Annotated in this window: 49 protein-coding genes and 1 pseudogene (2 of these 50 cut by a window edge); 6 read left to right on the top strand and 44 right to left on the bottom strand. The window is 41.4% G+C overall.

Features of this window, described 5'->3' with window-relative positions:
* The 11 genes from ACYQ3Q_RS15635 to ACYQ3Q_RS15585 form a co-directional block, all read right to left on the bottom strand.
* Positions 1 to 1,577: the 5' portion of a hydantoinase/oxoprolinase family protein gene (locus ACYQ3Q_RS15635; protein ID WP_459929465.1), read on the bottom strand. It extends 385 nt beyond the left edge of the window; only the first 1,577 of its 1,962 coding nucleotides appear in the window; it begins with the start codon at positions 1,575 to 1,577; its stop codon lies beyond the left edge, outside the window.
* Between the two features lie 83 nt (positions 1,578 to 1,660).
* Entirely contained in the window at positions 1,661 to 3,118 is a 1,458-nt protein-coding gene (locus ACYQ3Q_RS15630) for a trimethylamine methyltransferase family protein (RefSeq protein WP_459929464.1), read from the bottom strand.
* A 23-nt stretch (positions 3,119 to 3,141) separates the two neighbouring features.
* Positions 3,142 to 3,777, bottom strand: coding sequence for a cobalamin B12-binding domain-containing protein (locus tag ACYQ3Q_RS15625; protein WP_459929463.1), 636 nt, complete (start codon positions 3,775 to 3,777; stop codon positions 3,142 to 3,144).
* A 15-nt stretch (positions 3,778 to 3,792) separates the two neighbouring features.
* Complete coding sequence (locus ACYQ3Q_RS15620) at positions 3,793 to 5,271, bottom strand: trimethylamine methyltransferase family protein (protein ID WP_459929462.1); 1,479 nt, start codon at positions 5,269 to 5,271, stop codon at positions 3,793 to 3,795.
* A gap of 26 nt (positions 5,272 to 5,297) precedes the next feature.
* Positions 5,298 to 5,933, bottom strand: a complete 636-nt coding sequence (locus ACYQ3Q_RS15615; RefSeq protein WP_459929461.1) for a cobalamin B12-binding domain-containing protein — start codon at positions 5,931 to 5,933, stop codon at positions 5,298 to 5,300.
* Positions 5,934 to 6,342: 409 nt separating this feature from the next.
* On the bottom strand, positions 6,343 to 7,914 hold the full coding sequence (locus tag ACYQ3Q_RS15610) for a glycine betaine uptake BCCT transporter (protein WP_459929460.1): 1,572 nt from the start codon (positions 7,912 to 7,914) through the stop codon (positions 6,343 to 6,345).
* A gap of 512 nt (positions 7,915 to 8,426) precedes the next feature.
* Positions 8,427 to 9,584: a sigma-54 interaction domain-containing protein gene (locus ACYQ3Q_RS15605; protein WP_459929459.1), complete on the bottom strand. Its 1,158-nt coding sequence runs from the start codon at positions 9,582 to 9,584 to the stop codon at positions 8,427 to 8,429.
* 9 nt (positions 9,585 to 9,593) lie between these two features.
* Positions 9,594 to 10,391, bottom strand: a complete 798-nt coding sequence (locus ACYQ3Q_RS15600) for a methyltetrahydrofolate cobalamin methyltransferase (protein ID WP_459929458.1) — start codon at positions 10,389 to 10,391, stop codon at positions 9,594 to 9,596.
* Positions 10,392 to 10,511: 120 nt separating this feature from the next.
* Entirely contained in the window at positions 10,512 to 11,159 is a 648-nt protein-coding gene (locus ACYQ3Q_RS15595) for a DUF1638 domain-containing protein (protein WP_459929457.1), read from the bottom strand.
* 551 nt (positions 11,160 to 11,710) lie between these two features.
* On the bottom strand, positions 11,711 to 13,513 hold the full coding sequence (locus ACYQ3Q_RS15590) for a sigma 54-interacting transcriptional regulator (protein ID WP_459929456.1): 1,803 nt from the start codon (positions 13,511 to 13,513) through the stop codon (positions 11,711 to 11,713).
* 326 nt (positions 13,514 to 13,839) lie between these two features.
* Positions 13,840 to 14,292, bottom strand: coding sequence for a YkvA family protein (locus ACYQ3Q_RS15585; RefSeq protein ID WP_459929455.1), 453 nt, complete (start codon positions 14,290 to 14,292; stop codon positions 13,840 to 13,842).
* Between the two features lie 305 nt (positions 14,293 to 14,597).
* On the opposite strand from ACYQ3Q_RS15585, the gene ACYQ3Q_RS15580 reads away from it, so the two are divergent.
* On the top strand, positions 14,598 to 14,771 hold the full coding sequence (locus ACYQ3Q_RS15580) for a DUF1540 domain-containing protein (RefSeq protein ID WP_459929454.1): 174 nt from the start codon (positions 14,598 to 14,600) through the stop codon (positions 14,769 to 14,771).
* Between the two features lie 72 nt (positions 14,772 to 14,843).
* Here ACYQ3Q_RS15580 and ACYQ3Q_RS15575 read toward each other — a convergent pair whose 3' ends face one another.
* The 5 genes and pseudogenes from ACYQ3Q_RS15575 to ACYQ3Q_RS15555 all read right to left on the bottom strand — a co-directional run bounded on the left by ACYQ3Q_RS15575 (position 14,844) and on the right by ACYQ3Q_RS15555 (position 21,352).
* Positions 14,844 to 15,410, bottom strand: a complete 567-nt coding sequence (locus ACYQ3Q_RS15575; protein WP_459929453.1) for a DUF502 domain-containing protein — start codon at positions 15,408 to 15,410, stop codon at positions 14,844 to 14,846.
* 178 nt (positions 15,411 to 15,588) lie between these two features.
* A pseudogene (locus ACYQ3Q_RS15570) lies at positions 15,589 to 15,764 on the bottom strand (PLP-dependent transferase).
* A 163-nt stretch (positions 15,765 to 15,927) separates the two neighbouring features.
* On the bottom strand, positions 15,928 to 16,839 hold the full coding sequence (locus ACYQ3Q_RS15565; protein ID WP_459929452.1) for a 4Fe-4S binding protein: 912 nt from the start codon (positions 16,837 to 16,839) through the stop codon (positions 15,928 to 15,930).
* A 415-nt stretch (positions 16,840 to 17,254) separates the two neighbouring features.
* The gene (glgA, locus tag ACYQ3Q_RS15560; protein ID WP_459929451.1) at positions 17,255 to 18,694 is read right to left on the bottom strand and encodes a glycogen synthase GlgA; all 1,440 of its coding nucleotides are present in this window, start codon (positions 18,692 to 18,694) and stop codon (positions 17,255 to 17,257) included.
* Positions 18,695 to 18,904: 210 nt separating this feature from the next.
* A complete protein-coding gene (locus ACYQ3Q_RS15555; RefSeq protein WP_459929450.1) occupies positions 18,905 to 21,352 on the bottom strand; it encodes a glycogen/starch/alpha-glucan phosphorylase in 2,448 nt (815 codons plus the stop codon).
* 388 nt (positions 21,353 to 21,740) lie between these two features.
* On the opposite strand from ACYQ3Q_RS15555, the gene tnpA reads away from it, so the two are divergent.
* The 4 genes from tnpA to ACYQ3Q_RS15535 all read left to right on the top strand — a co-directional run bounded on the left by tnpA (position 21,741) and on the right by ACYQ3Q_RS15535 (position 24,739).
* Positions 21,741 to 22,130: an IS66 family insertion sequence element accessory protein TnpA gene (gene tnpA / locus ACYQ3Q_RS15550; protein ID WP_459929449.1), complete on the top strand. Its 390-nt coding sequence runs from the start codon at positions 21,741 to 21,743 to the stop codon at positions 22,128 to 22,130.
* On the top strand, positions 22,123 to 22,479 hold the full coding sequence (gene tnpB, locus ACYQ3Q_RS15545; protein WP_459929448.1) for an IS66 family insertion sequence element accessory protein TnpB: 357 nt from the start codon (positions 22,123 to 22,125) through the stop codon (positions 22,477 to 22,479). Before tnpA ends, tnpB begins: the two co-directional genes overlap by 8 nt.
* 116 nt (positions 22,480 to 22,595) lie before the next feature.
* Positions 22,596 to 24,236 (top strand): IS66 family transposase, encoded by a 1,641-nt coding sequence (gene tnpC, locus ACYQ3Q_RS15540; protein ID WP_459929447.1) that lies wholly within the window; start codon positions 22,596 to 22,598, stop codon positions 24,234 to 24,236.
* Between the two features lie 311 nt (positions 24,237 to 24,547).
* The gene (locus tag ACYQ3Q_RS15535) at positions 24,548 to 24,739 is read left to right on the top strand and encodes a PspC domain-containing protein (RefSeq protein WP_459929446.1); all 192 of its coding nucleotides are present in this window, start codon (positions 24,548 to 24,550) and stop codon (positions 24,737 to 24,739) included.
* Positions 24,740 to 24,887: 148 nt separating this feature from the next.
* On the opposite strand, the gene ACYQ3Q_RS15530 is transcribed toward ACYQ3Q_RS15535, so the two are convergent.
* From ACYQ3Q_RS15530 to ACYQ3Q_RS15395, 28 genes are all read right to left on the bottom strand, one after another.
* Positions 24,888 to 26,879: a heterodisulfide reductase-related iron-sulfur binding cluster gene (locus ACYQ3Q_RS15530; RefSeq protein ID WP_459929445.1), complete on the bottom strand. Its 1,992-nt coding sequence runs from the start codon at positions 26,877 to 26,879 to the stop codon at positions 24,888 to 24,890.
* A gap of 78 nt (positions 26,880 to 26,957) precedes the next feature.
* Positions 26,958 to 27,809, bottom strand: coding sequence for an alpha/beta hydrolase (locus tag ACYQ3Q_RS15525; protein ID WP_459929444.1), 852 nt, complete (start codon positions 27,807 to 27,809; stop codon positions 26,958 to 26,960).
* Between the two features lie 283 nt (positions 27,810 to 28,092).
* Positions 28,093 to 28,461 (bottom strand): bacillithiol system redox-active protein YtxJ, encoded by a 369-nt coding sequence (gene ytxJ / locus ACYQ3Q_RS15520; protein ID WP_459929443.1) that lies wholly within the window; start codon positions 28,459 to 28,461, stop codon positions 28,093 to 28,095.
* Between the two features lie 211 nt (positions 28,462 to 28,672).
* Positions 28,673 to 29,296: a hypothetical protein gene (locus tag ACYQ3Q_RS15515; RefSeq protein ID WP_459929442.1), complete on the bottom strand. Its 624-nt coding sequence runs from the start codon at positions 29,294 to 29,296 to the stop codon at positions 28,673 to 28,675.
* A gap of 310 nt (positions 29,297 to 29,606) precedes the next feature.
* Positions 29,607 to 31,340, bottom strand: coding sequence for a transglycosylase domain-containing protein (locus ACYQ3Q_RS15510; protein ID WP_459929441.1), 1,734 nt, complete (start codon positions 31,338 to 31,340; stop codon positions 29,607 to 29,609).
* Between the two features lie 178 nt (positions 31,341 to 31,518).
* Entirely contained in the window at positions 31,519 to 31,743 is a 225-nt protein-coding gene (locus ACYQ3Q_RS15505; protein ID WP_459929440.1) for a hypothetical protein, read from the bottom strand.
* A complete protein-coding gene (locus ACYQ3Q_RS15500) occupies positions 31,740 to 32,108 on the bottom strand; it encodes a hypothetical protein (RefSeq protein ID WP_459929439.1) in 369 nt (122 codons plus the stop codon). The genes ACYQ3Q_RS15505 and ACYQ3Q_RS15500 overlap by 4 nt, the downstream gene beginning before the upstream one ends.
* A gap of 20 nt (positions 32,109 to 32,128) precedes the next feature.
* A complete protein-coding gene (gene istB, locus ACYQ3Q_RS15495; RefSeq protein WP_459929438.1) occupies positions 32,129 to 32,905 on the bottom strand; it encodes an IS21-like element helper ATPase IstB in 777 nt (258 codons plus the stop codon).
* A complete protein-coding gene (istA, locus tag ACYQ3Q_RS15490; RefSeq protein ID WP_459929437.1) occupies positions 32,902 to 34,371 on the bottom strand; it encodes an IS21 family transposase in 1,470 nt (489 codons plus the stop codon). The genes istB and istA overlap by 4 nt, the downstream gene beginning before the upstream one ends.
* Before the next feature lie 392 nt (positions 34,372 to 34,763).
* The gene (locus tag ACYQ3Q_RS15485) at positions 34,764 to 35,681 is read right to left on the bottom strand and encodes an EamA family transporter (RefSeq protein WP_459929436.1); all 918 of its coding nucleotides are present in this window, start codon (positions 35,679 to 35,681) and stop codon (positions 34,764 to 34,766) included.
* Positions 35,682 to 35,994: 313 nt separating this feature from the next.
* The gene (locus tag ACYQ3Q_RS15480; RefSeq protein WP_459929435.1) at positions 35,995 to 37,200 is read right to left on the bottom strand and encodes an aspartate aminotransferase family protein; all 1,206 of its coding nucleotides are present in this window, start codon (positions 37,198 to 37,200) and stop codon (positions 35,995 to 35,997) included.
* Positions 37,201 to 37,306: 106 nt separating this feature from the next.
* Complete coding sequence (locus ACYQ3Q_RS15475; RefSeq protein ID WP_459929434.1) at positions 37,307 to 39,463, bottom strand: aldehyde ferredoxin oxidoreductase family protein; 2,157 nt, start codon at positions 39,461 to 39,463, stop codon at positions 37,307 to 37,309.
* Positions 39,464 to 39,703: 240 nt separating this feature from the next.
* Positions 39,704 to 40,687, bottom strand: a complete 984-nt coding sequence (locus tag ACYQ3Q_RS15470) for an ornithine cyclodeaminase family protein (protein ID WP_459929433.1) — start codon at positions 40,685 to 40,687, stop codon at positions 39,704 to 39,706.
* 149 nt (positions 40,688 to 40,836) lie between these two features.
* Complete coding sequence (locus ACYQ3Q_RS15465) at positions 40,837 to 42,036, bottom strand: NAD(P)/FAD-dependent oxidoreductase (RefSeq protein ID WP_459929432.1); 1,200 nt, start codon at positions 42,034 to 42,036, stop codon at positions 40,837 to 40,839.
* 210 nt (positions 42,037 to 42,246) lie between these two features.
* Positions 42,247 to 42,963 (bottom strand): FadR/GntR family transcriptional regulator, encoded by a 717-nt coding sequence (locus ACYQ3Q_RS15460; RefSeq protein ID WP_459929431.1) that lies wholly within the window; start codon positions 42,961 to 42,963, stop codon positions 42,247 to 42,249.
* A gap of 129 nt (positions 42,964 to 43,092) precedes the next feature.
* On the bottom strand, positions 43,093 to 43,641 hold the full coding sequence (locus tag ACYQ3Q_RS15455) for a flavin reductase family protein (RefSeq protein ID WP_459929430.1): 549 nt from the start codon (positions 43,639 to 43,641) through the stop codon (positions 43,093 to 43,095).
* Between the two features lie 47 nt (positions 43,642 to 43,688).
* Entirely contained in the window at positions 43,689 to 45,011 is a 1,323-nt protein-coding gene (locus ACYQ3Q_RS15450) for a lactate racemase domain-containing protein (RefSeq protein ID WP_459929429.1), read from the bottom strand.
* Complete coding sequence (locus ACYQ3Q_RS15445) at positions 45,008 to 45,736, bottom strand: ABC transporter ATP-binding protein (RefSeq protein WP_459929428.1); 729 nt, start codon at positions 45,734 to 45,736, stop codon at positions 45,008 to 45,010. Before ACYQ3Q_RS15445 ends, ACYQ3Q_RS15450 begins: the two co-directional genes overlap by 4 nt.
* The gene (locus ACYQ3Q_RS15440) at positions 45,714 to 46,523 is read right to left on the bottom strand and encodes an ABC transporter ATP-binding protein (RefSeq protein WP_459929427.1); all 810 of its coding nucleotides are present in this window, start codon (positions 46,521 to 46,523) and stop codon (positions 45,714 to 45,716) included. Before ACYQ3Q_RS15440 ends, ACYQ3Q_RS15445 begins: the two co-directional genes overlap by 23 nt.
* Positions 46,511 to 47,530, bottom strand: coding sequence for a branched-chain amino acid ABC transporter permease (locus ACYQ3Q_RS15435; protein WP_459929426.1), 1,020 nt, complete (start codon positions 47,528 to 47,530; stop codon positions 46,511 to 46,513). Before ACYQ3Q_RS15435 ends, ACYQ3Q_RS15440 begins: the two co-directional genes overlap by 13 nt.
* Entirely contained in the window at positions 47,531 to 48,403 is an 873-nt protein-coding gene (locus ACYQ3Q_RS15430; RefSeq protein WP_459929425.1) for a branched-chain amino acid ABC transporter permease, read from the bottom strand.
* A gap of 79 nt (positions 48,404 to 48,482) precedes the next feature.
* Complete coding sequence (locus ACYQ3Q_RS15425) at positions 48,483 to 49,637, bottom strand: ABC transporter substrate-binding protein (protein WP_459929597.1); 1,155 nt, start codon at positions 49,635 to 49,637, stop codon at positions 48,483 to 48,485.
* Positions 49,638 to 50,230: 593 nt separating this feature from the next.
* Positions 50,231 to 51,235, bottom strand: a complete 1,005-nt coding sequence (locus ACYQ3Q_RS15420) for an ABC transporter substrate-binding protein (protein WP_459929424.1) — start codon at positions 51,233 to 51,235, stop codon at positions 50,231 to 50,233.
* Between the two features lie 62 nt (positions 51,236 to 51,297).
* A complete protein-coding gene (locus ACYQ3Q_RS15415; RefSeq protein WP_459929423.1) occupies positions 51,298 to 52,137 on the bottom strand; it encodes an ABC transporter permease in 840 nt (279 codons plus the stop codon).
* Positions 52,130 to 52,864 carry an ABC transporter ATP-binding protein gene (locus ACYQ3Q_RS15410; protein ID WP_459929596.1) on the bottom strand — a complete coding sequence of 245 codons (735 nt, stop codon included), beginning with the start codon at positions 52,862 to 52,864 and terminating at the stop codon, positions 52,130 to 52,132. Before ACYQ3Q_RS15410 ends, ACYQ3Q_RS15415 begins: the two co-directional genes overlap by 8 nt.
* Positions 52,865 to 53,206: 342 nt before the next feature.
* On the bottom strand, positions 53,207 to 54,382 hold the full coding sequence (locus ACYQ3Q_RS15405; RefSeq protein ID WP_459929422.1) for a MalY/PatB family protein: 1,176 nt from the start codon (positions 54,380 to 54,382) through the stop codon (positions 53,207 to 53,209).
* Positions 54,383 to 54,462: 80 nt separating this feature from the next.
* Entirely contained in the window at positions 54,463 to 54,918 is a 456-nt protein-coding gene (locus tag ACYQ3Q_RS15400; protein ID WP_459929421.1) for a (2Fe-2S)-binding protein, read from the bottom strand.
* Positions 54,919 to 54,950: 32 nt separating this feature from the next.
* Positions 54,951 to 57,209 carry a xanthine dehydrogenase family protein molybdopterin-binding subunit gene (locus ACYQ3Q_RS15395; RefSeq protein ID WP_459929420.1) on the bottom strand — a complete coding sequence of 753 codons (2,259 nt, stop codon included), beginning with the start codon at positions 57,207 to 57,209 and terminating at the stop codon, positions 54,951 to 54,953.
* A 205-nt stretch (positions 57,210 to 57,414) separates the two neighbouring features.
* On the opposite strand from ACYQ3Q_RS15395, the gene ACYQ3Q_RS15390 reads away from it, so the two are divergent.
* On the top strand, positions 57,415 to 57,671 hold the 5' portion of the coding sequence (locus ACYQ3Q_RS15390; protein WP_459929419.1) for an AIM24 family protein. The gene runs 424 nt beyond the window's last position; the window shows 257 of its 681 coding nt (coding positions 1-257); the start codon lies at positions 57,415 to 57,417; its stop codon lies off the right edge, out of view.

Raw genomic sequence — 57,671 nt, 5'->3', positions numbered from 1 at the left:
CCTGACACCGGAGCCCCTAAAGCAATGATCGGATAATCAAGCGTGATCTCAGTCTTGAATCCCCGCTTGTGACTACCATCAAGCAGAGAGCTTAATAGAAATGCGACACCTGTCTCAGTGTTAAGATTGATTCGCAACCCATCTCGGTAGGCAAAACTTTGTAAAATAGTCATACTAAGAGCGGTTTGGATTTCATTCAAGACTTTATCTGCAAATTCGTCCAGTCTTATTCTCAATCTATACGCTAGAATCCTCGCTCCTTCCTGAGCAGCTGTGACATTATAGTCTGTAAAGCTACCGAGGACATGCAGTAAATCCGTGGGGGTAAAAGAAATCCGACCAATTATCTGAGCCCGCTCTAATTCTTTTAAGGGCAATAAGTTTGGATCACGTCCCACTTTGTCTGCAAGGGCAAAAATATTGTGAGCACTGCTCTCTAGAGCATGGATTATTTGCCATTCTGTCTGATTCCAGCGGTCTCCCTGTACAGGTTTCTTGACCAACATAAAGCAATCCGCTGGTTGGGTATCAATTATTTCCCGATTCGGATCAACTCTCTTCAATTCTTCGATGAGAAGAGGATACTTGTTAGCTACGACTGACAAAGGCCAGACCCTTTTCGGCCCGATGATTAGTTTTCGATCCTTGGAAACCTGAATATAACTGTCTCCACCCAATCCAAAGGTACTGATTTCTGCAGCCTCAACACGGGTTTTCCACCCTCCTACTGTGGCTCCCTCACGGTTCATCCTAGGGCGACCGTTCTCTAGGATAGCAATATCTGTCGTGGTCCCACCCATATCTAAGGCTAGGGCAGATTCAGTTCCGGTTAAAAATATTGCTCCCACAATACTGGCCGCAGGCCCTGAAAGGATCGTCTCAATAGGCTTTTTCCGAGTCATCTCTTCACTCATCAGTGAGCCATCCCCTTTGACGATCATCAAAGGAGCTGAAATTCCCTTTTCTTTCAGTACGGCTTTTACCGCTGCCAGAAGTTCCGCAATGATCGGTAATAGTCTGGCATTAAGGCAGGCCGTCACTGTGCGCTCGTGAAAACCGAGAGCAGTCGTGAGTTGGTGGGCACATACAATCGGTACATCCCAAAGCTCTTGGATTATTCTTTGAGCATTCTGTTCATGTTCGGGATTCCGTATACTAAGATAGCCGGAAATTGTAATCGTATCGACCTGGCCATGCATTTCAGTCACTGCTCTTCGGATAGCCTCAAGATCGAGTTCCGCTAGTGGTATCCCTTTAATATCATGCCCGCCTCTTACCACAAAGGTCTGCTGGGCAGGGAGGTTGCCGGTTGACTCATGCCCTATGAGAATTAAGCCAACCCGACAACCACGACCCTCAACAATAGCATTCGTAGCTAAGGTCGTTGACAGTGATACGAGCTGAACTTGACCTGGGGTAAAGTCACCCATGTTCTCGATACAGTTTCGTATTCCAATCGATAAATCTTCACGTGTCGTAAATGCCTTGGCCTTTTCCCTTACTTCCCTGGTCTCTAAATCAAGAAGTACCCCATCTGTAAAGGTTCCGCCAGTATCAATCCCCAATACTAGGGGCATAGCCTGTCACCCCTCTCTAATCCATTCAGTTTTTCGAACCCCCACTTCTACAAGTGGGGGCATACCCTATACTCATTGCCGACTTAACGAACTTGTTGTTCAGAGCGTTCTACAATCGCCCGAATTTTTTGCTGAACATCCTTTGGTAATGGATCTGGTTCATAATTTTCAATGATGTCTTTAACCTTTTCATTGGCTCGTTGGAAGAGCGTTTTTTCTCCGTCTGCCTGCCAACTCTCATAACGCTGACGATTAATCAGACTTGGATAATACGTCTCAGTTTTAAAGTGTTTCATCGTGTGATCCTCGGATAAGAAATGTCCTCCTGGACCTACTTTGTCAATCAGATCTAAGGCTAGCGTCTCATCGGTCACTTGGATACCGCGCACTAAACGACGAGCCATCCCAATCACGTCATTGTTAATCGTTAGAAATTCTAAGGAGGACGTGGAACCATATTCAATATACCCGACATCATGATTTAGATTAGGTCCAGAGAGGGCCGTCATGGCAATAGACATAGCCGCTTCTATTCCCGCTTGTTCATCGACTAAATTGGAGTCGGAGCAGCCAGCAGTCCCGAACATTGGCAATTTAAGGTAATGAGCCATATCCGCTAACGAAGACATTAGCAGATTGAATTCCGGTGAACCATAGCTGAAAATGGTACTGGACATATCCATAATCGTAAACACTCCGCCCATAATAAATGGCGAACCTTCTCGGGTTGATTGATTAAGCACTAACCCACTTAATGATTCCGCTAACCCTTGGGTAAGTATGCCTGACATTGTGGCGGGGACTGTTCCACCGGCCATAACGCAAGGCGTATAAACCACGGGCAACCCTTTTCTGGCGGCCAAAATCAGTTTGGAGGCCGCCTCCCAAGCATGTTGCAGAGGAGAAATCGGCTCTGCGTAAAGCGTCATAAAGGGATTGCGCCGTAATTCCTCAACCCCTCCGGCCATAATTTCACACATCTCAATAATATCGGCAAAGCCATAAATATCATGGGCCGTGGTTACGATGGGTTTACTCGTATTAAGCACTTGAGCTTCGAACTGATGGCGATCCGAGATAAGAAGCGGCACATCCTGAACAATACCCATTGACATGACAAAATCGAGATTTGGCAAAGCGTCAATCACTTTACAAGCGTTGCTCACCGATTCTTTCGTAGAACGTTGGCGCTTTCCGGTGTACGGGTCGATGGTGAACGGAGTATCGGATCCAGTGCCAAAATATGCGTTGTGGCCTTCCAGCAGGACATCCCTAGATCCAGTTCGGTTATTACAAAGAGTGACCCGTTTAGGCACAGATCTTAACGCCCGGTCTACGACCGCTGAAGGGATACGAACTAGGATACCGTCGACCCAACAACCTGCTTTCTTTAATATATCACGAGCTTCTTCATCGTGTACAGTCACACCCGTACGTTCGAGAACCTCTTGAGCCGCTAGTAATATTTCATCACATTGGCTAGGGGAAAGAATGCTGAACATCGGGCTGGCATTTTGTACGTAATTGCTTCTTACAGGCATTGTCATCCTCCTTTCTAAACTTATTAGGCTAGCAGTTTCTTACAAAGATCCGCAGCAGACCCTGCATCCGGGGCAAACCCATCGGCCCCAATTTCATCGGCAAAGTCCTGAGATATCGGGGCTCCACCGATCATCACTTTTACCTTGTCGCGCAGCCCCTCTTCTTTTAAGAGTTCGATCGTATCTTTCATAGCCAGCATGGTCGTCGTAAGCAAGGCTGACATGCCGATCACACCCGGCTGATGGTCCTTAATCGCTTGTAAGAATTTCTCGGAACCCGCATCCACCCCTACATTGATGACTGTAAAGCCCGCACTCTCTAACATCATGCCGACTAAGTTTTTCCCGATATCATGAAGGTCACCTTTGACCGTTCCGATCACAACTTTACCCGCCGAAGGGATATCTTCACTGAGAATTAAGGGTTTGACTAGCTCCATACCAGCATTCATGGCCCGCGCCGACATTAAGACTTCCGGCACATACATTTGGCCTGATTTGAACCGTGCTCCAACAACACACATTCCCGGGATCAGCCCTTGGTTAATAATTTCAACAGGGTTGTCACCCGTCCCGATCGCCTGTTGGGTCAGTTGTTTTACTCGATCTAGTTGACCGGCAATGACGCTTTGAGAAATCTCTTCATAATAATTTGCCATCTCTTTTTTACCTCCCTATTTTGAACTTTTCTTCGCTTCCCGCGCTTCCGCTCTATCGACAATCGCTTGAATTTCTGCGATCACACTGTCTGCTAGTTTCTCGGGTTTGTGATTATTAATAATAGCTTGGGTTTTTTCCTTGACCCGCTGTCCCATGGACTTAGAGCCTTCTGCCTTCCAACCGTCATACCTGAGCCTGTTGATCAGGGTGGGTGCCCAGTTTTCACGGAAATGGGCCATCGTATGGTCTTCCGCTAAGTAGTGACCACCCGGGCCGACCTTGTCAATAACATCGACGGCTAAGTGTTCATCATCAACTAGAATACCACCTAGAATTTTCTTCACCATGCCAATGATTTCATCATCCAAGGTCATGAGTTCTAAGGAAGAGGTCGCACCATACTCCATATAACTACAGTCGTGAACAAGGTTTGCGCCGCTTAAGCCGGCGATCAGAATTGAAAAGGCCGCTTCAATGCCCATCTGAGTGTCGATCACTTTGGCATCCGTGCAACCACCCGTACTGAACATCGGTATCTTCATGTGGCGGGCGACAGAGGTTAAGCCTGCCGAAAGTAAGCTTAATTCCGCGGCTCCATAGGATAAAATAGTGCTTGACATGTCCATCGTGGAAATTAGTCCACCCATGATAAAGGATGAACCTTTACGGACTAATTGACCCGCTACCAGTCCTACCAAGAAATCGGCCACCGAGATTACGAGACTTCCTGCCATCGTGGCAGGAGCCACTCCACCTGAGAAAGTACAGGGTGTATATATGACAGGAATATTGGCCCTGGCTGCAAATATTGCTTTATCAATGGCCTCTGACGAATGCCGTAACGGGGGACTAGACTCTGAATAAAGGATAATAAAGGGATTGCGTTGCAGGGCTTCCATTCCTCCCGCCACTGCGGCAGCCATATCCACGATGTCCTGATACTGATCTATCCCGAAACCCCAGTGGATAATGGGCTTGGTTGTGTTTTCTACCATAACTTGAAACGCATGAACATCCGCTAATGTCGGTGTGACATCCATGATGGTTCCGCAATCCATGGCATAGGATATATTAGGCAAGGCATCAACCGTGATCGTTGCCCGCAACGTATCGGTTTTCCGAGGACGCCGACGTTCCCCAGTAAAGGGATCGAGGGTGTAAGTATTCGTGGGTCCTGGGCCATAATATACATTTTGCCCCTCCAAGAACATGGTTCGTTCACCGTTTCGATTAGAAATTACAATTCGTGAGGGTGCACTACGGATCGCCCACTCGACGAGGTGAGATGGGATACGTACCGTATTGCCTTCAACCCAACAGCCTCCCTTTTTGAAAATTTCTAAAGCCTCTTCACTGTGTACCTCCGCCCCCGTTCGCTCCAGCACCTCGAGGGCACCATTCAAGATGGTCTCACATTGATCATCGCTCAACACCCTAAACTGTGGTGTCGTATTTACTTGATAGTTGGCCCTTACGTATTGGCTTTTTGACAAGTCACACACTCTCCTTCCTCAATCTACTAAGCTAGAAGTTTCTTACAGAGATCCGCAGCAGACCCTGCATCCGGGGCAAACCCATCGGCCCCAATTTCATCGGCGAAGTCCTGAGATATCGGGGCCCCACCGATCATTACTTTTACTTTGTCGCGCAAGCCCTCTTCTTTTAAGAGTTCGATCGTATCTTTCATGGCCAGCATGGTCGTCGTGAGCAGAGCTGACATGCCGATCACACCTGGTTGATGCTCTTTGACCGCTTGTAAGAATTTCTCGGGACCCGCATCCACCCCAACATTGATGACCGAATAGCCAGCACTCTCTAACATCATGCCGACTAAGTTTTTCCCGATATCATGAAGGTCACCTTTGACCGTTCCGATGACCACCTTGCCCGCTGAAGGGATATCTTCACTTAGAATGAGGGGTTTAACTAGATCCATACCAGCATTCATAGCCCGCGCCGACATTAAGACCTCCGGCACATACATTTGACCGGACTTAAATCGTGCCCCTACGACACTCATTCCGGGGATCAGCCCTTGGTTGATAATTTCAACAGGGTTGCTTCCGGCCTCGATGGCCTGTTGAGTCAATTGTTTGACTCGGTCTAGTTGACCGGTAATGACGTTTTGAGAAATCTCTTCATAATAATTGGGCATTTCTGCTTCTACCTCCCTTATTAAATTTAATAGATTTGCCAATATATGATTATTGCAAATATTGTGCCAATTACATTACTCGCAAGAATCTGCATTTTGAGCCGTTTTTTGCGTTCTTTGCATAATGCAGATTACAAAAATATCTCATTTTGGGATCTTGATGTAGTCCAATTCCCTACATCATGTGATGTATCCGATGTCCGAGCGATTCTCGATTATCCTATTATAGGATTTAGTAATCTCTTTTTAAGATTTTTGGTAATCATAATCACACAGGATCACAAGGTATGGACAATTAAACAGAACATTTAGCCTTTATAAGAGATAACAAAGACCCAACATTTTTGATGTGGGGTCTTTGTTTCGCTAAGATTCAAATCCAAATAATGAGGTAATTATAAACTGACTCCTAGACTGTCTTACTGCTTTGTGATGTGGTTGCCTTATAGTTATTAACTTGCGGTTCAACACTTTCCTTATCAAATTCTTTATTAAAGGCCTTTGTAAGTGATACTACCATGGCAAACATGACAATCATAAACGGAAAGGCTGCAGCAATGGAGGCAGTCTGTAGCGCACTCAATCCGCCAGCTATCATCAAAGCGATCGCTACAGCACCGACAATCACACCCCAAGTAATCTTCAGCCCGGCTTTAGGGTTTAATTCCCCACCTGAAGTTAACATAGCCATAACAAACGTAGCTGAGTCAGCCGAGGTAATAAAGAAGATCGCTATGATTAAGGTGGTCAAGATGGTTAGAATGCTCGCCATTGGATAGTACTGAAACATCGCAAAAATAGCTGTACTCATGTCTTTTGCCACTGCAGCTGCAATCCCACCATGTTGAACAACCTCAACAAATAGTGCACTGTTGCCCATGACTGACAACCACAGAAAACTCATTAAAGTAGGAGCAATGACTACACCCAAGACAAACTCTCTGACCGACCTGCCTCTCGAAATACGCGCGATGAATGCCCCAACAAACGGACCCCAGGCAACCCACCATGCCCAGTAGAAAATGGTCCATCCTCCTACCCAACCATCATTTGTTTTGAAGGTATCGGCCCAAAAACTCATTTGAACAATATTCTGAAGGTAAGACCCGAAAGTTTCGGTAAAGCCATTAAGAATATACCGAGTTGGCCCAACGATTAGTATAAAACCCACAATTATAGCAATTAGGAGCATATTAGCGTTACTTAGGAACTTAATCCCTCGATTAATTCCAGTTACTGCCGATGTTATAAATAAAGCCGTAATCACTACGATGATAACGACAGTTGTCGTCATCCCGGTGGGAAGGCCATAGGCATAATTTAACCCAGAAGCAATCTGAGTAGCACCTAATCCCAGAGAGGTAGCAACCCCAAAGATCGTAGCAAAAACTGCTAGAATATCGACTAGTTTACCAATCCAACCGTTTATTCCTTTCTCTCCAAGTAGCGGATAAAGAGAGGAACTGACTAAGGCTGGTAAACCTTTACGGAACTGAAAATAAGCCATTGACAAGCCGACTACGGCAAAAATACTCCAAGGATGTAAGCCCCAATGGAAAAATACATAACGCATGGCAATTTGAGCTGATTCAACGCTCGATTTCTCGCCATAAGGAGGAGCAGAATAGTGATACATGGGTTCAGCTACTCCCCAAAAAACAAGGCCAATTCCCATACCAGCAGCAAAGAGCATGGCAAACCAGCTCCAAGTGCTGTATTCAGGCTTCTCTCCATCTTTGCCTAGGGTTAGTTTGCCATATTTGCTTAACGCTAAAAATATAGCAAAACATAGGAAAAAAGTCACTCCGATTAAATAACTCCAACCGAAATTGTCCGTTATAAATTTCTGCACCGCGCTGAAAGTTGCACCGGCTGCTTTAGGTTGAAGCAGTGTAAAGAAAACAAACAAAACCATAATGATCGCAGAAATTGAAAAAATAGTCCGATCAATTTTTCCTAGGAAACTCTTTTTTTCACCCATACTTCGTTCCTCCTTAATCTCTTTCTCTTTAGATTGATCGTCTGGAGTTCACTTGATCATTGACACTCCCCCTCCATCTTCCATAATCGCAGTTCACTGATTATAATCTGGTTTCGAACTGGGATAAGAGTAATGTAAATTATTTTTTCTGAATATTAAATTTATTTGCAATAAGCATGCCACTTTAAATTACTAAATGTCTACCAATTAATCTTACAGGCTATATTTCTCTCTTGATTATGCAATATCGTCAATCTAAACGAGCTTAAAGTCCTGTATTAATCATTGTTTCAACGGCACAGTTCTTAGTCAGTATTAGTTTAAGTTTAATATAGTTCTTCAAAAATTTTCTGAAATTGAATAGAAAAGCTCTTCGGACAGACTGCTTAATCCTATCCAAAAAGCCATCCAAGTCACTATGTTGTCTCAATATAAGAACGAAAACCGTAATATTATGGCTGAATTCCCATAGATAATGCCTTTTGGCAAATCTCAACTTAGGATGACTATCTCTATTTAGGAATTTTAGTATCAAGCCCCAGATCTCTTAGCTTTCTGTAGAAAGTAGATCTACTTATCCCCAAGCTATCGGCTGCCTTTTCTTTTGCTTGACCGCTACTACCGAACCTTTTCAACGTAGCTACGATGGCATTTTTCTCTAATTCAGCTAAGGTAGGTTGTACATCTCCTGTTGATAGACTGGCATTTTGTTCATAATAGTCATTTACCCGAGCAGACAAAAAAGTATAGTCAATAACATTCTTCGTGGCAATATTTACTGCATACTCAACTGCATTTTCCAGTTCCCTTACATTCCCTAACCAAGGGTAAACAAGCATTTTTTTCTGTACTTCTTGTGTAAAACCAGTTATTTGTTTACCAAGAATCAGATTATACTTATCTAAAAAATGATAGAGCAGAAGCATCAAATCTTCTTTCCGTTCACGCAACGGCGGAATATAAAAAGGAATAACACTTAACCTATAGAAGAGATCACTTCTAAATAACTTTTCTTTGATCATTTCTTCGAGATTGCGATTTGTCGCAGCGATAATCCGGACATCGACCCACACAGGTTTTACTCCACCGATCCGATCGATTTTGACTTCTTGCAACACTCGTAACAACTTTACCTGAAGATGCATCGGCATGTCACCGATTTCATCGAGAAATATTGTTCCACCATCCGCTTGTTCGAATTTTCCTGGCTTACCGCCGCGACTAGCTCCAGTAAAGGCTCCTTCTTCATACCCGAATAGTTCACTCTCTAGGAGCGCATCCGGAATAGCTCCGCAATTTATGGCGATAAATGGGCCGTTTTTTCGATGGCTTTCTTCGTGAATAGCTCGGGCGAATAACTCTTTACCGGTTCCACTCTCGCCTGTAATTATGATTGTCGAGTCTGTTGCAGCGACAAGTTGCATTTTTTGCTTAAGTAGGGTCATCGCTTTACTGGTTCCTAATATTCCGTCAAGAGTATATTTGCGATCTTCTCGAATCAATCGTCCCGCTAACTTTCGCAGCTCGCGGATACTTCGGAAGGAAATAACTAAACCGATAATTTCCTGATCTGTTTTGATGGGTGTTATGGTGCTGATAAAGAGGCATAGTTCTTCCTTGTTTTTATACTTGATTTCTTGTTCGGCATATTGTTGTCCAAAGCTGAGCACAGGCTATCTCTATTCGTACAACCCTTTACGGTGGGCAGTTAAATACTGCATACAGAATGAATCTTGTCCCAATAAAGCCTGAGAGGCGTACACAAAACCCATCATTGCTTTATCAAGAGGATCGAGAATATAGGCATCCATGCCAGCTTCCATTGTCTGAATCATAAAGGCCTGGTTCAAAATCTTGCGGTTAGGTAACCCATATGAAACGTTACTTAGACCACAAGCCGCATGAACAAGGGGATATTCTTTGCGAATAAAACGGACTGTATCTAGAACATCGTTACCACACCCATCTCCCGTACTGATTGGGGTGACAAGTGGATCTAGGTAAATATCATCTTCCGGAACTCCGGCTGCTGTAAGATCCCCCACTAATTTACGCACAATCGCAATACGTTGCTCGGCAGATTCTGGAACACCCGTATCATCCATACACAATGCTACAACTTTTGCCTTATAGTTTAGAATCAAAGGTAAGACCATGGCGTAGCGTTCTTTCTCTGCCGTTATGGAGTTAACCATGGGTTGGCCATTTATTATAGCTGCTAGTCCGGCTTCCATTGCCTCTGTCCTGGGTGTATCAATACAAAGCGGTGCCGATACTACTTCCTGAATAGTGCGAACAAGCCATTCCATCGTCTCAACCTCGTCATGCACCATAGTACCGCAGTTAACATCTACATAATGAGCCCCAGACTCTACTTGTCTTTTCGCCAACTCCTGAATAAAGGCCACATCCCTTTGCTCAACGGCAGGTTTAACAGCTTTTCTGCTAGTATTGATAAGTTCTCCAATGATTAACATTTGCCTTCCTCCTTCTACTAATTAAGATTATCTTTTGATATCTCTCTTCATCTCTCGTAATCTCTCGCTTTTAGTATTTCAGCATTTAGATTAATCGTTCTGATGGATTAGCTCCCTACACTATAGAAAATTACGCTGCATAACCATCCTTCCAGGAGGGTTGACCACAAATTCTTCATCCCAATCCCCTTGAATGAGCTTTTCTATTAAACGCCAAGAACCTTGTTGTTTTTGATAATCCACCTTAATATACTTGGCGACTTCGCTGGAATACTTGCCAAGCTCTTCGCTATTCCCCACGCCAGTATCAATAAATACTACCCGTTGATAATTGCTATATTGAATATCAATCATCCATTGGGCATTCTCTTCACCATAGGATTCAGAGTAGCGTTTGAATTCTGCTAAAGGTTCCGCACCTTGGTCAATCCAGCCCTTGCTCAAGTAGATAGAACCGGGGCATTTCTCGAACTCTCGGTCATAGATTTGGCGAGCACCCATTAAGATACTTATACAATCATGCACTCTGGGGATCACCAAGGTATGTCGTTCAGAATAAAGATTTACTACACCATAAGAACAAAGACCATACCCAAATAGCAAGGTGTCATGTTCAATATCCGCATCAATTCGTTGTTGAAGTTCCAATTGAAGTTTCTGTGGTTCGCGATGCAAGGCATAAGGCAGCAATTCTAAATCAATCTCAGGTGGAAGTATCTTTTGAAATTCATCAGCTAATGTGTAACAGGCAAATACTTTGCTTTTCATTCTTACACCTTCCAACTAAAATGAGTGATGGTTATTCTAATCCATTCTGACTTATCGAACGTTTTAAAGCGTTTTATGATTGCCAAACTTCTTCATCATAATATGGCATTCTTTTTCTACCCCCTTCATTAATCCAATAGTTCGACTGTTTGATTATTGCAAATATTATGCCAATTATAATATCTAGCAAAAACCTGCATTATAAGGCGTTACTAACGATGTTACCTTATAAGAAGATTACACAAAAATCTCATTTTGGGATATTTATTATGTTCAATTCGCTAAATGCCGTTATTTGCTGGATATCAAGTGATTCTCGATTATCCTATCATAGGATTCAATAATCCCGTTTTGGGACTTTTAAAAATCAGCAAGCAAATTAATCTTCCATAAACTAAATATTTTAAATTTGAAATTTGTAAGCGCTTGAAACTTTACAAATAATTATTATTGAATATACTTCAAGCGCACGTTTAATAAGCAAACCCAGCACACTATAATGCTGGGTCTTTGTTTAGGACATTTAATCTCCTCGAGTTATCAACTTGTATCTATCTGTATTTAGTGATTATATTATCTTCTAGTTCCAGATCTTTTACCTTTCTATAGAAAGTAGATCTACTTATGCCCAGGCTATCGGCTGCCTTTTCTTTAGCTTGACCGCTAGTACCGAACCTTTTCAACGCAGCTATGATAGCATTTCTTTCTAACTCAGCTATAGTTGGTTGAACATCACCTCTAGGTAGACTGACATTCTGTTCATAATAGTCATTGACTCGAGAGGACAAGCAAGTGCAGTCGATAACATTTTTCGTGACAATATTTACTGCATACTCAACTGCATTTTCAAGTTCTCTTACATTCCCCAGCCAAGGGTATGTTAGCATTTTCCTCTGGGCTTCTTGTGTAAAACCAGTTATTTGTTTACCAAGAATCAGATTATACTTATCTAAAAAATGATAGAGCAAAAGCATCAAGTCTTCTTTCCGTTCACGCAACGGTGGAATATAAAATGGAATAACACTTAACCTATAGAAGAGATCACTTCTAAATAACTTTTCTTTGATCATTTCTTCGAGATTGCGATTTGTCGCAGCGATAATCCGGACATCGACCCACACAGGTTTTACTCCACCGATCCGATCAATTTTGACTTCTTGCAACACTCGTAACAACTTCACCTGAAGATGCATCGGCATGTCACCGATTTCATCGAGAAATATTGTTCCACCATCCGCTTGTTCGAATTTTCCTGGCTTACCGCCGCGACTAGCTCCAGTAAAGGCTCCTTCTTCATACCCGAATAGTTCACTCTCTAGGAGCGCTTCCGGAATAGCTCCGCAATTTATGGCGATAAATGGGCCGTTTTTTCGATGGCTTTCTTCGTGAATAGCTCGGGCAAATAACTCTTTACCGGTTCCACTCTCGCCTGTAATTAAGATTGTCGAGTCTGTTGCAGCGACAAGTTGCATTTTTTGCTTAAGTAGGGTCATCGCTTTACTGGTTCCTAATATTCCGTCAAGAGTATATTTGCGATCTTCTCGAATCAATCGTCCCGCTAACTTTCGCAGCTCGCGGATACTTCGGAAGGAAATAACCAAACCGATAATTTCCTGATCCATTTTTATGGGTGTAATCGTACTGATAAATAGGCATAGTTCTTCCTTGTTTTTATACTTGATTTCTTGCTCGGCATAATGTTGTCCAAAGTTCAGCACTTTAGGAACAGAAAATTCAGGGAAAATATCATTTATGTGTTGCCCACAAGCTTGCTGAGTAGAAATACTCAATAACTTTTCGGCAGACTTGTTAATATGAGTTATAAAACCTGCATGATCAATCGCTACGAGTCCCTCGACAATAGAGTTTATGACTGCGCTAAATTGGTTTGCCATTAATGAGAGGCGACCATGCATTTGATTCTCACCAATCTTACTACTTGTTAAGGCTGAAATCTTCATTAAAAAATCTTGCAACTTGTCTCGGTTAGAGAGTAGCTGATTCTTTTCCACTTCATCGAAAGCAAAAATTGAAATTGTGCCAATTACATATCCGTTTAATACGATTGGAGAAAGTATTGCGGCTTTGAGTTTGCAGATGATTTTTTGATTACAGTCTTTGCAAATCCTATGTTTAAGAGGTTCATCATCTAAGACAAAATTGCCACCACTATGAATGATTTGATCCGTGATAGATCCTTCGCCATAAACTATACCAATTTCACCCCGATATTTACCGGTTCCTGCAATAACTTCTAAATTCTTATCAATGATTGCAACCTCAAATTCTATCACTGCTGCGATCACTTCTGCTATTTGTTGGACATAGGATTGGTTAATTTTAATTTCAGACATTAGTAACGATTTGGTAAATCCCGATATCCTCTTCATTAGCTCACCCGCGTTTCTAGCTAGATTTATTTAGAGTTTGTACCTTAATATAATTTTACAACTAATTATTCTCCTAGTATAGATGTAATTTTATGAATATTTGATAAATAACACACAATTTATGTCTAGCTGGATTGATTTGATTCACATAAAAATAAGTAAGGTGGAAGTACTATTTCTTACTTCCACCTTACTTATTAAAAAGCAAATTCAATTTTTGGACAAGAGCACTATCTATACGCACTGAATGTTTTATTATCGTAGACTAATTCCATGATAATCAGACACTCTTAGGAAGTTGATGTATTGTGTTGAACTAATTGGCTATCTGGCTGATCTGATTCTTTTTCGGATTCGATTTGCTTTTTCCATAGTTTATATCTGTCTAGATCAACACTAACTTGAGTAATGACAAAGCCAGCTACCGCAGCGTCATCCACTAACCCCGCAAAGGGAATATAGTCGAAGATTCCATCCATAGGAGAAACGAAATAGACGATCCCTAAGACAATTATTAAGAGTGAGCGCGTGGGCATCTCCTTATAGTTGCCGTTAATCCAATCTTTTAATACCCCAAATAGTAGCTGTAGCTTCTCCCAAGTTTCACCCAATGCTCTTCGGTTCGTAGTAGCTTTTTGCAATGCTTCATTGAGAAGGCCTAACAATTTTTTCTTATCTTTAAGGTATTCGTTCGCCTTCGCTTTAAAGGGCGCCAATCTCTTTTTTTCGAGCTTCGTATCCATTATTGACAACTCTCCTTTTTACCAGTCTGTTAATCGACTTAAACCATATCCAGGTTAATCTATGGCTCATTTGCTAGTGTCTAAATATCTTTGAAAATTAGCTTTTGTAAATCTGTTTTAAATTATATCATACAGCTATTTGCTTTAAATAAACATTTTTAGGCTTAGGCTAACGACATACAGTTTATATCATCCAAAGTATTTTAGTTATAACAAAGAAATAAAGTTAGAAATTGGTATTCATATAATTAGACAAAGTGGACAATAATATTATGGAATTGAAAACAAAGGAGGATTGTCTAAATATGACAGGACGCGCTCAAAAAATGCCTCAACCTAACGGTGGAATCAAATGTGTAGTAAATACTTGCCATTATTATGGCACCGGAGATCATTGCCATGCAGACAAAATCGAAGTTCAATCCCCAAATGCAAAGAACACTGAAATGACAGATTGCGCAACATTTCTAGCTGAGTAATTAATCAAATCAAGTAAAAGTTACTATTTATCAAGGCTTGCCCTATTTGGGCAAGCCTTAAACATTCACTCTTTATGTTGTCTTTTTACTTAGAAGTCCAGCGGAAGCTATAAACTTCAAGGCTTCTTCGGAAGTAACTTCGAGCTGCTGAACTTTCTCTTCCGGCACAAGAATCAGATTTCCGGCCCATTGCATTGACTGCATTAAGTAGACTGCCACATACCCTTTAGGAATAAAGGCACTTTCTTCATCATTGGTGAGGAATCCCAAAAGTTTAAACTCATGGGACATATTGACAACTACTAGACGAGAAAAACCTTTCTTATTGGCCGAAAAGGAATTCACCGTGTCTTTAATAATTCCATAGATGCTACCCAGTAGTGGAACTTTAATAAAAAGCTTATCCAAGTAATTTAGTAATTTATTCGTAAGCCAGTTTGATGCTAACAAGCCTACCAGGAAAATCACAACAAGTGTCACGATAACCCCGAATCCTGGAAAATATAAACCTGCACGCTCTAGCGCCCCTTTGAACAAGCCATCTGTGATTAAAAACATTTTATACAGAATGTAGAATGTAATTACTATGGGTGTTAAGACAAAGAGACCTTTTAAAAAAATTCCGAACAATTTTTTCATACTTTATTTCTCCAGTTTCCCTAAAAATATAGACAAACAATAAACTTATATTATTTTATAAGTTTATCTAATAAATCTATTCAAGTACATTATTCTACTAAATACTTCCAATGTCAAATTGGAATTTAAACTTTAAGTATATCCGATAAAATTAGGCACTATACGTTATTTTAATCTATTATCCAATAATAACCCTGGCGCCCATACCCTGTGATAAATCGTCTATTAAATCCTGAACATCTTCAATTCCTACTGATAATCTAAGTAAACGATCGTTGACCCTAAACGCTCTCTGGTTTGGATAGGTAGATCTAAATGGGTCTGGGTCCAGGGATAAGTTATTAAGCTCTCCACTCCACCGAGGCTTTCTGCAAAAGAAATAATTTTATGCCCCAAGATGCGCTCCCGATCTTGCCTAGTGACACTTCCTTCATGCCAGAAGATATTATTTGCCAGTCCCACACTATATCCCTACTTTCCAATCTAATTACTGGATTTTTGTCAGAAAAAAAATGTTCTAACGTGCAACAATATCGGAAATATTGTCATAATCATCCTTAGTGGTCAGAGAAGTATCCGCTAATTCCTTCTTCAGTACTTCCCAGCCAACTCGCTCTATGGTTCGCCGTAAACGTTCTTTTGGCTTGCCGTAGTTTACGAAGAAGGCTAATGTTGCATCGATTACTCTAAATAGCTCTGTTTTTTCAAAAATCAGCGGCATAAACTTAATTCCTGTAGCAATTTGCTGACCCAAAGTACCCCCAAAATACACAAGAAAGCCACTTTTTCCTTGCCAAGCATCTAAGGGGCATGATTTTACACACTTCCCACAATTAATACATTGATCTTCAACAAATTTGAGATCCCTATTCCCTTTATCCACTTTAATCGCTTTTCCGGGGCAAACAGCTTCACATATGCCGCAGAAACTACAGTCCATCTTCTCCCAGCACGGTTGAATGCCACCTTTTACCCCAAGGTCATTTTCTTCCGCTTTCAAACAGTTATTCCTGCACCCTGTAACTCCCATTTTAAACTTATGGGGAAGGTCTTTGGCAAAATATCGTTTATCAAGTTCATTGGCAAGTGCTGTTGTATCAATCAAGCCGCTTGGACAGATAGCGCTTCCCAGACAAGCGGTAACTGCTCTTACCCTAGGTCCACTAGACCCTAGCTCTAATCCCGCTTTAAGTAATTCATTTTTTATGGTATCAATATGCTCAAGCTTAATAAAAGGGATTTCAATCCCTTGTCTTGATGTAATATGAATATATCCATCGCCATATACCTGAGCAATCTCATAGACCTTTTTTAACTTGTCTGCTCTTAATTGACCTCCGACAACCTTTATTCTCATTGAAAAGGTGTCCTCCTGGATCTGCCTCATAAAACCCATTTTTTTTAACGACTTATTATCAAGCTTAGCCATCTCTTCAACACTCGCTTTCTATTTTGATACGATTAACCCTAAGGAAAGCTTTCTTCGGTCAATTTTAACTCTAACTAAGTTTAGCTGAACCAATCCCAATCCAGGGGCTTGGCTATGGGTGAAGGAAACTCACTTGGCTCCATATGTTATAAATAATTTAATACATATGTATTCCGATATGTTTATAATTGATTAGGATTTATTATAGTGCATGATTGTAATTCAAGTCAATAGTTTTTATAGATAGGTAGAAAAATGTCGAACAAACCCGGTTTTTCTCCCTTTAAGAAAAACTGGGTTTGTTCGACACTCATTATTGCTCATATGATTTAGGCAATAGTTTAAGCAAGCAGAAGACTATAGTTTGACGAAGATTAACTTTAGCGTATTCGGCTTCGGTTTACATAGTCTACTCTTAAGATATATGCAATAATGACTTATAAATCTCTATGTAAGCATTCGCGGATCTCTTCCAACTAAAATCGCTCTTTAAAGCCTTAAGTTGTATATTGTTCCAGGCTTGCTTATCTTCTTGATAAATACGCAAGGCCCGTTGTACTGTATACAATAATTCGTGAGCATTATAATTCACAAAACCAAATCCGTTACCCGACCCGGTAATGTCATTATACGGTATAATTGTATCCTTTAAACCTCCAGTTTCCCGTACAATTGGAACGGTCCCATAGCGCATAGCAATCATTTGAGCAATACCGCAGGGTTCATAACGTGAGGGCATGAGGAGCATATCGATCCCAGCATAGATTTGATGCGCTAGTTGATCAGAAAAATCTAACCTTGTGACCAGTTTTTCGGGATATTTAGAGCGGTAATAACGTAACATTTCTTCATAGCGGTTCTCTCCTGTACCGAGGATAACCAGCTGGATATCCAGTTCCAGGATCTCCTCTATAACATGGGCCAAGAGATCCAAGCCTTTTTGGTCTACAAGTCGGCTTACCATACCTAATACAGCTCTGTCTCCTCTAACAGGAAGTCCCAGAAGACGTTGTAAGTGCTTCTTATTTTTCTCTTTAGCAAGTGGGAAATTGTGATATGTCTCAACAAGATAGGGATCGCTCAAGGGATCATAGACCTCATAGTCAATGCCATTTAGAATACCCGTGAGCGATTCTCTTCTTTTTCTTAACAAGCCATCTAGGCTTTCGCCATAAAAAGGATTTTGTATTTCCTCCGCATACGTCGGACTCACCGTCGTAATTTGATTGGCATAAAGTAGAGCACCCTTCAAAAAATTGATTGCACCATGAAATTCTAATCCATTTTGAGTAAAAAAATCCATCCCAAGGCCTAGAATATCACCAAGAACTTCCTTCGGGAAAATCCCCTGATAGTTTAGATTGTGAATCGTAAATACCGTTTTAATGGGATAGTACAGGGGCTCACGACTATAAAACGTTTTAAGCATGAGGGGGATTAATGCCGTATGCCAATCATGACAATGGATGATATCTGATTTGAATCCCGGTATGTGAATTAAACTTTCCAGTGCTGCTCGAGAAAAAAATGCAAATCGCTCTGCATCATCATATTCTTCATAGACAAGTTGACGTTTAAAATAATATTGATTGTCAATAAAATAATAAGGTACCCCCTGGTAGATCATCTCATCCAAACCGCAATACTGTTTACGCCAAGCGACAGGAACATCGAAATGGGTAAGATGTGTAAACTTCCTTTGAAAATCGTCTGATATACTACTGTACTTCGGCATAATAACGCGCACATCAATTCCTTGTTTATGCAAGAAGGCAGGTAACGAACCGGCGACTTCCCCTAAACCACCAGTTTTAACAAATGGATCTGCTTCAGCAGTCACAAAAACGATTTTCATAATCTACCACCTCTCCATTTTAGATTTAGATGACTGTACTTTTGAGGTCAACCAAAGGTTGATCGAAGTGTATTTGGGTAGAGGTTTGTCCACAATCTTAGTGTGAGTGCGGCAATAAACTCGTAATTTTGTTTACATCGCACTCGCCGTCACGTTATACCAACTTCCTTCGGTTTCCTCAACTATATGAATTACACTTCCATAAATTGTTCAATGAGAAGAAATACTGTTCACGGTTCGGTATCTAATCTTCCATATCCAATCGGCATATTCTCTAATCGTTCTATCACTGGAAAAGACTCCTGAATTAGCAATATTGGCCAAACAAATTTGGTTCCAATCCTTTTGATTCAGATAAAGCGCTTGGAGCTTTTGATGCATTTCAAGATATGAACTAAAATCTTTTAAGACAAAAAACTCGTCATTATAGATCATCAGGGAATCATATAATGTCCTAAATTCATCCCCCATATTATAGAAAAATCCACTGTTTAATTGATCCACACACGTTCTAATATCATAGTTGTTGTGGTATTCATCCCATGGCTTATATCCTCCATCACTGGTGTAAGCCAATACTTGTTCAGCGCTAAGCCCAAAGATGAAGATATTATCCTCACCTACAGCTTCTTTAATTTCGACATTGGCTCCATCTAAAGTTCCTAAGGTGAGGGCCCCATTCATCATGAATTTCATATTGCCTGTTCCGGAAGCTTCTTTACTGGCAGTAGAGATCTGTTCACTAATGTCAGCTGCTGGATAAATCAATTCTCCTTGAGAGACATTAAAGTTCTCCAAGAATACGACCTTAAGTTTTTGGTTGACCCGAGAATCTTGTTCAATTTTTGTGCTCAGAGTATTAATCAGCTTAATCACAGTTTTAGCATAGTGATAGCCCGGGGCTGCTTTTCCACCGAAAATGAACGTTTGTGATCCTGACAAAGCCTCCGGCTCATTTAACCCTTTATTAAATAAGTGCATGATCTTTAACACGTTCAGTAATTGTCGTTTGTAAGCATGAATTCTCTTCACTTGAACATCAAAAATTGACTGCGGGTCAAGGACCAGCCCATATTTTAACTTAACCCGCTCGGCTAATCGGCATTTGTTTTCGTATTTAACCTTAGCGAGTTGTTCCAAAAAACTATCATCATCCTTTAAGATGTGAAGTTTCTTGAGTTCTCCGGCATCTTCCTGCCAGTTGGGGCCGATTGCCTCTGTGATCAAGTGAGATAATTTAGGATTTGCGGCTAGTAAAAATCGCCTGTGATTAACTCCATTGGTCTTATTATTAAATTTGTAGCCAAAAACTCGATAGTAATCTTTAAAAACCTCATTCTTAAGAATTTTGGTATGTAACTTCGCAACCCCGTTGACGGATGAACTACCGATAATAGCCAAATTAGCCATCCAAACATAACCATCTTTTAAAATATGGGTGTTGCGTATCACTTCCTCATCATCCATATAACGGGCAGTTAAATCTTCTTTAAATCTTCGATCGATTTCCTCAATAATCAAATAAATTCTCGGCAAAAGATTTTTAACCATCTCAATTGGCCATTTTTCCATAGCTTCAGGCATAACCGTATGATTGGTAAACGACATAGTGTTGACAGTGATATTCCAAGCTTCATCCCAGCCCATTCTTTCTTCATCGATCAAGATGCGCATCAGCTCAGGAATACATAAAACTGGATGAGTATCATTGATATGAACTGAGACACGTCGAGAGAAGTCATGTAAAGAACTTAAATGGTTCCTTTTTTTATAACTCCGGACAATCGTCCCTAACCCTGCAGCAACAAAGAAGTATTCTTGTTTAAGCCTTAACTCTCTTCCTGCTCTACTACTATCATCGGGGTATAGAATATAGGAAATTGCCTCTACTTCCGACTTAAAGCTGGTGGCTTGATTGAACTCTCCGCGATTGAAACAGGCCAAATCTAGTTCGCTACAGATCGTCTCAGCACTCCATAACCTTAAGTTATTGATATACCTTGAATTGTCATAGCTCATAATCGGAACATCATAAGGCACAGCTAAGACTTGTTCATAGTTCTCATGGTTAAAGAATGCTCGCCCATCTCTGAACTCAGTTCTTACAGTTCCCTTGAATTTAACAATCACGGCCTTATCCGGCTTTCTTGTTTCCCAAGGATAACCATTCTTAAGCCAGTTATCTGCCACCTCAACTTGATTGCCGCCAACAATCTTTTGTTCAAATAACCCATACTTATAGCGAATCCCATTACCATGACCATCAATTCCTAAGAAAGCCATCGAATCGAGTAAACAGGCTGCTAATCTTCCTAACCCTCCATTACCTAAGCCAGGATCTACTTCTTGCTCCAATAGCTCATCTAGATTAATACCCAAATCTAATAAACCAGCTCTTACTAGATCCTCGATCTTAAAGTTTACCAAATAATTATTCAGAAGCTTACCAATCAGAAACTCCATGGAAAAGTAATAGACTTGCTTCCCTTGAGAGATTGAATTTTTGTTTATGGCCCGATAATAGCTCATTTTTTCTTTTAGCAACAAGACCAAGGCAACAAATTTATCCCAAGCGGTTGCTTCATCTGTTGTAATTCCTTCCCCCTCAATCAACTTCATCAAAAAGGCTTGCTTAAAGCTTTCTTTATCCTTAAACATACAATTTGTACCTCCAATACTTTATTCAACATTATTATTTATATAACTGCTGTCAAGGGAACAACCCTAACTATAAAAAAACGTAAGTACATTCATGGTTTTAGTAATCATTCTCCTTGGCAATTGTATTTCCTTTCTTTTTATAGGTATTATTTACTGACAAGTTTCGTCATACTTCAGATAAGTTCTGCTTGGATTAAGAATTTCACCTTTCCACTTGGGTGTGTATTGACAGCATATGCAGAAGGTAAATAGTAAACGGTAAATAATGAGTACCTGTCTTAAAATTACTTGTCATGTTAACCTTGAATATATGAATCTCTAAAAACTTGAGAACTTCTAACAGTTTTTCAAGTACTAGAAAAACTATAATCAAGGAGCTGTGCGTATGGACAGTAAAGTGAAATCATTAACTGCTCAGTATCGTTATGATAAGTGGGTTGCTATCATTTCAGAACACAATGCCAGTGGATTAGGCATCAGAGATTGGTGCCGGCAGAATAACGTAAAAGAAACATCTTATTATTATTGGCTTAAGAAAATCCGTCACTCTATCGTCGAATCCATTGATCAAGATGATAGAAATGGTGAGGTCTCTTTTGTTCCAATGCTATCACAACCGAAAACAAACGAATTAAGTCATGTTAAAAATGTTAAAGCTAACTCAACAGGTCAACCAGAAGTTATTATCAAACTCGGTGAAATTACCATCGAGTTTGGAAATCAAACATCGCAAGAGCTAATCTTAAATGTGCTCAGGGGCCTTAGAAATGTTTAATAGTGCCTCTGGATTTGATCAAATCTATATCGTCTGTGGTTACACCGATTTGAGAAGTGGAATAGATGGGCTAAGCGCCCTTATTCAGCAGAAGTTTCAGCTTAATCCCTTCCAAAATGTACTTTTTCTGTTTTGCGGAAGAAGAACCGATCGAATCAAGGGACTGGTATGGGAAAATGACGGTTTTCTAATGCTCTATAAACGTCTTGAGAACGGACAATTCCAGTGGCCACGTACTGAAGAAGCTGCTCGAAACATTACCTTACAACAATTTCGTTGGTTGACAGAAGGTCTCACACTTGACCCCAAGAAAAAGGTTCATCAATCTTCTCCAAAACGCGCAATTTAGCCAAAATACCTGTGGATAAAACGATTTAAAAATGTTAAATTTTAAACTTTTCCACAATTTTAAAAGCAAGCTCATTCCTTCTGTACACTGCATCTTCCGTGTGATAAAGTGAAATCATGGAGAAAAAATTGACCGAAAAACAACTAACTGACTATAGTAAGGAAACCATCGTAACCATGTACATGGCACTTCAGGAAATCACAGAATCCTTAAAGAAAACCAGTGACATGCAGCAGGAGCAGATGAATGTCCTTAACAAAAAGATCGATTTGTTACTGGAACAAGTCGCCCTGGCCAATCAACGACGTTTTGGCAGATCGAGTGAGAAGATCGTTTTAGATGGTCAAATGGAGCTTTACTTCAACGAAGCTGAAGCCATTGTTGACGCTAACGAATCGATCACTGAGCCTGAGCTAGACGAGGTTTATTCAAAACCGACTAAGCGCAAAAAGCAAAAGGGAAAACGCGAAGCAGATCTTAAAGACTTACCTATCAAGGTCCTCCATCATGAAATGAGTGAACTTGAACTAAAAGAGATCTTTGGTGACAAATGGCGTAGGCTACCAGACGAAGTTTATAAAAGACTTGCTTTTCATCCAGCGACTTTTGAAGTGGAAGAACACCACGTCGCTGTTTATTGTGGCGCAGATAATCAGACCATTGTGCGTGCGAAACGCGATAAAGATCTTCTTAGAAACAGCATCGTGACGCCGTCGCTACAGGCGGCGATCTTTAACAGCAAGTATATCAATGCACTACCGCTTTATCGATTGGAGCAAGAATTCAAGCGACATGATGTGAACATTTCTAGGCAGAACATGGCAAACTGGACGATCCAGTGCAGTGAGCGATACCTTTCTTTACTTTATGACAGAATGCATCAGGAATTACTTGAGAGTCCTGTTCTACAAGCGGATGAAACGCCCGTGAAAGTGAGTAAAGATGGCAGAGCTGCAGGAAGTAAAAGTTATATGTGGGTCTATCGCACAGGCAAAATGTACGATAAACAACCAATCATCTTGTATGAATACCAGCGAACCAGAAAGGCAGACCATCCCCGAACGTTCTTAAAGGATTACTCTGGGGTGCTCGTGACAGACGGATATCAGGTTTATCACACGCTGGAAAGTGAACGTGAAAATCTGACGGTTGCAGGTTGCTGGAGTCATGCTCGAAGGCGCTTTGCAGAAGTTGTGAAAGCCCAAGGCGAAGAAAAAGCCAAAGGCACCCTAGCCTATGAGGCTTTAAAGCAGATAGCTGCCATCTATAAACTTGACAATGACCTTTCAGAGTGCTCAAATGAGGAGCGCGTACGGCAAAGGCATCTCATCGTGAAGCCTCAGGTGGAGGCCTTCTTTGCATGGACAAAATCACAGGTTAATGAAGTCCCTGAAAAATCTGAAACGGGCAAAGGTCTTTTATACTGCCTTAATCAAGAGCGCTATTTAAAAGTATTTCTTGATCATGGGGATGTACCACTTGATAACAATGCTACGGAATCGGTGATAAGAGGCTTTTGCATTGGAAAACATAACTGGCACTTAATTGACACGATCAATGGTGCTAAAGCGAGTGCCATCGCTTACAGCATTGCTGAGACTGCTAAGGCCAATAATCTTAAGCCGTATCAGTACTTCAAACATCTACTGAGTGAGATCCCAAAGCATGAAGATGATACAAACTTATCTTTTCTTGAAGATTTGTTGCCTTGGTCAGGTAAGCTACCGGAGGAATGTAAAAAACAGACTAATCTATAATTCACAACGGACCGTCATTTGACGGTTTTTGTTTACTCTATGACGCACTATTTACCGTTTACGGTAAATAAATGGCACCCAACAAAAATTGTATTCAAAGCACAGTTTAACAACGTCAAAAAAGAGTCTTTACCATCGGCCGGTAAAAACTCTTTTTCTATTTTTTTACAATATTCTCCAAGTAATTAAGCCCTAAATATTTATTTCCTCAAAATGTAACAATTATAGCTTTTAGTACGTATTAAGAGTGTGATACACAAACAGCCCAGAACATAAATTTTAGAAAGATAATTTGAAAGGGAGGGAAAGTTATGTCGAAACGCTTGTATCGATCTAACCTTGATAAACAACTCGGTGGTGTCTGCGGAGGATTGGCCGAATACCTAAAATTAGATCCCAGCCTCGTACGGATTGCTGCAATACTTCTTCTCTTCTTAGGAGGAACAGGGTTTTTGGCTTATCTGGTTGCTTGGCTGGTCATCCCATTGGAATCCAAATACTAAAGATTAATTAGAATCATCACGATTTCTCTAAAAGTGTAACCAAGGCGACGACATAGGACTTGTCTAGTGTCGAATAGACCATGGATTGGCTTACATTGGGCCTAGCGCCAGCGCTTAAAGGATTGGCGTTAGGCCAAGTTTTCTCTGTTTAATCAAGAGCGTCGCATACTAGTTCTGCAATATCCTTATTTTCAATATCTGCCTCTAAAGTAGAAATTGCTTCTGTTAACGTTGTTAAACATAACGAGCATGCGCTGGCCAGGATATCAGATTCAGTTCTCAGAGCTTTCTTTACCAACAAGTCATTAATGCGTGCATCCTTGGCGTCGCTTTCATTTTTCACCCATACTCGACCACCGCCCCCTCCACAACAGAAGGCCCAAGTCCGATTATTCTTCATTTCTACCAGTTCTAACCCTGGAATTGAGGCTAAGACCTCTCTGGGTGCCTGATATAGAGCATTATATCTCCCTAAATAACAGGGATCATGAAAGGTGACTTTGCGTTTTTGGACTCCCTTTAGGTTTATTTTTTGAGACTTAATAAGATCTAAAATGAATTCGGAATGATGTATTACTTGATAATTCCCGCCGAAATGAGGATACTCATTTTTAAGAGTGTTGAAACAATGAGGACAATGAGTCACGATGGTCTTAAATTCGTAGCGGTTTAAATTTAGGATGTTTTCATGGGCTAATTGTTGAAAGAGCTTCTCATTACCCAGACGCCTTACGGAATCTCCACAACATTTTTCTTCCGTTCCCAAAACGGCGTAATCGATTCCCGCTTTATCTAAAATTCTGAACATAGACTGTGAGACTTTCTGATTTCGGGATTCATAGGATCCAAAACACCCCACCCAATAGAGAATATCTGTCTGCTTCTTTTCACTAAGTTGAGGAATTTGTGACTCACCAGCTAAATAATACTTATTAGCTTGACTTAATCCCCAAGGATTTCCCGTATTAGAGATAGTCTCAAAGATTGACTGAACCTCAAGGGGATAGCCCTTATCCTTCGAGCTTAAACTTCTGCGCATGTCAACGATTCTTTTAACATGTTCGATAGACATTGGACATTTTTCTTCGCAAAGTCCACATGTCGAACAAGCTAATAATGTTTCTTTAGAAATAACCTTATCGATTATAAGGGATGCTTTGGACAGGTCTCTTCTGAAGAGAGAGTTCCTTTCTGTAGCGTGCCTTTTCAAACTTTGGATCACTTTTTTGGGAGATAAAGGTGTTCCACTCATATAGGCTGGGCAACCCTTTTGACACCTTCCACAGGAAATACAAGCATCTAATTCGAGAAGCTGTTTCTTCGTGAACTCTTCAAGACGTCCAGCTCCAATCTTCTCTACACCGTTAGGAAGGATAGCAATCGGAGTCAAGGTGCCTGACGGAGAGAATGATCTAAGGAAAATGTTTAGCGGAGATGCCACCATGTGAAATAATTTTGAATAAGGAATATAGGCGATAAAGCTAAAGGTTAAAAGCATATGAAAATACCAAAGAAAACCATGCAGGTCTAAGGCCATTGGAAGGGATAATCCGGATTTTTGAGTTACTACGGAGAACACTAGACCTACAGGCGACCACCATGCCCAAGGATCAGCAGTTGAATATATCCGCAAGCCCTCTAATAGGAAACCAGTAAAAAGGATCGTAAAAACAAGCATAAGCAAAATCGCGTCATCATAAGTGTACTCTTCATGATCCGGTTTATAGATATATCGTTTATAGGTGGCCATGACTATGCCTATCATGGTCAATAATCCTAATAAGTCAAGCAATAAGCTGAGAATTAAATACTTCTTTCCATAGAAGAGCGGAATTCCAAAGTGATCCTGGATGGCAATGACCATAGTTCCGAAGGTTAACATTAGAAACCCATAAAAAACGCTCAAATGCATGAACCGTCGAAAGTTTCCCCTAAAAACTCCTCTGTCATGGTTGATAATGGCTGAAAAAAACAGCTTAAATCTTAGACCTAGGTTATCGTAAACGATAGGGCGTCCCCTATGCCAGCTGCGAATCTTTTGGGTAAAGCCCACTACGAAAATGCTCAATGCTATCAGCGCAATGATATACATGATGCCCTTACCGTCAATATTCCAATAGATCTCCCTTGTTGCTTCCATGTTTCACCTCTACACCTTGTACATCGAAATACCTTACCCCATTTAAGAGTAAGGTACAATTAAGAATTATATCATAGATTATTTACTATTTTTAGCTTCAATGGTCAGAGAATCTAACCAGTTTATTAAATAGCCCATTATTTCTGCCTTTTCGGGTTCATTATGAAGCTCATGATACAAGCCGGGCCAAATTTTCAAAGTACAGTCTTTCTTGATCTGTGCCGCCAATTTTAACGAAGCGTCAGCGGATGTAATGCGATCGTTCCCGCCGTGCATGAGTAACAAGGGTAAATCAAACTGGGCAGCATTTTCCACCGCCCAGAATCCTGCCTGGTCTACCGTCGTAAACATTCGGACAGAAATGCGGTCGTGGACAAGAGGATCTAAGTTATAAGTATCGAGAATACTGAGGTCATGAGATAAAGCATAAACATCGATACCACTAGGCAGTGAAAAAGTAGGCCAAACTTTATTCATTAATGAGGCTAAAAATCTAACACGCGCAGATGGTTCAATCGTCAAGCGAAGCCAAGGACTCGTTACAATAACTCCCTTGAATTTGGGCTGGCGGCGTAAACAATAATTAAGCACTAGGTTGCCACCTAGGCTATGTCCATACAGGAAAAAAGGTATCTTTGAAAAATGTTTTAAACATTCTTGTTTGAAACAATCAATATCATCCAACAGGGTTTCATAGGAGGTCGTATGGCCACGCTGACCCAACGATTTTCCATGGCCACGTTGATCATAGCTCATTAGTGCATAGCCTGCTTGGGTTAAGGCCAAGGCCAAATGAGCATACCGACCACTATGTTCTCCCATTCCATGTACAAGGCAGACAACTCCCTTAACTTCGTGCTCAGGTCGCCACTCCCGAGCAAAAAGAGCAGCCCCGTCATTAAGTCTAAACTCAAATTTTCTATACTTCATGAGTAGCTGGCATCCCCTTCCTAATATCCTCTAAGCACTAAAACAATTTAATCATTGTGTTCCAACTCCAGAGTAGGTACGAGAAAATAGCTATATATTCTCTGATTGCTATTCAATCACCTTTATTTATTCTATTATTTGTAATAAACAGCCTGATAAAGTCTCTTCATTAGGCTACTTTGCCTAAATACAACATAAACTAACGCCCTCAGCATTAACTAAGGGCGTGTTTTGTGTGTAAGGAAATAATGTATATAATTCTTATGGGCTATACTTATCAGCTTTATAGGCTTATATTGAAAGGCTGAGATTCCCCTTCCAGTGCCTTAATAATATTACTTTCTGTCACTGACTGATGAGAAGCATTCCACAAAACCTGTCGATCACTCACGAGGAGCACTTGAGGAGATTGATGCTTGATCCCAAACTCTTCAGCCACTTGATTGGAAACCGGCCGAGATTCAATCACCTTGATCATGGTTACAAGGACCTCATTCGTACTTTCACTGATAAAATTCTGGACCTCGCTCCAGGCACGAGCACTAACTGGACAAGTCGTGCTGTGTTTGAAAATAACAATCTTGCGCAGGCACGACTCAGCGAGAACTTCACTCCAAGCTTGAGAATTATTTACTTCTTTGAATTCAGCCATGGTTTTCACTCCTTTAGTATGCAATTCACTGTTCAGTCAGAAGTTTTTCGCTCAGTTTCCTTTCAAATCCTGCCAACGGCAAAGAACCTTTTCCAAGAGATCTACCTCTATAAACAAACTGACCCCTAGTAGAGCCATCATAATAATTCCGGCAAACATTTCATAATTAATAACTGTTTACGATATTTGCAAACAAATATTAAATGTGCCATTATGAGATATTTTGAATGATTTCTTGAGATATAATCCATGATTTCCTCGCCTGTATTCTTTCCATCTTATTGAATTTCGGTATGGGTTTTAAGGTTACTTTGTTCCCTTTGGTATCCATTAGAATCGCATACCCTGTCCTCATTCTGCCCTTAATGAAATACTCAGAGCCTAAATACCTAACCTTGTCAAATTTCCTAAACCCTTGAATTCTACCTGTCGGAATTCTTTGGTCTGATCTGACTCCTTTAGATTGTTGATAGTCACCGTCAGACACACACTTCTTGAATAATACTACATTAGTTTTGAATTCAACCTCATTGCCTTGACTTGCAATAGCAACGGCATCCATGCAATGCTCTTTAGGTAAGTTTAATAACTGTCTATGCTCCTTGGTTACGAATCCAAATGTCTCTTCCGCACAGGGTAGTGATTTCAGGATTTGAGTTCTTATACTATTCATTTGAGTAGCATGTTTTAGATGACCTTTAGTTTTTCCACCCTTCAAGGCAATATCTCCAACAAATAGAGAATCCGACATCATCTCGACAAAGATAATTAGGCTTTTTGCACTCACAGCACCGAACCTTACCTCAGTTCTACTTAACTGTGAATGATAGAGCAACGGTCTGATGCGTCAACCGAAGGTATCGTGACCTAACTATCGTAGTATCCGTTTCTGAATACTGAGTCTGGTGAACTTAGCTCCATTTCAGAAGCCACTATCCCTTTAGGGTAGTGGGTAGTTCACTCTCGACACTCCTCATCTTGAACTACCTTTATTCTAAAATACAATTTACTATCTTCGACATAGGACCTGTTATTCCTTTTTCCAATTATCAAAGATTGAATTTGGTTACACCTGCAAAATCCACAAGCCTTATCTTACATTCTTACATAATGTTTGTTTATCTGTTCTTGTCATTAGCTTCATCTTAATCCTTGTCTTTACCTTTGCCTTTATCTTTATCCTTACTCCCGTTCTCCTTAATAAACTGCTCATCGTCGCGTTCCTTGAAATTAAAATTATCTTGGAACCACTTATAAAATCGGTTAGATAGTTTATTCTGCTCGATGTAGTCCTGAGGAATCTCAAAAGGGATAACTGAAGTAGATTTTAAGGCTCTAGATAAGATTTCACGGAAAACCACGGCGGGCTCGGAGCCGCCCGAAGTCGTTAGGTAGTGATTGCGATCCGTGTTATCATAACCCATCCATACAGCAGCCGTGAGTTCTGGAGTATAACCAACAAACCAAACATCTTTAACGCCTTTGCTGATTCCAGAAAATTCAGGGGTATGGGGAAGTTCGACAGAACCCGTCTTACCCGCTGTAGGACGGATGAGATTCGCCTTCTTCCCGGTGCCATTAGTGACAACATCTTGTAACATTAAAGTCATCATATAGGCTACCCTTGACGTAGTCACTTGAACTGCCTCTGGTCGGGCTTGGAATAAAACACTACCTTCTTTCGTGGTAATCTTACTAATGGCATAAGCTTTATTCATAACCCCAAGATTAGCAAATACTCCATAGGCTTGCGCCATTTGAAGCGGTGAGACCCCTTTAGAAAGACCCCCTAGGGCTAAACTGAGGGTATGATCCTCTTTTTCTAAAGGGATCCCACTCCGTTCGGTGAAATCAACACCGCTATCCACCCCGATTTCGTTCAGTAACCAAACTGCGGGGACATTCCAAGAGTGACGGACTGCCTCTTGCATAGTTATATACCCTCGGTATTGATTATCATAGTTCTTGGGAGAGTACCCATTGATATTTAAGGGATGGTCATCGACCTTGGAATCCGGAGTATAGCCTTTTTCCAACGCAGGAGCATAAACAGACAAAGGTTTTAACGCTGAGCCCGGTTGGCGTTCAAGTTGGGTTGAAGTTGCATGGTTTAAGCCGCGGTAAACCCTTTCTCCCCGGTATCCCACCAACCCTTTGATGCCTCCCGTTGAGTGATCTAAAACTACCACACCACTTTGAACAATTTGATCGCTTTTGCCTGAGGGAAAGAATCGGTTATCATCATAGACCTCCTCAGCTGCTTTTTGAACCGCAGGATCCATCTGAGTATATATTTGCAGACCACCGTTCAGGATTTGTTCTTCCGTAAAACCGATCCTATTAATTGCTTCCTCGATAACATAATCGACATAAGCAACGAGAATTTCATCCTTATCAAGAACGGCCTCAATCTTTAAGGCATAAGCTGCTTCCTTTAGTTTTCGGGCAAGAGTTTTATCCGAAGCTAAGAAAAGATTTTTGGCTAATTGTTGGGTAATCGTGCTTCCTCCTTCGGAAAAGTCACCCGATATTAAATCTCGATAGAGAGCACGTGAGATAGAGCGCAGATCGACCCCTTGATGCTCGTAATAACGACGGTCTTCAACCGCAATAATAGCCTTTTTCATGATTAGAGGGATTTGCTGTCCAGTAACAGGTTCAATCCTTGAGGATGAAAGCTCGGAAATTCGGTTGCCTTTTTGGTCGTATAGATAAGAAGGATGCGCAAGAGGGGTCTGTAATTTGCTAATATCTAGGGAGGAGATGTAAAGGGTAATTCCTCCAAGCGTAGAAATGATCAATACTACTAGAAAAATGCTTAATCTACCCCAAAACTTAGGCTTTCTCCAAGGTTTGTAATTTTTAAATGCGATTGTCAAGAAAAAAGTGAGCCAGTCGCCAGAAAAAAAGTGAGCCATTAATGCTAGGAAAAATGTGAGCCATTATTGCATAAACGCTGGAAAAACTGAGCCACTTCAATGGCTGTATCTGAACTACATAAAAGCACTTAAGTTTACCACTTACAGTTGATGCCGGATAGTAACTTTACGCCCCTTCTTATGCGTAATTATCAACAACAATCTTGTTCCTGCCGCCGGGGCTGTGGATAGTGTGGTCAAGCTCTTTTAAGACAAACCCTAAATTGCTTGACCAAGCAATGTGGTCAACCTGAAGCGGCCAAGCGAAAGGTTGTCCACATTGTGGCACTATCCATAGCCCGATATTAGCAGTTCCGTATTGAATTCTCGACCATGTATCCCATAATCCATTTACCTCGATCAACAGAACACGAAAGTTTTATTAATTTTGGGTGGTGATGACAAAGCGTTAACTAATGGATAAAAGGCAATCACCGTTTCGTTCATATTAATTGACTCAGTTTGGGCGTAACAACCTGGACACGGAAATGGAGCACTCGTTAAGAGTTTTGGATCTTCAAAAACACTCATTACCTCTCCACACTCACAACAGTGTAATTCATAGCTATGTTTAAGTATTTCCTCCGCATCCATATTATAGAGCACGTCTAATACTGCTTCTTCAGGGCATTGTAAGAGATGGGCCACCTCAGACGGATAGATAGCAGAGACGTTTCTATCGACCAAGATTTGAATGAGTTTCCGAATGTGACGATTTTGTTTAGTCATGTTATTACTCCATTCTACCTTTATTTATGGTTCTCGGCCCTTTTTCCGTTTAATATCGTCTGTTCAAGCCGATAGGAATCCACGGTATTCATATTGAGGATATGCGAACGGAAGGTAATCCTATCGATCAAGGCGGCAACCATCATTTCATTTTCAAATAGGTCGGTCCAACTTGAAAATTCCAGATTGGTTGTTATTATAATGCTGGCGCGTTCCGATCGCTCCGATATCACTTGGAACAGCATCTCTGACTGGTGCCGGTTGAAGGTCAGGTAGGACAATTCATCGATCAGCAATAAATCGACTTTGCTAAGACTCTTCTCTAGCTTTGACAATCGGTTGAATTGAACAGCTTCAGCGAGCTCGTTAGCAAGATGAACAGCCGTGAAGAATTTCACATTAAACCCAGCGTAACAGGCTTTCATACCTAACCCCATCAAAAGATGGGTCTTCCCAGATCCCGAATTGCCGATCATCACGATATTTTGCCTGTTCTTGATAAAATCACAGGACGCAAGCTCCTGTATGTAGCCTTTTGAAACGTGCTCCAGCCTTTCAAAGTTAAAGTCATCGAGCGTTTTCATCACTGGAAATCCTGCTTGTTTAATCCTTCGGCGCTGTCCTGATTCCTGTCTTTGAGTGAGTTCTAATTTCATAAGCTCACACAAGAATTTATCATAGCCATCGTTGGTGGAGAGTTGTCTGATGATATTTTCATAGCCTGTAAATGAAGGAATTCTTAATTGTTTTGCGTAGATTTTTATGGTCTCTTTTAAGGGATTTAAGCTGCTACTCATACTGCAGCACCCCTATTCATAAGGTCGTTATATTTTTCGAACTGCGGTTTTGATACTTTGACGTCTTGCCTTAAGGGTAGCTTAGTCGGTTGATTTACCGGTATCAGGTGCGCCTGGATTTGTTCTGTGGTTAGTTCTGTGCTTTGAATGCATTTGATGGCTGTCATCAAACGTTCCTCACCAAATTGGATATACATTCGCAAAAGTTTTACCATCTCACGAGGGCCGGACAATCGCCTTCCTATCTCCATCAGTTCTTCCGAAAGGGTGCTCTTGACCGGTTTTGCGTTGTAGGCGCTGCGGGGGCGTTGTTCGATCAAATCTATGTAATGCTCAAGCTGATATTTTGTGATGCCTCTTTGGTAACACCGAGAATACCTCGCTATCTCGGAACTGCGATACAGAATGGCTATCTCATTGCCGTATCCTTTAATCGTTACTTCTTTGCTGACATACTTAACCGGAACCGAGTAGTTGTTGTAATCAAATCGGACGGTTGAAAACTCATCCACTCTGGCTATGATGCTCTTGCTGGGATCATACTTATACTTCGGTAGTCTTGCCATCCTAGCGCTTGAGCTTTGAGCCATCATGCCGACGGTTTGTTCTCTGCCTTTGATTGTATGGTTTCGGTAGTTTAAGCACCGACGAAGTATTTCAGTACTCAACTCTTCTATGGTTTCTACTCTTGGTATAGGAACCAGGATATTTCGTCTTATCCAACCTACAAGCCCTTCGACAAGACCCTTTTCATGTCCACTAGCGATGTTGCAAAATTCCGGTTTGAAGGCATAATGGGCGGACAAGGCGGCGTATCGAGCCTGTATTTTTGCGTGGACACCAAAACCTTCTTTGACGGCGACCTTTGCATTGTCGAAGATCACTTTGCGAGGGGCTCCACCAAAGTACTCTAACCCGCTGATTTGTCCTTCAAGGAAGCTTTCCTCATTTTGTCGATAAAATACTTTGCAGAACATATCGGCACTATAACACTCCCGCATACACCACAAATTAACTTTAATCTTCTTACCGGCCAGGTACACGGTGGCTTCTCCCCAGTCCACCTGGATTGCTTCACCTGGGTCATAGGATAGGGGAATGAAGACTTTCGACTGCTTGGCTTTGAGCTCCGCCACGATCTCTCGTATTGTAGATTCACCGCCAGAGAAGTCTTTCTCTGCAACTAGTCGGTCGAAGATCCGTTTTGCCGTGTGCTTCTGCTTCTTGATATTTTCCGCCTCGTCTTCTACAAGACACTCCTTAATGAAGTCTAACACGTCATCCGTTATGACATATTTGTTGCGACCGCTCGTTCCCTCCCTTTCCCAAGGCACATGTGATCCGTTAAAATACCGCTTCACTGTGTTCCTTGATATGCCAAGTATCTTCGCTATTGAACGCTGGGACAGGTCTTCATGTTCGTGCAGGTGCCGGATTTTCTCGTAAATCTCCACTTCTATTGCCACTCCTTTACCTCCGTATTACCAGATTTTCGACTCTCTGATTATACAGGGTTTTTTATTGTAAGTGGCTCACTTTTTTCCTAGCGTTTCCTTCAATTCTGGCTCACTTTTATTATAGCGTTCATATTTTAAAAAAGCGGATGATTTTAAATAAATGTACACCCACTCTTGATTTTTGAAGATGTAGTGTACTCAATCTTTCCAACTAGGATTCCTTCTTTCTATAGATAGCCTTGATAAATAGTACGAGTCTCAATATTATTGTTCCATAGTGGAACAACCATACCAGCAAAAAAAGTCTTGCTCGATCTCACAGACAAGAGCCTTTCACTCACTTCAAACTAGAACTGAGTGAAAGGCTCTTAGAAGTAAACACTAAATAATAAAACGGTTCTTTAATTTACTGAGGAATTGACCTGCTGGATTATTTTTGGAGCGGGGGGCAAAACGGCCAAAATTCCTCCCAAAACCACGAAAATTCCTCCTACTACTTGTAAGAGTGTAAGGCTTTCTCTAAATAGTATTACGGCTAAAACAACCGTTATCACTGGCTCTGTCGTACTGATTATTGAGGCAGACGTTGCCCCTATACGTTTTATACCCTCAAAAAAGGTTAACATTCCAATAACGGTTGATAATAGTGCGATTCCAGCCATTACCATCCAAGTCCCCCAGGATAGGTTCCACGTCATGCTACCCATAGAGAATCCGATGATCCCATAAGTAAGTGTGGCAGCAGTAGAAATTATTGTAGTACTTACTAAAGCTGTCGTCGTTTTCAATACTTTATGGCCAATGAGTATATAAATAGCATAAACAAAAGCAGACCCTAGGGCAAGAATAACCCCCAAGGAATTAATTCCTTGGAAAGCTAAACCTAAGACCATGACTAGGCCGAAGGTTGATAGTAACAATCCTAAAAGCTTGTAAGTAGAAAACTTTTCTTGACGGGTTAGTACTGCAATCACGGTAACAATCACTGGATAAACGTATAATAGTAAAGCTGCCAGCGAGGCTGGAATAAAGCGTACCGAGGACATGTAAAGACCCGCCATCAAAGAATAGCAAATCCCCCCCATCCCCCATAAAATGAGCCATGTCTTTAGTGGCAATCGTGGAAACCCTTCTCTCCAGAGAGTGACCATCCAGAAAAAGAGTACAGCAATGAAAAAGCGCACAAATAAAACTGTCGCCAGACTTGCACCACCTAAAAATGCAAATTTACCTAAAATTGTATAAAAGCTAAAACCAAAGGTAGAAATTAAAACTAATAATACGCCTATTCCAATTGATTGCTTGGGCCAGTTTTTCATTCGTTTACTCCAATTTCTAGTAATTATTAATAGCATGGCTATCTTCAACCAAATTTGTGCAATTCTTTTTAATTTTAGGTTATTTCTATTGAATCAGTCTCATTTTTAGAGAATCTATCTACTATTCAACGATTTTTGTCTAATTCCTGCTATTAATATTGATATTTTTGTTGTTAGTAACAGTTTCTCTAAGGAACAATACCACCTTATGTTACCACTTTATAGTTTATTAATAAATAGAAAAAGCCGGAATAATCCGGCCTAAATCGCAGCAACACTTCCTAATGATCAAAATTCTCTCCAGGCGATCAGCTTATCCCAACTTGGAGAAAACGTCGTCCAAGATGGCCAAAGCCTCGTCGATTTCCACGTTCATTACAGTTAATGGTGGCAAAAAACGAAATGTTTTGCCTCCAACGCAATTAATCAAAAGGCCATTTTTGCGACACTCATCCACGATTTGAGGAGCCTTTTCACCTACGGTCAACCCTAACATCATACCCTGACCGCGTACTTTCTCCGCTACCCCATACTTTGCTGCTATTTGGTCTAACCCATGACGTAAATACTCTGAGCGTTCTACTACACCCTCTAAAAATCCATCTGCTAACATAACCTCAAGTACCGTACAGCCTACTGCCATCGCAAGAGGATTTCCTCCGATGGTCGTACCATGATCTCCAGGTTCGAACGCCACAGCGACCTTTGCCGTGGCCATTATCGCCCCAATGGATACTCCACCGCCAAGTGCTTTTGCTAAGGTCATGATATCTGGAGTCACCCCGCTCCATTGATGGGAAAACAACTTTCCCGTCCTTCCTACTCCGCACTGCACTTCATCAAAAATAAGCAGGGCATGGTTGCGATCACACAATTCACGAGCTTTTTGGAGGAATTCTTCGGTTGCTGGATTAACCCCTCCTTCCCCTTGGATTGGCTCGATCAGCAACGCCGCTGTATTCTCATTCACTGCACTTTGCAAAGCCTTGATATCATTCAATGGAACATAGGAAAAACCCGCCGGTAAAGGCTCATAACCTTTATGGTATTTAGGTTGCCCAGTGGCCGTCAAGGTAGCTAATGTCCGCCCATGAAAAGAATTAGTTAAGGAAACTACTTCATACTTATGTGTACCGTAGTTCTTTTTTGCACATTTACGAGCCAACTTCATTGCACCTTCATTAGCCTCACCCCCACTATTGCAGAAAAATACCTTATCTGCAAAAGAATTAGCGATCAGAAGCTCAGCAAGAGCCACCTGGTTAGGAATCCAGTACAAATTTGAAGTATGTAAAAGTTCCCCAGCCTGCCTACGGATTGTCTCTACCACCTTTGGATGGCTGTGACCTAAAGAGTTAACAGCTATACCCGTTACAAAGTCTAAATAACGCTTGCGATCTGCATCCCAAACCCATACTCCTTCACCTTTAGTTAAGGCTATCGGAAATTGGTTATAAGTGTTCATAAGCGCCACTTTTCCACGTGAGATGATTTCATTTGTACTAAAATTTTCAAGCATGGCTTACTTCTCCTTTCTCCAACTACTTATTTATTCTACAGATATGGCGAAATCCGGACAGATCATAGAACATATGAGATGGATCACTTGAATATCGCTCTAACATTTAGGCGTATTTCTTCACCACGTCTACTACCTCAGAAAAATCTATACCGAGGCGCTGCAATGTATCCACAGTTGGTATTCCGTTGGAGTTCCAACCCCTTCGTATATAGACTGCATCACACAATTTCTGATATTGTTCTTCCCTGTAGTTTCTTAATATCTGAACTTTTTCTTCAGTCGTTTTTTCCACTGTGTCTATATTCAAGATTTCTTTCAACTGTCCGTCATACCTGTCCTGTCTAGATTCATATTCTTCTAGGGTCACTGGACCGACGGCTCGATAAGGTACTTTGTCATATTCACGGGTTCCAAAACCCATTCGCAAATTAAATACCCTGTGAAAGTTATAGACAACTTCCGACTGTCTAATTAGTTCATTATTGTCAATATTAGACCCGGTCACGCCGTTATATAGTTCTACATAGTTCTGCACATGTTCAGGGACTTTAGCTGGTTCTGCAGTGGTGTGATTATCAGCTGGAACGATATCATTCCATGGCAGTTTGCACAATCCGACTAAGCTAAACCAAGTCCGAAACATAGGATAATAGAAGAGCGCTTCGGCCTTATCTTCAAAGGTAGGAATTTGATTATTAACCATGTCCATAAAGATGACCCAGGCCTCATCATGTTGAGGTCCTTTATTAGTCAGACCGTACCCTCCTTGCTGAGCTAGGGATTCTTTAGTCACATATTCTGAGAACTCAAGGCCTTTGACTTCCATGCCGATGTCTTGCAAAAAGTCTGGATTGGCTCCATATTTTTCAATAAACACTTTCTTCATTCTACGGATACCCAGCCCGGCAATCATACCAAAGCCTTCACCCTTAGCCATCTGGTGAAGTAGTTCCAGAGCAGCCTCAGCATTACCAAAGTTTAGTTTTAGTCCACCCGTAATATCCAGATTAATAACTCCGTTTTCGTAACACTCCATTACAAAGGCTGTGAGGGTCCCGAAGGAAATTGTATCGACTCCGTAAGTATCACAATAAAAATTAGTTTCGATCACGAATTCTGGATCGAAAATACCTAAGACACTGCCGGCAGCGGAAAGCGTCTCGTATTCCGGACCGTCAATTAACACCTCTTTGTCTTTATAGGGCCCGGTTTTAAGCTTATAGGAATTGATCACTTTGGCACAAGAAAGAGTACAGCCATACCAACATTCGTCGTGACCATTAAGATTGAAATACTTGGAGAGGAGGACAGCGTGAGAAATGTTTTTTGCATTCGGATCAGAACCAAACTTATAATTACGCACGGGTAAAAGATCATATTCATCCATGATCTTGACAATATGAGTTGTTCCCAGTGTTCTCATTTTGCATTGTGAATCATCTAAACTTAAGATTTCCTTGTGCATTTTTTGACCCACTTTTTTTAATGCAGAAAGGTCGTGCGGGTTGTTTAAATCTCCCCTAATTTTAAGGCTCTTTATCACCAAGGCTTTAATATTCTTATCTCTAAATACCGTTCCTAAGCCGCCTCTTCCGGCTTGTTTTATTCTCACCGCTTTTCGGCGTGTATCATAAAAAGAGAAATTGAGAAGCCCAATCAAGGTATGTTGAGCTGCCTCTCCAGCAGTTACTACCGAAACGTTTACTTTGTCTTCTTCACTTTCGGCATACATTTCTGTTAATTGTTCAATCAGGATGTGGCTGTTAAGCGCCTCTAAAGGAGCTTCTTCAAGGGTCACTGTTCCTTTAGTTCCATCAATAAACAGAATAACGTCGCGTTCGGCTTTGCCTTGGATTTCAAGCGCGTCCCAGCCGGAGAATTTCAAGAAAGGGCCGAAATAACCGCCAACATTACTATCCATTGCGGATTCAGTCAAGGGAGATAAACCGACTACATAGGATTTACCAGCACCAGGGTATTGAGTTATGCCACCAATCGGGCCGGGAGCAATAATTAGCTCATTTTCAGGATCATTCCATTTAGTATTATCATTAATACCATCCCACAATAGTTTTAAACCAAAGCCTCTTCCACCAATAAACCTCTGCTTCATCAATTCAGTTACAGGTTTTTCGGCAAAGGTGTTTGTCGATAGATTGACATATAAGGAACGGTTAGCATATCCCTTTTCTATTTGACCAAGTTGATAGTTAAATGTGCCTAAGAGTTTATGCGATTGTTTCATTTCTGCAAGATTCATTTTACGTTCCCTCCAACTATGGCATATAATTGTGCCCTTATTTATTTTTATCCGTAATAATTTGATCAACTTTACTGTATAGAACTACTAACTAACCACCCTGACCTAATAAGGCTTAAGTACCTCTATTCTTTTCTTGGATTTGCCCATAGTTATTTAAGAACTACTGCTGAAAGGCTTTAAATCTCATTCCTTTCGCTGAGCTTAAGGGATTAAGGGGAAATCAATCATAGATTTATTCTAAACGGGAAGAAGTTGGCCCAGCCCTTGTTTTAAAGCAAGGTTGTATACTAAAGCAGCTACAGCAACATCTTCGAGTGACAATCCCAAGTTGATCGCCATGATTCTTTCCGAATCATTAAGCCGGCCAGATAGTTTACCTGAGACTAGGTCTGCCAGATCCCCATAAACCGGTGGCACTGCGCTAAAATAACCCATTTGACGATGACTTTCAAATTGTGGAACATCATCGACATAAATTCTGTCTACAGCGTCAAAACTGCTTTTCCTCCAGTAGGAATCATAATCGATCGGCGCACCAAAACAGCCTTCCTTTAACCATGACCCTTTAATGACAGGATCAGGGTTAGTGACAATGGGCCCTGCAGAAATGATGATGTCACTTCCCTCAACGGCTTTCTGAGGATTGAAGGCCTGTTCGACTATAACCTTAAAACGCAGTTCCATTTCCTGGCCAAACAGAGTGATAGCATCCTTGTTGATGTCATAGGCTTTAACGATTTTAATTTCGGGACAGATCGCTAGGACTGCTTCTAACTGTGTACGGGCCTGAACTCCGCAGCCTAGAATTGCTACTGTCTGGCTATTCTTGCGCGCCAGATACTTAGCAGATAGCCCTGTGACAGCGCCTGTACGAATGGCAGTCAAAACGCCTGCTTCCATGATCGCCATAGGAACCCCGGTTTCTTGGTCGTTTAAGACAATCAATCCTGAGATATAAGGCAAACCTTTTGCTCTATTTTCCGGATAGGCGCTGATCCATTTGAGTCCTGCGACATTATACTTAGGAAAGCTACAGACCATTGCATTGATAAAGTTGTCATCCCGTTTAGGATGCAATTCAATCTTTGCCAAAGCATAAACGTTTCCTTTAGCTTTTTCCAGAAATGACTCTTCCAGAAGGCTAATAACTTCAGACATGCCAATACTTAAGGAACCTATATTGTCTTTAGACAAGTACAAAACCTCACTGCCAATCTTCATAAGCCCACTCCCCCTTTGCCAATTTATGGATTATTGATGAATGTTAGCTATAGATTTCAGTTGGTATTAAACTGAGATTTTCTGGCCTAGTTATATTCAGTCCATGGTATGACCAATTTTGAGAATATCCCTTGCTTTGCTTAAAGACTCTAGTAGACTTCTTTTTCTAAGAGCAATTGCTTTTTATCAAATCGTTCCAAAGAAAATGGGGTCAAATCAATGGTTTCATACCTACCTAAGCGGATCAGCTCTGATAAGCATTTACCTGCTGCAGGTGCCTGTTGGAATCCATGACCACTAAACCCCGTGAGCAAATAATAACCTTTCATCAGTGGATGCTCACCGATAATCGCATTATGGTCAATATAGTTATATTCATAGAGACCAGCCCACCCCTGTTCCAATTTTAACCTTTCAAAATTTGGGGAACGTTCAGCCAATAACGGCCATACTTCATCCGTAAAATAGGATTTATCCAAATGGAAATCATATTGGTACTGGTAATCTTCCTGCCGGTCTACCATATGAGCCCCTTCCCGGGAACCAGTAATTATTTTCGGTCCTTCGCCCAAGAAGTAAGTGCCGTTAATCGTATCGAAGATAAATGGGATGCTCTTTTGAAATGGAACAGTCAAATCGACACAATAAACTTGTTTACGAAGCGGTCGAACCGGTATATCTAATCCCGCCGTGCTACTTAATTCACCAGACCAGGCTCCGGCAGCATTTACCACAATTGATGCGTGATATTCTTCTCCGCTTTCCAATCTCACGCCGCTTATTTGATGATCCCCATCAGTTAAAATAATTTGAACTTTTTGATATATATACTCTACACCTAACCGTTTGGCATGTTTTACGTACCATTGCAGGACTGAATAAGGGTCTATGTTACCAGCAGCCACATCGAAAACAGCACCTGCTAAATCATCAACTATTAGTTCTGGAACGAAGGACTTAATTTCTTCTGGACTTAATAACTGTATATTTATGCCAAAACTCTTTTGTAATTTCATGTTCTCTTTCAACATGGATAGTACTTGATCATTAGCCAAATACAGATAACCATGTTGTTTAAAATCAATGACGGCTGGATCTCCGTCCAGGGCCATTTCTTTTTCAAAATTCCCATAGATTTGTATACTGAGTTGGGACAATCGAATATTCCCTTCAATGCTGAAGGTATGCCGAACTCCTCCATAACTACGTGGAGTGGAAGAATACTCATACATCCGATCTTTTTCAAATATAGCAATGCTGCCTGTATATCCGTCTTTGCGCAAGTTGTACGCTAAACTTGAGGCCATGATCCCGCCACCAACAATCATTAAATCGTATTTCTTAGCCATATTACCCTCCATAAACTCAAATTTAGTGATTAAACCATCTTATTAATAAAAACACAAACTTGTAAGCAGCAACTTACCACATCACTCCAATTTAAGGTGCAATTAAGTTCTATTGGTATTTTTTATGGTAGCCCTTGGTATGACCAAAAAATTTAAAAAAATATCTCATCCTTAGCAAGATGTAAATTTAATCAGGATGCCAAGAAAAAACTACTCCTCTACTCCTCGTAACTTCTTTAACTCTTGAATTGATGTATGTATGTGCTCGCTGACCGCTTCTGCAGCTGCTTCGGCATCGCCAATCTTTATGGCTTCGTAAACACGTCCATGTTGTTGCGACCAAAGCTGGCGATTTTCTTGCTGTTCAACAAGTTTTTGTCGGCTAGGTCCATAGTATTCTTTCATTAACCCCATTAATACTGTCATTAAGTTTTGCAGCACTGGATTGTGAGTAGCGCGGACTACACTAAAATGGAACTCGCTGTCCGACTCATCGGTATTTCGCCCTTCATTTACATCATCTTCCATATTGCGTACCAATTCATACATATTGTAGAGATCAGCACGATCAGCACGTTTAGCGGCTATGCGCGCGGCGCCTGTTTCCATCACTAACCTAGCTTCCAACAAGTCAAAAATGCCGTCTATCTCTTTAAGTACTATGGTGGCAAAAGGATCAATTAAGTCATTAATGTTTACCTCTTTAACGTAAGCACCGCTCCCTGGTGTAATCTCTAACAACCCTTGGGACACCAAAGATGTTAGCGCCTCACGTACAGCTGATCGGCTAACGCCCAATGTTTCGGCTAATTGTCTTTCTGGTAATAGCTGGTCTCCCTTCGCTAAAGTACCATCTTGAATCAAGCTTCTAATCTTTTGTGCAACTTCTTCGTATAGACGAGTACGTTTTTTGCGAGTAAGATCCATAAATTAAAAATCTCCCTTAATTTGTTATAGTCTAAGATCAAGTTATTCCAATCAAGAAATCATATTAAAACTTATTACAGACATTATCCTCAACATTTAGTATCAGCTAATATAAAATCATAGAATTACCTATTTCTTTACTTTTAAAGAATAACCAAAAGTCCCAATTTGGTTTGATAAAGGTCTGTATTCGTTACTACAGAAAGAGATAGGCTTAATTTTGTCTAAATCTGGTTTACCGTGATCATCCAATACTTCATTATTATAGTGAACCGTTAATACATCAGCAATAAAAACATCATGGGTACCTAAACAAACAATTTGCCTTACTCTGCATTCCAAATTAACTGGGCATTCAGCGATCAGGGGAACCTTCACATGACAAGCTTCTATAGGCGTCAGACCCGTCACCTGGAATTTGTCCACATCTTTACCTGAAACCTGACCACAGTAGTCAACAATTTGGGCTTGGTCTGCCGTGGGAATATTGATTACGTATTCCAATGACTGAGTAATTAACTGGTGCGAATACCTTCCTTTTGGACGTACACTTATATATACCACAAGCTGAGGTCCCGATGCAAGGATTCCCGTCCATGCTATGGTGATAATGTTCGGCTTATTATCTTCTTTGTTTTGAGAAGTCACGAGCACTGTAGGCAAAGGGAACAAGTCCATAAAAGGTTGTTTTATAGTTTTCTTATTAATGGCTTATTCCTTCTTTCTTATTCAAATTTAGGAATAACCTTCCCGGCATAGGGTAAGACAGTAACGCGAGCTTGTGGTCCGTGGTCTTTCAAGGCCGCATCCATCGCCTGCTGCAAGGTCGAGGCATGCCCCATATGAACATCGCGCAGTTCTTCTTGGGTCATACCGTCCGTTACGACCACCATCTTACATTTTAATTTGTGTAGGAGCCATGAAAATGCATAGAGAACTACCCCTTCCTCTGGCGGCATGGTATCATCTCTAGTCAAAGCACGTATTTCCTCAGGATCCGGCATCCGCTTCATCCAATCTGCGTACTTTTGCTTCAATATACCTTCGTAAATGCCCTCCCGACATTCGCAGGGCACAATCACTGTTCCCCCGGGTTTAATGATGTCATCCAAAGCTTGAATAGCACGTGATGCACCTTGATAAAGACTAATTTCAAACCCAGCAGAACCGACGCCAGCTACTACAATATCCGCTTTCTCATGAATAGTAACTTCCAGGCTACGCCCAGATACAGCGACACCATCTCTATGTACCTCTATATGTTCTCCAGCTAAAATTCCTACAATTTGATTCTCTTCATCAAGAACGGTATTAACTACCATTTGTAAACCAGCAACCGCTGCTGCCTCTTCTATATCCGCTCGCACGATATTTTGCGGCGGCAGTACTCCGATCATCGAACCTCTACCAGATTTTTCTAATTGATCCGTAAAAAGTTTGTGATTTGTGTAGATAGTTTCTTTACTGACGATGCCCGGAAGTACGGTCTTTCCACCGCCAGTCCAGCCTGCCATCAAGCAAGGAACAATATTTCCAGTCACGATTTTTATATCTGCATCAGCAAATTTATGATGGATCTGCACGGGGGTACCAAAACTTGTCGTACCAAGCTCAATATGAACCTTTTCAAAAGGTCTATTATTGAGAACTTCAATCCGGTCTGCTATCTCTGCCCCAAGGTTTTTTTCGATGTCCTCCTTACTATCCGGTGTATGTACACCAGTCCCGATAATAATTGTGACATCAGCGTCTTCAATTCCCAAAGCATGAAGTTCACTCAAAAGAATAGGGAGGATTTCGTTATTCGGTGTAAGTCTAGTACGATCGGTTACCCCAATGGCTATTTTTTTGCCAACGGCGGCAATTCCCGCTATACCTGTTTTAATCAAACCGTCCTTAATAACTTTCTGCATCACGACCATCGGCTGATCAAGTGGTGGTAAGGGCATTGGGTTATAAATACCGATCAAGTTCTGCACAGGCACTATGGCTATTAATTCCTTCGTACCACTAGGAACCGTGAAACTCACATTTGTATCACTACTCATAATGCTACTCCTTTTCTTTTGTGTGTTCCTAGATAGGCTTGCTTCACTTCCGAGTTCGCTCTCAGCTCACTCGCAGTTCCCTCTATTACAATCTTACCAGTCTCCAAGACGTAAGCTCTGTCGGCATTTGCCAAAGCCATGTTGGCATTTTGCTCCACCAACAAAATAGTTGTACCGGTTTTCTTAATCTCCCTGATCGTGCGGAATATCTCTTTTACCACTATTGGAGCCAAACCCATGGAAGGCTCATCCAGCAATAATAATTTGGGTGATGCCATTATGCTCCGGCCAATCGCTAGCATCTGTTGCTCACCACCACTAAGGGTGCCACCATATTGTGCTTTGCGTTCGTATAACCGTGGAAACTTTTCAAAGACACTCTGCAAATCACTGGCTATCTTGGGCTTATCTTGCCTGACATAGGCTCCTAACATCAGGTTTTCTAGAACAGTTAAGTTTGGAAAAATACCACGCCCTTCTGGAACATGGATGATACCAAGCTTTACAATCTGATCTGCTTTTAATTTGCTAATGTCATGGCCGTCAAACTTGATCGTACCCTCTGCTAAGCGAAGCAAACCGGATATAGCCTTTAACGTTGTCGTTTTACCAGCTCCATTGGAACCGATTAAGGCAACAACCTCACCGGCCTTAACATTGAGTGATATACCCTTTAAAGCAGGAATCACTCCATAACGCACACTAACATTCTCTAGTGACAGCATCGCCATCCTCCTCATCGTCACTACTTCCGATATACGCTTCTATCACTTTCGGATCATTTTGGATGGCATCTGGCAGCCCATCCGCAATCTTTCGTCCATAATCTAAGACGACGATGCGTTCGGAAATATCCATGACTAGATCAAGATCATGCTCAATTAGAATAATCGTCTTATTCATTTCCCGGCTGATACGGCGTATAAGATCCATCAACTCCACTCTCTCCTGACTATTCATACCGGCAGCAGGTTCATCAAGCAATAATACTTCACATTCAGTCACTAAAGCTCGCGCTATTTCAAGCAAACGTTGTTTCCCATAAGGTAGATTAGCCGCCAGTTCTTCTAATTGATCGTCTAATCCTACAATAGAGAGTAATTCCTTACAGTAATCTATGGTCTTTCTTCTCTGTTCGTTCACTTTTCCAGTGTGGAATAAAACCCCGAACATTCCTTCTTTACTACGGCAATGGTGACCAATCATCACATTTTCAAGCACTGTAAGAGTGGGAAACAAGCGAATGTTCTGAAAGGTTCGAGCGATACCTCTTTCCACTAGGACATGGGCTTTAAGGTTCTTAGTTGATTTCCCTTTAAGTCTTACCTCGCCAGTCGTTACTTGATAGACACCGGAGAGCACATTAAACAAAGTCGTTTTACCAGCACCGTTAGGTCCAATAATTGCCAGTATCTCCCCCTGATTAGCATGTAAGCTAACGTGATCGATAGCCATAATGCCACCGAACTGAACAGTGACATTCTCCATTTCGATTATTTTTAGTGCGGCCAATTTGTTCCACCCCTTTTCGTCAGGTGGTGACTTTTATCAAGATTTTTGAGGATTACATTACGAACCCGTTTATTAGCTCCCCAAAAACCTTCTGGTTTAAATATCATCATGCCTACCATTAAAGCACCATACAATAACATGCGGTAATCCGCCATAAAACGCAACACTTCTGGTGCTAAACCCAAAACAATTGCCCCAATTACTACGCCTGGAATACTAGCTAATCCGCCTAAAACAACCATAGCGAGAATGGTTACTGAATCCATAAATGTAAATGAATCTGGACTTACGAACGAAATATAAGTTGCATAATACCCCCCCGCTATCCCTGCGAATAAAGCGGCAAAGGTAAACGCCAGTAGCTTAGCCCGTGTAGTGTGTACTCCCACTGCTTCTGCTGCTACTTCGTCGTGACTCACTGCAATAAGGCTGAGGCCAAATTCAGATTCAGCAACTCGTACCATAAAGAGTATCGTAATAATCAAGATAACTAGTATTAAGTAATAAAAGGGAATTTTAGAAAAAAACATGTAACTTCCTATTTCTGGGGATGGAATACCGGGTAACCCCATAGGACCCCGGGTTACATTATCCCAATTCAGAAAAACTAAGCGAACTATCTCGCCAAAACCCAAAGTAACAATAGCTAAGTAATCCCCTTGGAGGCGAAGAGTTGGCAGTCCCAAAAGTAAGCCAAACAAGGCTGTGATAAGCCCGCTTATGGGGATTGTCGCCCAATACGGTACATTGTAGTTCAACATTAGCAAGGCCGTCACGTAAGCACCAATTCCATAAAACGCTGCGTGACCAATTGACAGCTGTCCAGTAAATCCAGCTACTAAATTAAGACTAAGACTGAGTACAACATAAAGACCAATCGTAATCAGTACATGCATTAAATAATCGCTTTTAATGGCCAATGGTAAAATTATTAATCCAAAAAGTAAGATCATAGGAGCCTGTTTACGACTAACAAATTGAGTGATTACACCTAACACCTTCTTCACCTACACTTTCTGCTGAATATTTTTACCTAGCAGACCAGTGGGTTTGATCAGCAAGATGATAATCAGCAATCCGAAGGCAATAGCATCCCTGTACCCCATCGACAGATAAGCTGCTCCCAAGTTTTCACAAACACCTAACAAGAGCCCTCCCAGCATGGCCCCTGGTATACTTCCAATTCCACCGAGCACAGCGGCTGTAAACGCTTTAAGACCAGCGGTATAGCCCATCACTGGGTACACTGCATCATAATAAAGTCCGACCAGAATGCCGGCAGCTGCAGCTAAAGCCGAGCCGATACCAAACGTTACAGAAATTACATTGTCGACTTTGATTCCCATCAGACTAGCAGTATTAACGTTGTGTGAAGTAGCCCGCATTGCCACCCCCATCTTAGTCTTATGCACAAACAAGTGTAATCCAAGCATCAATAATATCGCAACCACCATAGCATATATCTGAATACTGCTCAGGATCACGCCACCAAAATTAAACGTTTTGATTGCAAACGAAGGAGGGAAAGATTGGGTTTGTGTCCCCCACGCCAATTGAGCAAAGTTGACTAGGAAAATGGAAACACCCAAGGCGCTTAAGAGTGGCCCCAACCTAGTCGAGTGCCTGAGTGGACGATAAGCTATCCGTTCTACGATAATCCCTAAGATGGCTACAATGAGCATCGATAGTAACATCGCTGGGATAAGGCTCATGTGAAACTGCTTGACCAAGATAAGACCAGTGAAAGAACCAATCATGAAGATGTCCCCGTGAGCAAAATTTATGATCTTTAAAATCCCATAGACCATGGTATAGCCCAGAGCAATCAGGGCATACATACTTCCTGCCGTCAATCCGTTGACAAGTTGCTGAAAAAACATAGGACACCTCTCTTCGAAATTGCTTAAACAGCTGGATGAAGAGGGAATTACCCCTCTTTCCAGCTGGTCTAAACCTTGATTATTTCTTATACATTTCGAATTTACCATTCTTAACAATTAGTTTCAGCGGTTGTTTTATGCAGTCCCCATTTTCATCAAAGGTGGTTGTCCCAGTAGCACCTTTGAAATCCTTCATAGTTGTTAACCAATCGTTGATTTTCTTGCGATCTTCGCCACCATTTTTTACAGCTGAAAACATAATATTAGCTGCATCATAGGCAAAAGCAGCCCAAATATCGGGCTCAGATCCCCATTTGGTCTTATAGGAATCAATGAAAGCCTTTGCTTCGGGATAAACTGCAGAACTATGAAAAGCACCAATACATAGCAATCCTTCAACATCTGTACCACCGAGTTTAATTAAAGCGTCAGAATAAAGACCGTTTGAGCCTATGACTGGATAATTAATGCCCAGACGCTTGCCTTGTTTTATAATCATAGCCGCTTCGTTATATTGACCTGCAATAAATAGGGCATCAGGGCTATTGTTTTTCATTTTAGTTAAGATTGCACTGAAGTCTTTTGTTTCGCCCAGATTATAAGGCTCTTGCATTACGACCTTGGCTCCAAGGGATGTCACTTTTTTATTGTAAACATCGGCGAGACCCTTACCATAGTCATCGTTCTCGTACAGAATGGCTATGTTCTTGTAGCCTTCATCTACTGTCCATTGGGCAACAAACTCACCGTCGTAGGCATCTGTTGTTATATCGCGAAAGGTATACGGTCCGGCTTTGGTCACAGCCGGTGAAGTTGAACCGTAGGAAAGCTGGGACAATCCGACCTTATTAAAGATAGGTGCCCCCGCAAGAGTTGTCGAACTTGTGTAGTTCGCAATTACTCCTAAAATAGATTTATCGGCGGCAAATTTATTAGCGATAGATGCCGATTCCTTCGGATCTGCCTTATCGTCTTCGATCACTAATTCAATCTGCTTACCATTAACTCCACCTGCTTTATTCATTTGTTCTGCTGCCAATTCGACCGCATTCTTAATAGTAGCTCCCGTCTCAGCGATTGCGCCGGTAAATGGTCCAGCTACACCAATTTTGATCTTTGCATCACTTGGCGCCTTTTGGCTGTTTGATGAAGCACCAGTCGTTCCGCAACCAGAAATCACTAGTGAAAGCACGAGAAAGGTTACTAATACTAACAGTGATGTGCTTTTTCTCATTTTAAACACTTGATAGCCTCCTCTTCGATAATAATCCACCCTACAATCTTAAATGATTAAATCTGTTGGGTCATATGAGCTCTAATACACGGCATTACTCCTATTTTATTCTGTAGTTACCTCCTCTCTAAAACGTTTCCTGGGATAAGAATGATAATCGAACTAGTGTTGCGAATCACACCAGTCCAAGGTAACCCGTTGGTACTAAATTGGTCTGGACAATTTAATTTCAATAGTTAGTAGTATTCAAGGCAATTGACTATATTCCTGCAAGATATTAAAAGATTCTAACAATTTTGTAATTAAATATTCTGACATTTTTCGACAGTAATTACCAATTTCTTAGTCTTACAACGTTTCTTCTGAAAACGGCGTATTAGTTCATCTGCAGTCTGCGGAGCACTATGCACTATGCACTATAAAACCTAACATCGTCGTCTATGGCAACAGGAACAAATGACTCATTCTATGCAAAAATTGGATTCCATTTAATCTGATCATAGCTCTCCTCCACTCTCGAAAGGCCCCTCGCGGCGAAGGAGGAGTTAATGAAACAAACGAGATCAAGCATTCAGCTTGATCTCGTTTGTTCATTATTTAAGGTTCTTAATAGCCATTTCCCCGAATTTTCCTGTGACCACTTTTTCGTAGGGGGCGATCTTATTCAATTCCCCTGCATCCTTAATGATTTGTTGTAAAAGATAGAAATCCTTTTCGATTAGAACAGGATCCGTTTTCCAGGAATTCTGTTCTTTATACCGTTTGACTGCGCTCACGAGTATCTGATCGTTTTCATCTGTGAATTGAGGTTTGATGGCTTTGGCAATTTCCTCTGGAGTATGACTTGCTACCCAACGTTGTCCCTTATAGATAGCATTGGTAAACTTTTGAATGAGCTCGGGATTTTTCTCTATTGTGCTCTTCTTAGCAAAATAAGCGGTATAGGGTACTTCACCACTTTCCTTACCTAAGGAAGCAACGATATAGGCTTTACCCTCTTTTTCCATGCTCGATGCCGTGGGCTCAAAGATAATGACATAGTCTCCTTGCCCTCCCATGAAGGCACCCGGCATCGCTGCAAATTGCATCGTGGTATCGATTGCAACATCTTTTCCAGTCGTTAGATTGTTCTTACTTAAGACATATTGAAGGACAATGGCTGGCATTCCACCCTTACGCCCTCCAATAATATTCTTCCCTTGGAGATCACTCCATTTAAAATTGGGATCGGGGTTTCTGCCCATGAGGAAGGTTCCATCTCCATTCGTAAGTTGAGCGAATACGACACTATTATCTTCTTTACCTTCATTATAGACGTAAACACTTGCTTCAGGTCCGGCGAAACCAATGTCAACCTGGCCAGATAAGACTGCGGTCATTACTTTATCTGCACCTTGACCATTAGAAAGCTCTATATCGAGTCCCTCAGTCTTAAAAAACCCTTGACTCATGGCCACATACTGTGGAGCATAGAAAATGGAGTGTGTGACCTCAGATAGTTTTACCTTGGTGAGTGCGGTCTGATTACTACAGCCTGATAGCACTAAGGACAGTACTAAGGCTAATACGATAAGTACTGGCACGGTTTTCTTCTTCATAATGACGGGCCCTCCTCTTACTCTATTTTTCTAAGTGCTGGTTATCTGTCAGTTCATTGGTTTTAGCCTTTGTTTTTTACAAGCAATCTTTCAAGATAAACCACCCCCTGATACATAATGGTCGCTGCTATACCTAGTATAATGACACTAGTCATAACCAGGTCCAATTTAAAAACTTGCCCACCATACACTATCAAGTAACCTAAACCTGCTCTTGAGACTAGAAACTCTCCTACAATGACTCCCACCCAAGACAATCCGACATTAATTTTCAGAGCATTGATAATGGTTGGATAGGAAGCAGGCAGTACTACTTTTGTAAGGACTTGAAATTTCGTTCCACCAAACGTCTGAACGAGCTTAATCTTTTCCTCATCGATGGCTAAAAATCCGCCTAAAACCTCCAAGATTGTGACAATCAGTGAAATTGCCAAGGTCATGACAATAATTGCAGCAGGACCTGCTCCAATCCAAACAATAAAGATCGGCCCGAGGGCTATTTTTGGCAAACTGTTCAGGACCACAAGATAGGGTTCTAATATTTTACATAAAAACTCTGACCACCATAAGATAATTGCCATAATCGTTCCCAAGAACGTTCCTAAGATAAAGCCGACGAATGCTTCTAGACAGGTTATTCCTATGTGCTGAAAAAGCACACCCTCTTCATATAATCTCAGAATCGTCTTTAATACCCTTGAGGGCTGGCTGGTAATAAACGGGTCAACTAGTTTGGCATTAGCAAAGACTTCCCAAAATATTAGCGCAAAAGCTAGAATAAGTAATTGTATGAGACGAACCCACAGTTTTTCCTTCCTGATCCGCTGCAAATACAACTTATGTTCTTGAGAAATGTCAGTATCTTGAGTCTTAGGAGATTCCCTTTCTTCTAAGTTAGACATGGACATCAAGCCCCTTCCATATCTCCTGGAAATAGTATCCAAATTCTGGTGCATCCCTTGAAGATAAAGGGGTCCTGTTGTTATTTTTAAACTTAATCTCATAAATGTTCTTTACCGTTCCCGGTCGTTTCGTTAAAAGAATAACCCGGTCAGCCATGCTGATACTCTCGCTAATATCATGGGTAACCAGCAGCGCCGTTTTATTTTCTTTTTTAATAATAGCGTAGATATCATCGTTGACCACTAGCCTCGTCTGAAAGTCTAAGGCCGAAAAAGCTTCATCTAGTAAAAGAATTTGAGGATCTGTTACAAGAGTTCGAATCAGTGCCGCTCTTTGCCTCATCCCTCCGGATAGCTGGTTTGGATATTTATCTTTAAATTCGTATAACCCATATGTTTTAAGGAGTTTAATAGCTCGCGCTTTCGCCTCGGGCGTGACTGAGTTTCTAATTTCAAGACCAAGCATGACGTTTTGATAGATCGTCCTCCAGTCAAAAAGATGGTCTTTTTGCAGCATGTAGCCGATTTTTTTGGAAGTTCCGCTGACCTTTTCCCCAGAAATCATGACAGATCCTGAGGTTGAGGACATCAAGCCCGAAATGATCGATAATAAGGTGGATTTACCACAGCCGCTAGGACCAACAATGCTTACAAACTCTCCTTCCCGAACAGAAAAATTAATATTCTCTAAGGCAATTATTTCCCCATTGGGGGATTGATACTTCATGCCAACTTCCTGCACCTCGACAATATAGCTCAATTGGCGTTCCCCCCTGTCGTCTCATTCTTTAATAATGTATTGGAGAATGCCTTCATCGGTGCGTAATTCGTAAATTTACCAGTATTTTTACAGCCAGCCCCTCACAAAAAAGCATTCAAAGCCTTAGCAAATGGATGCTTAGGCTTTGAATGCTTTTGTATGCTTTTTCTAAATTTATTTTTTCTTAAGACTTTTCTTTAAACTGAACATCCAAATTCTTAAAAAGAAGAAAGGGCTATTTATACTAAGGTATCGATATGAAAATGATTAGAAGGTTCTCAAATGAGGGGCGAAAGCCTAGGAGCTGACTTAAGCCAACTCCTGAACGGCGGTTTTAATTCGTCTTAACCCTTCTTCAAGAACCGCACGGGAACAGCCTAAATTAAGTCGAGCAAAGCCTTCTCCACCGGGGCCGAATAAATAACCCGCATTTAAACCAACGCCCGCCTTGTGTACCAAAAATTTATGCAAATCCTTGGGTTCTAGCCCTAAACTCCTAAAATCCAGCCAAACCAAATACGTCCCTTCTGGCTTTGTCAACCCTATCTGAGGTAGCTCTCGAGCAAGGAACGACATAAGGAATTCTACATTTCCCTCTAGATAGTGCATCAACTGATTGAGCCATTCCTCGCCCTGCTGATAGGCTACTTCTAAAGCTGTTATACCAAACACATTAGGATTATGAATCCCCGTCAGGTCCAGAGACGCGCGAAACGCTTGTCGATACTTGGGGTTCGGAATGATCAAATTCGAGGTTTGTAAACCAGCTAAATTAAAGGTTTTGCTTGGGGCAGTGCAAACAATTGATTGTTGCGCTAGATCAGAGGAAAGCGAGGCAAAAGGAATATGACGATAACCCTCAAAAATTAGATCGCCATGAATTTCGTCAGAGATAAGCAGTACATCATAAGCTAGACAGAGTTGACCTAAGCGGTCAAGTTCAGCCCGATCCCATACACGTCCAACAGGATTATGGGGGCTACAAAGAATCATCATTTTGACTCCGCTGGCAAATTTCTCTTCCAAGTCCGTAAAGTCCATGGTATACTGACCGTTTTCCAACCTAAGTTGATTATTAACCACTTCACGACCATGATTTTTGATGGCTTGAAAAAAAGGTGGATAGACAGGGGATTGAAGGAGGATTTTATCTCCAGGCTTGGTCAAACTCCGTACCAATTCGTTTAAAGCGGGAACAATTCCAGGGCTGAAGGTTATCCACTCTCTTTCGATCAACCAATTATGCCTGTTCTTCATCCAGCCGATAAGAGCCTCGTAATATCCGTCCATACTATTTGAATAACCATATATTCCATGCTGGGCACGGTTTACTAGGGCTTCTACGACTGCTTGAGGCGCTTGAAAGTCCATATCGGCAACCCATAATGGCAAAATGTCCTCACGTCCAAATATACGTTGGTTAAAATCCCATTTAACACAACTCGTCTTGTACCGATCGATAATCTGATCAAAATCACAGTTCATAGTAATTATGCTCCTTGCAACCTTATTAGTTAAGAATAGAAAGCCACGACCTAACTGATGTATCGGTCTAACGATGAATATTAGCCGTCGGCTGCTTCTTTGATTGCTGTGACTATCTTGTTATACCCAGTACAGCGGCATAAATTACCGGCAATAGAAATTTTAATTTCTTCATCAGTAGGATTGGGATTTGTCATCAATAGTGCCTTGGCGGACATTAACATTCCTGGTGTACAATAGCCGCATTGAACCGCACCCTTCTGAATGAAGGATTCTTGAAGTTTGTCCAATTGTCCATCCTTTTCTAAGGCTTCAATGGTCAGGATTTCTTGACCCCTAATTTGAAGTGCAAGAACTAGGCAGGAGTTTACGGCTTTGCCATTCATGATCACAGTACAAGAACCGCACTCACCTTCGCCGCACCCTTCTTTTGTCCCTGTCAGACCCAGTTCTTCTCTCAATAAATCGACCAATCTTAGGGTCGAACTAACTTCCATTTTATACTCTTTTCCGTTGAGTTTAAACTCAATTTGCATAGCATTTCCACCCTTAAATTTAAGTATTGAAGCTACTTTTTCAGAGACGTCAATATTTTTTCTGGAGTAAGAGGCAATTCTGACAATGAGGCCCCTAAGGCGTTGTTCACTGCATTTACTACAGCCGCAGCTACTGGAACAAAGGCTATTTCCCCAATACTCTTGGCGCCAAAAGGACCATCATCCCCACCCTGCTCGATCAAAAGCGTATTGACTGTAGGCATATCCGGAGCATTAAGCACATGGTAGTTCTTGAAGCTGCCGTTCAGGATACTACCATCACGGCCAATCTTAATTTCTTCATATAAAGCGTATCCTATACCCATTTGGACACCACCCTGGATCTGACCTTCAACCATCCCGGGATTTATGGCCTTTCCAACATCATGTGCTGCCAGATAATCGACAACCCTTACCCTTCCTGTCTCAGTGTCTACCTCAACCTCGGCAAAATGCACGGCATAGGCACCTGGATTGGATGTCCCATGATAGGTGTGTGTAACAACGATGTCGATATTATCCTTAATTTTAGCGGTCGTCGCAATTTCACGATAACTCATCGACTGCGACTCGTTGCCAATTATTTTAACCCTTCCCTGTTCTACTTCTAAGTATTGCTTAGGCTTCTGTAAGTTATGAGCTGCACATTCCAACAGTATCTCTTTCAACTTTTTAGCCACTTCATAGGCACAGGCACCGCAAATATAAGTTACTCTACTGCCATAAGAGCCGAAATCATAGGGACCGCATTCAGTGTCTGCTTCCAGGACGGTTATCTGATCTAGCTCAATATCTAAGACTTCTGCGGCAATCTGCTTGATCGAAGTAATTGTTCCACAACCTAGCTCATGAAGACCAGTATTAAGAATAAAACTACCGTCCTCATTCATTTTAAGGGTCATGGTACTATGTTCAGGAAAGCCTCCGTACATACCATTTTTATGAGCAGCACAGGCTAATCCTACCCCCTTGCGAATTCTTGCTTGATCAGGTTCCCTATAGTAACGTTCACTCCAACCAAAGGCGGCAGCACCTTTCACTAGGCATTCAATCACGCGAGCATTGCCTAGTGAAATCTGGGATGCTTTATCAAGGTCGTAGGGATGGACGAGATTCTGGAGTCTGAATTCGACAAGATCCATTTTTAACCTTTTGGCTACCGCATCCATATGAATTTCAAGGGCGGTGATTATTTCTGGTGCACCCCACCCTCGAGCTCCACCGGCAACAGGGGTATTCGTGTAGACTGCCCTGCCAGAATGTTCGTAGTAAGGAATTCGATATAACTTACAGATCTTTTTGGACATTACATAGGTATTATCGATTGAACTGGTGGCATAGGCTCCAGCATCCACAACGGTATTGACCCTACAATCCGCCAGAATCCCTTCCTTTGTAACCCTAGTTCTTATCCTAGAAGTCGTGGCAGGTCTGGTCATCGTAGAGATAATGGTTTCTTCCCTTGTAAAGGTCAACTTAACAGGCCGCCTGACTTGCTTAGCTAAAAAAGCCGTAAGCGGTTCTAAGATGGTTTCTTGTCTGCCGCCAAAAGAGCCTCCCATGGGTACTTTAATGACTCTGACTTTGTTATAACTTAATTCTAACAAATCCGCGACAATGGTTCTCACGCCAAAAGCCCCTTGACAGGCGGCCCAAAGAGTCAGCTTTCCTGTGCTATCAAAATCTGCCAGACAGACATGCGTTTCCATTGCTGCATGATGCACTTTTTGAGTACTGATCGAAGTTTTAACCTCGAGGTAGTCATCTGGAAGTGGAACCTCCTCCCCGAGTTTAAACTTATATTCATGGAGCAAATTCCCGTTCGGATGGATTTTCGTTTTTTGCTCCTGAAGCGCTTTCTCAGGGGTATTTAGTACAGACAGTGCCTCATACTCCACTTGAATAAGGGCTATAGCCTGCTTGGCAGTTTCCTTACTGGTAGCCACGACGGCAGCAACTCGATCTCCCACAAATCTTACCTTATCCGTTAATAGCCGTTCATCCTCTAAGCAAAAATCTTGGTTAGGTATAATTCGATAGCGACTATACTTTTTGCTGGGAGTATTCAAATGCGTGAATACCCGGATAACCCCGGGGAGAGCTTCTGCTTTACTTGTATCAATGCTTGTAATTAGCCCATGGGCAATCGGACTTAAGAGTAGTTTTGCGTATAACATATTCGGCAGCGACATATCACTTAAATATTTCAAATCTCCACTTACTTTTTGCTGTGCATCATGGATTGGAAAACTCTTCCCCACATATTTGAAATCCTTGGTCAATACACTCACTCCTCAGCATTCGTACACTTGTTATCTCAACTAATTTAAATCTTCTGCAGCAATGGAACTTCGTTTCTTTGGTAATAGACAAGCACTTCTTTCGGCTTATCTCATACTCTGGGATGTTGAAATTCTTGTCCCTTTGATATATATTTTAAACTATCATCCGAGTGTGGAGCGGGAAAATCACGCTAGGAAAAGGAGGCTGTAAGGATTGTTTAAATTTAATGTAGAAGAAGAATTAAGCTGTAAAGTTGAAGGTACGGGTAAGTTTATTGCAAAAAAAGGGGCAATGGTTGCCTTTAAAGGAAACTTTAAGTTTGATAAGATGTTGCTGGGTCCAGACAATGGCGGAGGAGTTATGGGTTCTCTCTTAGGCATGGCAAAAAGAAAACTAACCGGGGAAAATATTCAACTGATGACCGTCGAAGGTTCAGGTATCATCTATTTAGCGCAAAATGCTTATCATGT

Source organism: Desulfosporosinus burensis, assembly GCF_054657535.1.
This window is presented reverse-complemented; position numbering and strand designations above follow the sequence as displayed.

Coding starts and splice junctions, on each gene's coding strand:
- ACYQ3Q_RS15630 (WP_459929464.1), bottom strand. CDS start 3,118: ATGCCTGTAAGAAGCAATTACGTACAAAATGCCAGCCCGATGTTCAGC.
- ACYQ3Q_RS15625 (WP_459929463.1), bottom strand. CDS start 3,777: ATGGCAAATTATTATGAAGAGATTTCTCAAAGCGTCATTGCCGGTCAA.
- ACYQ3Q_RS15615 (WP_459929461.1), bottom strand. CDS start 5,933: ATGCCCAATTATTATGAAGAGATTTCTCAAAACGTCATTACCGGTCAA.
- ACYQ3Q_RS15610 (WP_459929460.1), bottom strand. CDS start 7,914: ATGGGTGAAAAAAAGAGTTTCCTAGGAAAAATTGATCGGACTATTTTT.
- ACYQ3Q_RS15600 (WP_459929458.1), bottom strand. CDS start 10,391: ATGTTAATCATTGGAGAACTTATCAATACTAGCAGAAAAGCTGTTAAA.
- ACYQ3Q_RS15595 (WP_459929457.1), bottom strand. CDS start 11,159: ATGAAAAGCAAAGTATTTGCCTGTTACACATTAGCTGATGAATTTCAA.
- ACYQ3Q_RS15590 (WP_459929456.1), bottom strand. CDS start 13,513: ATGTCTGAAATTAAAATTAACCAATCCTATGTCCAACAAATAGCAGAA.
- ACYQ3Q_RS15585 (WP_459929455.1), bottom strand. CDS start 14,292: ATGGATACGAAGCTCGAAAAAAAGAGATTGGCGCCCTTTAAAGCGAAG.
- ACYQ3Q_RS15580 (WP_459929454.1), top strand. CDS start 14,598: ATGACAGGACGCGCTCAAAAAATGCCTCAACCTAACGGTGGAATCAAA.
- ACYQ3Q_RS15575 (WP_459929453.1), bottom strand. CDS start 15,410: ATGAAAAAATTGTTCGGAATTTTTTTAAAAGGTCTCTTTGTCTTAACA.
- ACYQ3Q_RS15565 (WP_459929452.1), bottom strand. CDS start 16,839: ATGGCTAAGCTTGATAATAAGTCGTTAAAAAAAATGGGTTTTATGAGG.
- glgA (WP_459929451.1), bottom strand. CDS start 18,694: ATGAAAATCGTTTTTGTGACTGCTGAAGCAGATCCATTTGTTAAAACT.
- ACYQ3Q_RS15555 (WP_459929450.1), bottom strand. CDS start 21,352: ATGTTTAAGGATAAAGAAAGCTTTAAGCAAGCCTTTTTGATGAAGTTG.
- tnpA (WP_459929449.1), top strand. CDS start 21,741: ATGGACAGTAAAGTGAAATCATTAACTGCTCAGTATCGTTATGATAAG.
- tnpB (WP_459929448.1), top strand. CDS start 22,123: ATGTTTAATAGTGCCTCTGGATTTGATCAAATCTATATCGTCTGTGGT.
- tnpC (WP_459929447.1), top strand. CDS start 22,596: ATGGAGAAAAAATTGACCGAAAAACAACTAACTGACTATAGTAAGGAA.
- ACYQ3Q_RS15535 (WP_459929446.1), top strand. CDS start 24,548: ATGTCGAAACGCTTGTATCGATCTAACCTTGATAAACAACTCGGTGGT.
- ACYQ3Q_RS15530 (WP_459929445.1), bottom strand. CDS start 26,879: ATGGAAGCAACAAGGGAGATCTATTGGAATATTGACGGTAAGGGCATC.
- ACYQ3Q_RS15525 (WP_459929444.1), bottom strand. CDS start 27,809: ATGAAGTATAGAAAATTTGAGTTTAGACTTAATGACGGGGCTGCTCTT.
- ytxJ (WP_459929443.1), bottom strand. CDS start 28,461: ATGGCTGAATTCAAAGAAGTAAATAATTCTCAAGCTTGGAGTGAAGTT.
- ACYQ3Q_RS15500 (WP_459929439.1), bottom strand. CDS start 32,108: ATGACTAAACAAAATCGTCACATTCGGAAACTCATTCAAATCTTGGTC.
- istB (WP_459929438.1), bottom strand. CDS start 32,905: ATGAGTAGCAGCTTAAATCCCTTAAAAGAGACCATAAAAATCTACGCA.
- ACYQ3Q_RS15485 (WP_459929436.1), bottom strand. CDS start 35,681: ATGAAAAACTGGCCCAAGCAATCAATTGGAATAGGCGTATTATTAGTT.
- ACYQ3Q_RS15480 (WP_459929435.1), bottom strand. CDS start 37,200: ATGCTTGAAAATTTTAGTACAAATGAAATCATCTCACGTGGAAAAGTG.
- ACYQ3Q_RS15475 (WP_459929434.1), bottom strand. CDS start 39,463: ATGAATCTTGCAGAAATGAAACAATCGCATAAACTCTTAGGCACATTT.
- ACYQ3Q_RS15470 (WP_459929433.1), bottom strand. CDS start 40,687: ATGAAGATTGGCAGTGAGGTTTTGTACTTGTCTAAAGACAATATAGGT.
- ACYQ3Q_RS15465 (WP_459929432.1), bottom strand. CDS start 42,036: ATGGCTAAGAAATACGATTTAATGATTGTTGGTGGCGGGATCATGGCC.
- ACYQ3Q_RS15460 (WP_459929431.1), bottom strand. CDS start 42,963: ATGGATCTTACTCGCAAAAAACGTACTCGTCTATACGAAGAAGTTGCA.
- ACYQ3Q_RS15455 (WP_459929430.1), bottom strand. CDS start 43,641: ATGGACTTGTTCCCTTTGCCTACAGTGCTCGTGACTTCTCAAAACAAA.
- ACYQ3Q_RS15450 (WP_459929429.1), bottom strand. CDS start 45,011: ATGAGTAGTGATACAAATGTGAGTTTCACGGTTCCTAGTGGTACGAAG.
- ACYQ3Q_RS15445 (WP_459929428.1), bottom strand. CDS start 45,736: ATGCTGTCACTAGAGAATGTTAGTGTGCGTTATGGAGTGATTCCTGCT.
- ACYQ3Q_RS15430 (WP_459929425.1), bottom strand. CDS start 48,403: ATGTTTTTTCAGCAACTTGTCAACGGATTGACGGCAGGAAGTATGTAT.
- ACYQ3Q_RS15425 (WP_459929597.1), bottom strand. CDS start 49,637: ATGAGAAAAAGCACATCACTGTTAGTATTAGTAACCTTTCTCGTGCTT.
- ACYQ3Q_RS15420 (WP_459929424.1), bottom strand. CDS start 51,235: ATGAAGAAGAAAACCGTGCCAGTACTTATCGTATTAGCCTTAGTACTG.
- ACYQ3Q_RS15415 (WP_459929423.1), bottom strand. CDS start 52,137: ATGTCTAACTTAGAAGAAAGGGAATCTCCTAAGACTCAAGATACTGAC.
- ACYQ3Q_RS15410 (WP_459929596.1), bottom strand. CDS start 52,864: ATGAAGTATCAATCCCCCAATGGGGAAATAATTGCCTTAGAGAATATT.
- ACYQ3Q_RS15405 (WP_459929422.1), bottom strand. CDS start 54,382: ATGAACTGTGATTTTGATCAGATTATCGATCGGTACAAGACGAGTTGT.
- ACYQ3Q_RS15400 (WP_459929421.1), bottom strand. CDS start 54,918: ATGCAAATTGAGTTTAAACTCAACGGAAAAGAGTATAAAATGGAAGTT.